Genomic DNA, 55,893 nt, shown 5'->3' with positions numbered 1-55,893 from the left:
GCTTTATAATGCCGTGCCATTCATAGGTCCTACAGGAATCCTAGGCGTTTACCGTAAAGTCCATCCAGCTAAATTTGCAGAAAAATGGGCTACACCGGGTAATTCATACCCAGTGATCCAAACTCCCTGGGGTTTAATCGGAATAGGCATATGTTACGATAACTATTGTTTTCCAGAAGTCCCTAGAGTCTACGCAACAAGAGGGGCCAGGATACATCTAAATATTACAGCGTTCCCACGATTTCCAGATGCAGATGATTATTTAGACTTTTATACCACAACTCTTGGAGCACGCTCCATCGAAAATAACATGTTTATTGCAAGCGCTAATATGGTCGGAAGACAAGGAGAATTCAGCTACTTTGGACATAGTATGATAATTGGACCAAAGCCTGGCAAAATGAGCTATCACATATACGCTGGACCGTTAGACGACAAAGAAGGAGTTGCCATCGCTACATTAGATCTGTCTTCATTAAAAAATCTATGCATGGGGGTTAGAACCATATTTGAGGATAGACGCCCTGAAACATACACCGAACTAACACAAAGATAGATTCACGAATTGACAATGGCATAATAAAAAGAATAATAAAAGAAGTTTTAGATTATTTTGGTAATGGCTTTTTCAACCATTTTGTATAGAAAGTTTCAATGTCTGGTTCGAATTCTTTAATTATAGGATATCCGGGAGGAACCGCATCCACATCCAATAATGTTCCGCAGCCAGGGCATATGAATTCTCGTATTTCGCACCAGTTAGGGTCAGGTATTAGTGGATCTGGATAGATCTCCTTGAACTTTTCAACCGAATTCCTGACGTGGATCAAAACTTTAAGTTTCCAGTTATCTCTGTAATCTCCAAGCTCATATCCACACAGGGCTTTTATTATCAGCTTTTCATCCTTGTTAACGATCATTAGATGTTCTGTTAACGGTAGTACTATAGGCTCCCGCCATCCAGTCTGTTCCTGTAGAACTTTGATATATTTTTCAAAGCGGTCGGCATCCTTAAATGAAGACATAATTCTTCTCAAATCTTCCCACGGAAGTTCTCGATTAACAAGTTTCTTTATCACTTCTTCAGGGTAAGAAACAGCCATTTTTTCACCTCCTACAGTTCAAAGTTCTCATTTAGATTCCAGAATCTGTAAAATTCTTCCTTAAACCTCTGTGAAATTCTCATACAATCTCTATAACACCTTAGAACGTGCTCTGGAATGTTTCTATCCAAAATTCTCTTGCGTTCCTGCTCTATGAAATCTTTCACTGGAATTGCTTTAGCTAGTCTTTCACTCTTGATAGCCTCACGTTTTTTCAACGTTGCTTCTATATCCACCGTCCATTTGTCTCCCTCCCGTTTAAGAACTACTCCATGGATTCTCTCGGCATATTCTGGGCTAACGAGACCCATTCCTATATCTCTTAGCACCAACTTAGGGTCTCTCTTTATTGGATCGCCGTAACCCGCACCGCCTTTATGCACTATTCCGAATATGTCGTAATGTTTCAAGCGTGGAGTTACATCATGAGTCTTGTAGAAATACACTTCATCAGCTTTTAGAATTCCTTTGTTGAGGGCGTCAAGAATTTCAAACACGTTCCTCGGCAGTGGAAGTCCCTTTTCGATTAGCTCCTTGACATTAGTATTCCTTAAGGCGTAGCCAAATGGTGTGGGTGGCGGGTAGCCACCGAACATTCCCTTGTCGAAAGGGAAAACACCTGGTGTCCATCCACACCTGAAAACTACCTGCATAAAGTCTGTCCATACAATGAAGCTGGAGTTTCGGGCTACGCCTCCCCGGAATCTACCCGGTGCGTAAACATCCTTCAGAAAGCTGCGGTAAAGGTATAGTTCGTTATATAGCTCTTCCCATCTTTCAGCATTTCCAGCGGTTGTGTCTGGCAGCCATAAACAGTGCCCTGCATCCAACCCGTCCTCAACAGCTCTTGCACCGCTTCCAGCGCCTGCATGCTCCATGTTATCCCCACCTGCCAACCCTCCTCTAACATCTAGCAATTGGATTGCGTGCATGTCATTAGCGTTCATTTGAAATATTTCTTCCAAAAAGCCCCTTGCAAAGAATCCTTGTGAAAGTAGTCGGACCCCAGACCCAAAAATTGTGCATAAAACGTTCCATACGTTAGATGTAGACACATGGGGATCCGTTGGGTTTAACGTTGAACCCGGCGGCGCTGAGAAGGAGACGCAAAGGTTGGTTCCCTCAGAAACTCTGAGATCGTAAGCTAATATTTGGGTTAAAGTAATCCATAAGCCACCTCTCAAAAGGGTTGGAGTTGCATGCAATGGGTGAGGGCCTTGGGGATTTGCGGCGTAAAAATCATAATCCAGCGTGCCATCTTCGTTGACTTTTATTTCATAGGCAAATTGTAGTAAGGTGTCTTGTTGGGCGAGGGGATGTAAACGTCTCAATCCCTCTATTTGGCCATAGTTTAGGGGTATAAAAGCTGCGGTCCTGTACTTTCCGGGTATCAAGGTTAGTTTCACTTTTTCTAGAAACGCCCTTCGCCCTTCTTCTATGAGTTCACGTACTGCTCTCATGTAATAGTCGATGCCAAATTCTTCGATTACTTTTTTAACACCCTCTCTGATCATGTAATTACCGGAAAGCCTTACTTTAGCATCCATTATGAAAATTTCTGGCATCCTCACGTTTACCTTCATTTTTTCGACATACTCTTTCTTGAGTTTGTCGTTCTCGCCGACAATATCACCCATTAGATGAACTCCCTCCAAGAAGCGCGTAGGAGATAGCGGACAGCCAGCTGGTTCATAAGCTCCTGCTTCAAGTTCGTGAATAACGCCCCCACACCATCCAATAAGCTGTCCATTGTAGAAGATTGGAGTGACTTGCAACACATCAACTGGATGTAGCCCCCCAACCCACCAATCATTAGCCTCAAAGTACCTTCCTTCAACTATACCTGGGTCACTTTCGTAGTCACGCTCTATCATCCACTTTATAAACCGTGAGAGAGTGTTAACATGAGCCATGATACCCGTTGAGAAGACTACACCGTCTCCTTCAGGAGTGAATATTGCAAAGACAAGTTCTCCCACTTCTTTTGTGCCCGGCGAAGAAGCAATGTATCTCACAGACTCTCGCGCCCCGACCACCAAGGACAGCAACCGCGAGGAAAAACGTTCCAGTTTAACTGGATCTTCTTTTCTAAGCGTTAGCTCCTTTATTCCGTAATAACATCCGGTCTCCTTGAAAAGTCTTACATTTTCTTCTAAAAGCTCTTTGAGAGTTTTCCCGCCATATCCTATTCCCATCATTTTTCACCTCCTAGAATAGTGAATAAACTCATATTCGTCAATGTAGATCCTTCTTTGTGGAGGTACAACAAGAGTTGTCATGGGATGTTCAATTATTGCAGGACCATACACTTTGTTGCCAGGTTGAAGTGGATCCATTTCCCAAACATCAAAGGTCACCCAGTTTTTCTCGTAGAAAACTTCACGTTGACCTTTGAATGCGCTCTCTGGAGGCTTTTCACCACTTAGTGGCTTCTTAATTATTTTCGGTTTGGGCATTCCGGTTACTAAAGCTAAGGTAGCCACTTCTTTTATGACAATTCCAGCTTCAGGGAATAAGGCTGCCTTTGGATATATAGATGTGTAGACGCTTTCAAAAGCCTTCATTAAGTCATCGAAATCTTCGGGTTTCAAAATTCTGCTTCTGGGTGAAAATACTTCATGATCCTCCAATTGTCCCGCAAACCTCATATAGGCAATCTGTTTGATGATTATTTGTTCCGTTGAAAATCCTTGGGAAGTTAGTATTTTCATTTGCCTGTTTTCGAGGTCTTCCCATGCGCTATTTAAATGCTCTCCAACCTTCATAATTGTTTCAGCATCTGGATTTGGGGGAATACTGATGTTCACGCTCTTATGCTCCCTAATCATATAGTCCACCGTAGAATTTCCAAAAGCTGAGAAACCGGCTGCAAACTTGAAGGTTATATAATCTTTGAAGGGTATTACGTCAAATCCCCACATGTGAAGAGGCCCGGCGCCACCATAGCATAGAAGTATATAGTCTAAGGGTGTGTAACCTCTCGCCATTAATGTGGCATTAAGCCAGTCACTCATTTTAGCATGCAATGATGCAATAGCTAGGTAGGCAGCATTGTAAACATCAAGACCTAAGGGTTGCGCAATCTTTTCTTCGATAGCTTTTAATGCCTTATCTCTATTCAATTTTACTTTACCTCCCAGGAAGTAGTTGGGGTTTAAATAGCCCAAAACCACGTTACAATCGCTTATTGTAACTTCATGATAATCCAAGCATATGCCTACACGGTAACCAGCGCTTTCAGGACCTAAAGTTATAAGTTTGGAAACTGGATCCACACGTACGACCATGCCCGCACCCGCGGCTATGGAGTCGGTACGCACCATTGGAAGACTAAGCATGTAACGGGCCACTTCTGGTTCTCTTTCTATGTGTATTATGCCATCTTTAATTATTCCAACGTCAAAGCTCGTTCCACCTAAATCAGTGGCTACAATGTTTTTTTCGCCGAGAATATCGCCAACGAACTTAGATCCCAGAACCCCGCCTATTGGTCCGCTTATGAGAGTTTCATATAGCCTAGGATATCTAATGTCAACTAAACCTCCATAGGAAAGGACCGTGTATAAGTTTCCTTTAAAACCCATCTCTCTGGCTTTGGTCTCAACTCTCAAAAGTTGATTAGCCGCTGGTTCAGCAGCAAAAGCTTGAATAACAGTACTGACAGTGCGCTCGGTCTCTTTACCTCTAGGAGAAACTTCTGAAGACAAAACAACATGAACATTTAACCCTCGTTCATTAATAACTTCCTTAGCTATTTCTCTTGTCTTAATCTCATGAACTGGATTCATTGTGGAGTTGAGATAACTCACCGCAATGGATTGGCAACCTTTATCCAAAAGCTCGTTAACCCCTCTTTTTACGTCTTCTTCATTCAGCGGTATAACTATGCGACCATTTGTATCTATACGTTCATTAACACCTTTTATTAGGTCCACTGGAACTAGAGGCCCTGGGAACACGTCTGGATAGATGTGGGTGACAGAATGAAGTTTGTCCACGTATGAGTACCCTAGCCATGAGTGCCCCCGCATGAAGTAGATGAGATGCTCAAATCCTCTTGTTGTCAATAAACCAGTTTTTAGGCCTCTGCGTGTTAACACAGCGTTAAGCAGCAAAGTTCCAGCGTATGCGCAGATCCTTAAGCGCGATAAATCTGGGGATTTGTCATTTAAAGCATCTTTTATACTTTCACCAAAACTGTATGATTCGTCCGCGTAGTTTGTCAACGCCTTTCCGAGTAAAAATGAGCCGTCCTCTCTCACCGCGATACAATCAGTCATTGTTCCCCCAGCATCAATAGAAATAATGATTACATCCCGTATTTTGTCAACCGAGACCATGCCTTCAACCTCGTAAATACAGAATATATTTAAGAAAAATATTTCCTTCAACTTTTAAGCTTTGCCTACACTTTCATTACAAATGATAATTTTGTCTAAACCTTTCTTGGGAAAACATCTAAAGTTCATTTTTAGTTATCTCACGTAATAAAATCTCCACAGTCCACCTTGCAGCCATCCCAACTACCACGGGACACCCCTTATCTGCATGTGCACCAGCATTTTCAAATTCATCCATCGTTATTATTATCTTATCTCCTTCCCGCTTAATCATTTGAAAAGTTCTTCCAAACATTTTTTTCTGCACGTCACAACACAGTATACTTCCATAGCTCTCAATAAATTTGTCATGCAGCTTTTTTACTAAGACCAAAGCACGTAAGCATTCATCGGGTTTTGCCTTAAGGTTCCTAAAGCCTTCCAGTCCCCTTCCAAGTATATAACCTATCGCCATAGCACCGCCCGAAAAACCCCCACAAGACCCGCTTCCAGTCAACCCGCCGCCTCCACCGAGTCCAGTGGTAGCTTTAAACGTTTTTTCGTCATAATCAACGTTTAAGGCGTCTAAAACAGCGGCAAAAGTACATTGAGCACAATTCTTGTTGAACTTCTCATATTTAAAGCCAAGTTCGTAAGCCTTGTTTAAAATTTTAAATTCTTCAGATTTGGCCATACAATTATTTTATGAACAAATAAAATTTAAGTTTTTACATACTTAAAAGTTAGAGGGATATCGGAACTAATTCATATGTTACATATCCTTCAGGATCCCTTTTTGTTGTAGTTAGACGTACTTGTGTCCCAGGCTTTAACTTCTTTGGATCATCCACGTTAACCCATGCTAGGACCTTTAGTCCATCTTTAAGTTGGGCTATGCCTACCACGTAATCTTTGTAATGGGCAAATGATGGAGGCTTGACAGTTATTATGGTATACGTTAAAAGTTCTCCTTCACAATTCACTTCAACCCAGCTTACATTGGAGTTTAGGCATGTAGGACAAACTGCACGTGGCGGAAAGAATTTTTTAGCACATTTGTTACATTGAGTTGCATAAACCTTGCCTTTTTTAAGTCCTTCAAAAAACTTTTGGATTTTTGCTATTCCTATTTGATATCTAAGCGGAAACACACGCAGACTTATGTATAGCGGCATTAAGGTTCTTTCATCTTCGACTATTGGTAAACCTTTCGTTTTTATATTCTCTTTAGCTTTTTCAAACAACTCGGACAATTTACCACCTTCCTCATCTACTTGGTTTTTCGAGTGAAAGCAACGTTACATACGCATAATGGCCAGCTCCCCCGATATTATGGGCTAGCGCCCTACCATTTCTGATAGTAACTTGTGCAGAGGGATTTGCATATTTACCATATTCTTGTCTAAGTTGTTTTGTTAACGTGTAAATCATTGAGCAACCAGTGGCGCCTATAGGATGACCTTTGGCCTTTAAACCTCCATCCATGTTAACTGGGATAATACCGCCATTATATGTCTGTTTTTCCCTCACGAGTTTTACACCCTCCCCTCTTTTGCAGAATCCCAAATCCTCGTAAGCCATGATTTCGGCTATCGTGAAACAATCATGCACATTCACAACGTCCAAGTGCTTGAAAGGCTTATCAGAATCTATGCCAGCCATTTTGTAAACTTGCTTTGCAGCTTCTACAGCACTGCCAAAACCACAGTAATCTGGTCGTGCGCTCAATGTACTTTCTCCCGTCGAAACGCCAATAGAGCTTATCCATATTGGAGTATCAGTCAGTTTCTTGGCGATGTCTTCACTTGCCAGCAACAATGCGCATGAACCGTCTGTTAATGGACAACAGTCAAAAAGTTTTAACGGCCAGGCAACATATCTTGACTGCATAACCATCTCAACCGTTATGGTTTTCCTAAACTGCGCCTTGGGATTCATTGCGCCATAGTAATGATTTTTTACTGCGACTTCAGCCAGGTCCTCTTCTTTCAAACCGTATTGTGACATGTAACGAGTTGCATGCAACGCATAGTACCCTGGAAAAGTTAATCCAAAGTTTTCAAATTCCCAAAGGAAGCTTCCTCCTCTACCCATTCGCTCTACTTGAAGTAAACTGGGCAGTTCATGCATCTTTTCAACTCCAAGAACTAGCACTAAATCTGCAAATCCGCTGGCAACAGCATTATATCCAACAAACGTTGCGGCACTTCCAGTAGCACACATAGCTTCAACCCGCATACTGCCTTTGGGGAGAATCCCGCAATAATCTGAGCAAATAAAAGCTGGAGAATCTTCGGCACTCCAAACACCAGCACACCCAAGTACTAAGAACTCTATATCCTTAGCCTCAATGTTAGCGTCTTCCATAGCCTCTTTCACAGCTTCGAAGGCTAATTCTTCAATTCTCACATCAAACCTGCTGCCAAACTGGCTATGGCCAACTCCTACCACGGCTACATTGCGCAACTTTAAATCCTCCGCTTTCAGATAAAACCAAGCTTTTCTGCTTCCTTAGTTAGCTGCTCTCTGAAATCTGGATGCGCTATTTTGATGAGTTCTTGGGCTCTTTCTTTAACGCTTTTGCCTTTTAGTTTGGCTGCACCGTATTCCGTGACCACATACATCGTGTTTGTCCTTTGCGTTGTCACCGCGCTTCCGAGTCTTAACATAGGAACTATTCTAGAGGCCAATTGATTAGTTTTTTTATCAAAATATGTTGATGGTAATGCAATAATTGAAATACTTGAAGGCCAGCCTATTGGTGGCATAGCTTTCGGAGAACGATAAGAGGGGGCATAAGTCCAAGCAGATTGCCCCCCAACCCCTGAAAACTCCATAGGCCCAATAGATTCAGCGTTGACTTGTCCTGTCAAATCAACTTCTAGAGCTGAATTTATGGAAACTACCTTATGATTTAGGGCTATTACCACTATGTCATTAACGAAGTCAGACGGATATCCAGCTACCATTGGATTATGATCTAACCAATCATACATTTTCCTACTTCCCAAGGCGAATGTATGTACAATCTTCCCAGGCAAGAAACTTTTCTTCCTACCAGTTATTATACCTGCTTCTGCGAGCCTGAATATACCTTCGCTTAACATTTCCGAGTGTACCCCTAAGTCTTTAGCACCCATTTCCTCCAGCATCCTACAGACCGCATCAGGAAGCCCCCCTATGCCAATTTGCAATGTCAGACCGTCAAGCGGTTTTGGCAAAATATTAAGAATATTTTCGGCTATCTTATTCTCTATATCTGATGGAGGCCGTATCGGTAATTCAAAAATTTTGTCCTCATGGTTTTCTATAATATAATCGACTTCAGAGACATGTATGCATTCATCGTAACCTCCTGGAACCCAAGGAAAGCTTTCATTCACCTCAACAATTTTTATCTTTGCCGACTCGAACATTGCCCTGCTGTAAGTAATGTCTGTGGAAAAGTTGAAGAAACCTCTCTTATCCATCGGTGTTACGGTTTTAATGGCTACATCAACCTTTAGATAGCCCTCTCTAAACAAATGCGGGTACTGTCCCAACTGTCCTGGCCAATAATAGACTTTTGGTCTTCCACGTAAAAATTCGCTTAAAAATCCTGTATATACTGAAAAGACCCTCCCCTCTTTGTCTTTTTCGAGACATTTTAGTGGTTTAAGCGGTATCTCAAGCCATAATTTAATATCCTCCAGCTCTGACAACCTTTCAGCTAAAGCTTTTTCGAAAAGCCATCCGATAGCAGAAAGGTTACCCATTCCTAGCCACATGCCGGGCGTTATTAGCTTTGCAACGTCTTCAGGTGATCTCAATTTTTTCTTGTACTCTTCTTTTGGATCCATCTTAAATCAACTCTTCTCATTTCATTTTATTTTTTAATATAACATCATAACACCATGATTATAAAATCTTATAACACTTTTAAAAATTGTGTATGAAACGAAGACTTGATTATGGCTAAGTTAACATCTCTGCTAAGTAACTCAAACGACTTAAGAAGCTAATAGCAAAAGCTATATACGAACATTAAATTAATAAGTTGAAATACAGAATGTTAGAACTTTTAGGAGGAAGACAAAATGAAAAGATTGGAGGGAATGGTTGTTGTTGTCACCGGAGGTGCCAGTGGTATTGGAAAGGCAACCGCTATTAGATGTGCCAGCGAAGGGGCAAAAGTAGCTGTTTGCGATGTGCAAGATGGACTTGGGGGAGAAGTTGTTAAAGACCTGCGCGGAAAAAATCTTGTAGCTAAATATTACCACATGGATGTTAGTAAAGAAAAGGACGTCAAAGAAGTCTTTAAGCGGATAGTATCGGATTTAGGTTTAATACAGGGTTTAGTTAATAACGCAGGAATCATTGACCCCGCAAATGACACGAGGTTAGTTCATGAAGGTAAGCCGGAAGTGTGGGAAAAAATTTTACGTGTGAATCTTATGGGTGTCCTTTTGTGCACTAAATATGCTCTGCCATACATGATTGAGTCCGGTAAAGGCTCAATTGTTAATCTATCGTCGGTTGCAGCGTGTGTAGCTCTCCCTGGTGTAGGATATACTGCCAGCAAAGGAGCCTTGCTTTCCGTTACGAGGTTATTTGCAGTGGATTACGCCAAGTACAACATAAGGGTAAACTCTATTTCTCCCGGCTTCGTTAATACACCACTCCTACAATCAATTTGGAAGGAAACTCCTGAGCATGCAGAAAAATTGCGACAATCAGTACCATTGAATAGGTTAGCTACGGCTGATGAAATAGCGTCGGTTATCGCGTTTTTATTGTCCGACGACGCTTCACACATAACTGGAATAAACATCGTTGTTGACGGGGGGTTCACGGCCCAGTAAAACTCAAATCGTTGAGAAATGTTGAAATTTTCTTTCTGTTTTTTATTGTATTTTTTAATATCTCTTACCTCAAAAAACGCAAGACTTAAATAAACAGAATTTGATACATCTCAGCTACCTTGAGGGAAAATATGAAAAATAAACAAAAATATAACATGTCTTACTTAGAGATGTTTGATAAACTTAACTTAGAGAGAAAGCCGGTTGGTGTAAAATTTTCGTATTTGAAGCCGGAAGGTTTCAAACAGCTAAGCAAAGAATTAAAACTCTGCGAGTGTCTAGGTGAAGCGCAAAAAACAGGTCAGCCGTTTTACATAGGGAAGGAAAATGAGGATTGCTATGGTAAAAAAGTTCTAGGAATGGAGAGTTTTCCACCCTTCGCTGAAAGCGGTCTAATAGGACCTGAATTAAAGATTTTTCAAGACCCGCGGGCTAATGCAAGACTTTATTTCTACGTTCCATTTTTAAAGCCTGGTACTGTTAATTACGTAGTATTTTCCCCAATTGATAAGTTAACATTTAACCCTGACCTATTGATGGTTACCGCTAACATTAGTCAAGCAGAATTAATCTTGAGAGCTATGAGCTACTCAACAGGGGAGCCGTGGGTTTCTAAACACTCGTTTGTTTTGGGATGTGCTTGGCTTTTTGCCTATCCATACATTAGCGGAAAAGTCAACTATATAGTAAGTGGAATGACTTTCGGTTCCAAGGTGTTGAAAGAACCTCCAGAAGGTTACATTATAATATCTATTCCCCACGATTGGATACCGGTTATCGCCAGAAACTTGCAGGAAATGACATGGTTCCTTCCATCATACGAAGGAAAGGAAACTCACTCAAAAATATTCGAAGAGATACTTAAGAAATTCGATCGAACTACTTAAGAAAAACATATGATTCACCAGCACTCAAAAACTCTTGACTTGAAACATTCATTGTTTTTTCTTTACTCACTATTGGTGTTTTATTTTAAGTTTTTCTGAAGATCAGGTGACGTAGGTCAAGGGCATTCTTCATAGACTGTTTTGTACGTAGTTAATTTCTTAACTAATCAAACGTAGTTTTTACAACGGATGGTTTAGCCCAACAATTCTGGTGTTACATGTTTCATTAAGATTATAGCAACGACCTTGACATTTTTAACTTACCCTAAAGACCAAGGTAATTAATTGTTTTTATACGGAAGGTTTATCAACGGATTCTGGCGAATTGGAAAAGAAATACGGTTGACTGTTTAATTTGGTTTAAGGCTGGTGAGTTTGCCGAGAAAGATCTTGGATAAGTTGGATAGGCTTTCCGCAAAAACGATAGCTAAATATGGAGTGTATTTAACGGCTGTTGTGTTGTTTTTTGCTTTGATTTTGGTTCCGCCTATTTTGGGCATAATAATTAAGTGGGGAGCTATGGAAGAAATTTTTGGCAATGCAGAACTTTTGGCTGGTGCGTTAAATGCCGTGAAGAATTCTTTTGTTGTAGCTGTGCTCGTATCGGCTTTAGATGTTGCTGCCGGAATCCCGATGGCTTGGCTTATAGCTCGCAGCAAATCTAAATGGATAAACGTTCTAGACACGCTTGCCGATGTTCCATTCATAGTACCGACTGCAGTGCTGGGCTATTCACTTCTTCTTTTTTGGCATAATCCTAAGATGGTCTCGGAGATCTTTTGGGGGCCGTTGATCTCACCGGGCGTTTTTCTTGTAGCTTTGCTTCATTTCACGTTCTCCTATCCAGTTGTTGTAAGAGTGATTGTGGGTGCACTGCTGGACTATAAGATTGAGTATGAGCAAGCCGCAAGAACATTAGGCGCACCACCACTCACAACGGCGAGAACCGTTACGCTTGGGATCATAAAGCCTTCACTAATTGCAGCCTTTATCCTAGCCTTTGCAAGGTCTATTTCCGAAACTGGAGCCACCATGATGGTTGCCGGAGCTTTTGAAAACGGTCCAATATTTATCCAAAAAACAAAGGACACTTATGTAGGAGCCACGGTGTTCGTAAGCCTAATCCTCATAGTTTTCTCATGTCTAATTTTTGCGGTGATACGTGTTCTTGGCGGTAGGTTAAAGTTGCCAATTAAAAGTGCTTGGCCAACTGTGGAAAGGAAGTTAAGCTATTCAACTGCAACCTTGACTAGAAACAGTATAACACTTTTTGTCTTTTTTGCGGTTGTTTTGGCTCCTTCACTTTTCGCGGCTCTTCCAGCTTTTGAAGCGCTTTCAACCAATATCTTTCATGAGGCTTTGTCCCGTGTTAATCCGTGGGACGATTATTGGCAAAGTCTCGTTTTGTCATATTCTCTTGGGGCAACCGTAACCGTTTTAAACGTTTTCATGGGTTTGCCCATGGCCATAATTGTGGCAAGGAAACGTCTTGGACGCTTTTCATCAGTCTTAAACGTTTTAGTTGACATTCCAATAATTGTCCCGTCTGTAGCGCTCGGCGTGTCTTTGCGGTTCTTTTGGAAGGAGACATTAGCGTTCATATCCGACGTCTGGCTTCTTGTTTTTGCACATCTAGCCATTACATATCCATACTTTATCAGATCTATGGCAGCAGCTATTGAAAGGATAAGCATGGAGCTGGAAGAGGCCTCAAGAACCTTGGGAGCTAAACCATTATGTGTCTTTAGGACAATAGTGTTCCCTTTAACTAAATATTCGATGTTTTCAGGCGCCATAATGGTTTTCACAAGAAGCGTAAGCGAAACAGGTGCCACTTTGGCGGTTACCGAGCTCAGGACAGCTCCGGTTATTTTGGTTGATTGGGTTAAGACATGGATGAAATCTGGCAGCTTTGTTAAATTTTTAGAAATTGGTTTAGGATGCGGTTTCTTAATATTAATCTCCTTCATAATCTTATTGGCATTAAGGCTTGTCGTAAGGGGTAAGGGAAGGTACTGAAATGCCAGATGTGCGCCTAGTAAATGTCACTAAAAGGTTCGGTAAAATAGTGGCGGTAGACAACGTCAGCCTCCACATTAAGGACCGAGAGTATTTCTCCATTTTGGGACCTAGCGGATGTGGAAAAACAACATTGCTCAGGCTTATCGCCGGCTTGATCGAGCCGGATGAGGGCGAAATATACATTGGTGATAGGCTTGTAAATAACGTTCCACCAGAAGACCGTGACATAGGCTTTGTTTTCCAAACGTTCGCATTGTTCCCTCATATGAATGCTTGGGAAAACGTTACCTATGGCCCACGGGTGAAAGGTTTTGACATGAAAAAGGCTGAGAGAATAGGCCATGAAGTCTTGGAGATGGTTAAGCTTCACGAGCGGTTAGATGCTTTCCCCCACGAGTTAAGCGGCGGCATGATGCAGAGAATAGCTGTTGCAAGAGCGCTGGCCGCCGGTGCAAAACTGCTGTTGTTAGACGAGCCTTTGGGACATTTGGACGCGAAGGTCAGAAACGAGCTTAGGTATGAAATTAGGCGTATGGCGAAAGACTTGGAGTTAACCGCTATACATGTAACCCATGACCAGTCAGAGGCTATGGCAATATCTGACAGAATAGCCATAATGAAGAAAGGAAAAGTCTTGCAGGTTGGCACGCCTCAAGAGCTTTACATGAACCCGAAAAGTATTTTCGTAGCCCATTTTATTGGAGGAGCAAACTTCCTTGAAGGCTTCATCGCAGAAGCCGCTGATAAAATGGCAACCATTGAACTTCGAGGTGGAGTGAAAGTTCAAGTGTTGAATAGGGGCTTGAATAAAGGTGAAAGGGTGGTTTTAGCTGTAAGGCCGGAAGTATTCATCCTTGAGAGACGCAGAAGCCGAAGTGTAAACTCCATTCTTGGGTTAGTTGAAAGGGTTGCTTTTGAAGGTACTAATGTTCGGTATGAAATTAGACTTGAAAATCAAGATTTGATTGTGGCTGTTATGCCTTCCCTTTCATGTGAATGGTTTAACGTTGGAGAGAAGGTTACTGTAAGTTTTCAGCCGGAAAACGTTCACGTATTTGCTTATCCAGAAATTGGATTACGGGAGGAGACAGCTGTTGAGTGATTTAGTAAAATGGTTTGAGAAAAGACGTGAAACAAAAGCCTTAGCAATAATCCAGCGACATTTAGCCCTGACCACAAGTATAGTTGAAGACCTAGATAAAGCTGTTGCAGCAGCTGTAAAAAAGGATGTAAAAGAAATGCGTGCATGCATCGAAAGAATAACAAGCAATGAAAGGGAAGCCGATGTCTTGAGAAGAAAAGTTATGGACGAAGTTTCGAAGGGTGAACTCCCACCTACAGCTAGAGAAGACATAATGCATTTAGTTAAAAGGGTGGACATGGTTGCGGACTGGAGCAGGGAATCCACGAGAGTTTTGAGCGTATTACCTATGGAAGATGTTCCCGAGTCCATCAAAGGAGAAATTATGGAGATGGCTAAAGGCGTGAAAGAATGTGCAATTTTATTACAGAAATGCGTAAATAAGATAATCACAAAGCCAGAAGAGGCGTTGCAAGCTGCAGACGCTGTGGAAAGGGGGGAGGAAAAGGTAGACGATTTGCATGAGAAAGCACGGATGCTTCTTGGAAAGGAAAACCTTTCAAAAGCTGGAGTAGCCGTTTTAATCGGGCAGCTCTTTGAAGCTTTGGAAATGATTGCCGATTCATGTGAAAATGCATGCGATCAAGTTCGAGTTATAGTGGTTAGAAAATAATGGAGGTGCCTATGAAATGGGTGATATCCGAATAGATATATCCGAATTAAAGGTTGAAGGCGATGAGTTAGTAAAAGAGCTAGCTGACTTCCTCAATGAAAGAACCGGCATCGAAACAGAGAAGACACCAAACGAAATAATCTTGAAAACTGGCGAGAAAGGCGTGTCAAAACAGTATTTGCGAGTGCTCTTGCGGAAATTCCTACATAAATCGGAGCTTAAAGACCATTTTAGAGTAATAAGCGGCAAAGAAAACAGCTTAATAATAAAGGGTAGAAGAACCTCTGAAATGAAAGAATAAGACGTTATTTCTCCTTTTTGTTGGTTTCATTTTTCTTTTTAGTTAAGTTTTCCTGCACCTTGAAAACGTAGTGTCTCGCTAAATAGACGTTCTTATAAGCGTCTGACAACTCTCCTTTTCCAATAGACTCTTCTGCCTCACTAATCAAACCTTTAACTTTTAGCATGACTTGATCCATTTGAATACTTTTAACCTCCGGGTTGGACTTAGCAATTGACACGTTATGTCCATTTCCAAGGGTTATAGAAAACAAAAACAATGCATATTCAAGTTCCGCGGCGACATGCCAAACACTGTTTGAAAAGGCGTTTTCATCTTTGTTTCTTAAGGATAGTATGGAATTGTCTAAGTAGCTTATCGCGGATTTCAAGGCCTTTGATATTTTGTCAATGGAGGACATCTTCCCCAGCCCGGTTTGTTGCACAGTTTTACAGCTCAACTTTTTATCTGTTTCGTCTAAAAGTTAGCTACAAGTCTCCCTTTGCAACGAAGATTATTCCCAGAAGCACTAAGGCTGTTCCCAAGACAAAGAGCGGTGCGGGCAATTCGCCGAATAATACCACGCCAAGGGCTGTGGCACCTATAGGTTCAAGCAAGGCCATAGTAGCTGTTTCAAAGGACTTCAAATTGGAAAGGGACGAAAAATACAGCGTATGTGCTACAGTGGTTGGAAGGATGCCTAAACCGAGCAGTGGAAGAATAACTCCGACCTCTGCCGGGAACATTAGTGTTTTACTTGCAACCGTCGAGCCTAATAGACCTACAACAATTGACGCAAATAAGTATATGGGAAGCATTATCGGCAATATCGCCTTCTGCTCTCTTATTTTTCTGCCATAGTTTAGATAGATGGCCTCCACAAAAGCAGCTAAAACAGCTTCTAAATCGCCTTTTGCAGTTGAAGAAAACCCAACTAAAGTCTCATCTAAGCTGGTGGCGTATTCAGCGTATGCAATAATGAATGCCCCAACAACAGATACAGCTATTCCAACGGCCACTAGACGGGAGGGCTTCAAGTTGAAAAGAAAAGACGAAATGAAAACTGAGAAAATTGGTGCCGTGTTAACAAGGACCGTGGCGTTAAGAATCGTTGTATGTTTAACGGCTGATATAAAGAAAATAAAGTGAAGCCCAAGCAAAAGCCCCAAGGCAAAAAATTCCTTTAAATTTTTCAGTCCGTAATCTTTTAAGCCGGAAAACTTCCTAGAAGATAGCAATATTGCCGCTAGAATGCAACAAGCGATCACCAAACGCCAGAAAGCTATGGAAAAAACGTCTAAATTTTGAAGAAATCGTATAAAAACCGCCGCTGTACCGAAGAGGGTACCTGCAACCACACCTTCTATTAGGGCTAGTTTTCGCGTCCGCGTTTTCAAAGACATAAATCCATTTTCTGCATTCGAATTGAAAAATTTTCCTTATCAACTCGCTCCATTCAATTCTTCGAAAAGTTCTTAAAACATTCATTCACAAGAAGAATGCAAGGTTACATGAAGGGATCTTGTTGAAAATTGTTAGGTACCGACACAGGAAGCATGAAGGCTACGGTGCTCTAATTGAAGAAAGCAAAGTGATATCTTTACGAGCTTGGCAAGATGTCTAAAAACGAGGGTGGCTACAACACTGGAGGAATTTATAATATCGGGCGACCTTGAAAAGGCGGAAAGAATAATTTTAGAGGCTTCACGAAACGTTGTCAATAAAGCCTCTTTACCAATAAATGAGGTGAAGCTTCTTGCGCCTATAACAAACCCGCCTAAAATCATCTGCCTTGGACTAAATTATAGGGACCATGCAGCTGAACAAAATGCAATGATACCGGATGAACCGATAATTTTTTAAACCCCCGCACCGCAATAGTGGGACCTAATGATGAGATTGTCAAACCAAAGTTTGTAAAACAGCTTGACTATGAAGCTGAATTAGCCTTAATAGTTGGGAAAAAGGCTAAAAATGTTTCCGTCTCGGAGGCTAAACACTACATTTTCGGGTACACAATTTTAAACGATGTTTCAGCATGAGACATCCAGTTTAAAGATAAACAGTGGACAAGGGGTAAAAGCTTCGACACACCTTTGCCCCGATAGGTCCATGCATCCTGACCCGAGAGCAGATGGGTGACCCCCTTAAACCTTTATATTCGCACATGGGTTAACAGTGAGTTACGGCAGAACTCTACAACCAAAAATATGGTTTTCAGTGTTTATGAAGTGCTTCACCATTTAAGTAAAGTGATGACCTTAGAGCCATGCGACATTATTGCGACAGGCACACCAGCGGGTGTTGGTTTTGCCATGAAGCCAGAACCCAAATTCTTGCATGCAAGCGACGTCGTAAAAATAGAAATTGAGAAGATAGGCATTTTAGAGAACATGGTTATTGAGGAATAATTCTAAAGGCTGTCTGCTACTTTTCTACAGAAACCGTGCTTTCGCCAGCTTCTTTTTCAACTCTTATAACATGTTCAGCTTTTTCCGCAAAGGCTTCACTGTGAGTTACAGCGATTATCTGCTCTATGGCTTTAAACCGCGATATAGCTTCAGCCAAGCGATCTATGGAACCATCTTCTCTTCCAAGACTTTCGGTCGGTTCATCAAGTAATAGTAGGCTTAATCCATGCCCGGTTTTGGACTGCATTATTAACTGCCCCAAGCCAAGGCGATATGCAAAAGCTATCAATGTGCGTTCTCCACCTGAAAGGTTTGAAACTTCCCTTTCGACGCCGCTTTCGCTTAACACATAAGGTGTGTAAGTTTCGTCGATCATAACGTTTATTGGGGAGCCTTCTCCACCAACTAGGCTGTCTAAAATTTGCTGGACAAGGTTTTTCAGTACTTTTACAAACTCGCTTCTGAGCTTTGGCTGAATACTTCTATAGGCATCGCGGATGCTGCCTATGACGCTGACAATTTTGTTCAAATTCTCTATTTTTTCCAGCTTTTTCTGAGCTTGATCAATTCGCTCTTTAATGTCGTCTAAGCGTTTCAACAAGTCGCTTTTACGGTTCTCCATCGTTTGCAGTTCAGACTTAAGCAAATAGTAGTTTTGGAAGACTTTGTCTCTATATTTTTTAGCGTTTTCAAGATCTGAAATGTCGAATCGAGTAATTTCAAAGCGGACTCTTTCAAGATGAGCTCGCAGTTCCATCTCCATTTTCTGTTTTTCTTCAAACTCTCTTGAAAGTTCAGTCAAAGCTTTTGATTCTTCATTTATGCGGTTTTTAAGCTCCTCGATTCTTGGCATTAAGCTCTGAAGATTCGTGATGGCTACGCTGGCTTTTTCCTTCAACTGTTGCAGTTCCATTATTTCCTTTTGAAGCTGGCTTATGGTCCTTTGTCTCTCACTGTTTTCTTGCTGGATTCTCTGGATTAGGCTGTTCTTATATTCGCTGGTTAAGGGCTGCAAGCATAATGGGCAGCGATTTTCGGTTGAAAGGGATGAAAGCCGCCTTTGGTCTGCCTGCATACTTCTAAGAGCGGCTTCCTGTTCGGCTTTTAGGTCAGCAATTTGACTGTCAAACGTTAGCAGATACTGCCTTAAGACCTCAAGGGGCTGATCTGCCGGCACTCCAACTTCTTTCAGTCTATCCCTTTGAGTTTGAATTTGAGTTTCCATGGAGTTAAGGCGTTGCTTCAGGTTTTCGATTATGGCTTTTTTGCCTTCAATTTTTTCGGCAGCCGCTGCCAAAGAATCTTCTAGGCTGGCTAGTTGAGCTTGAATTTGAGCTTCTTTTCGCTTATGTTCCTCTATGGACACTCTTAGCTCTTCAAGCCTTTTAAGCCTTAAATCAGCCTCTTCAAAGATTTTTCTGACTTCTTCAAGTCTTCTTGAAGCGCTTTGGATGTCAATTTCTAGACGTGTGAACTCTTCAGCTAGACGCGTGTACTCGGCGTTAAGCTTTTCTAAGCCAACAACATCGGGGTCTTTTTCGTAAACCTTCTTTTCCGCTTCGTATTCTTTTTGGTAAGCGGCGATGTTGCTCCAAGCTGTTTCGTAGTCTGAAAGCCCAAATAGTTCGTCTAGGCGTCTTTGGCGGTCTCTCGGCGGAGCGTCTATAAGCTCTTTTAAGTGTTCTTGTCTAACCCAGACTATTTCACGGAAAAGTTCCTTGTCAAGTCCGGTTATAGTTTTTAGTTGTTCTGCTACAGCGTCGCTTTTCACACTGGCTATAAGGGTTTCACCCTCAAAAAACTTCAATTCATCAAAGTCTTGGCTTATGCCTTTTCCACGCCTTTTCAGCCCACGTGTTAGAGTGTAGCTTTTGCCATTTTGGGTAAATTGAAGAATAACTTTACCGCTTTCAGCTCCGTCCCTCAGCAGATACTCGTAACTTCTTCCTAGAGGATCCCCGAAAAGGGCGAAGTCAATGGCGTAGAGAATGCTTGATTTTCCACGTCCTAAACCGCCCACGAGGCAGTTGAAGCCTCTTGCAAATGGCACCGTTGTCTTAACGTGGGAGCGTATGTTTTCCAGTTGAACAACTTCTATCTTCATTCTATAAGTTCCTCCAAAATCTGTCGAACACGCTCATCCTGTTTTTTCGTCAACGGCTCAATGAGATTAACGGCGGCGCGGGCTATTTTCTCCGCTTTTTCCGGTCCATAGCGCTCAGCGAAAACCTGCACGAAATATTCGAAACTCTTCGTTTTCAAGTCCTTAATCTCACTTTCGAATATGGAGCGAACGACGGTTTCTGGAACCTCACTTTCACGGAGCAAAACAACTGGGTGGACAAGCAACGCTTTTTCAGCTGCACTTCTAATCTGGGCAACGTCGACATCGGCACGGCTTGCTTCTGCTGGAAGAACACCCTTCAATACTGGAACAAGGATGGCACCATCTTGGTCAGCGCTTTTCACGAGTTGAACAGTAAGCTCGGTGATTTTCGAAGCTGTAAAACCAGTGAAATCTTGTTCTAAAACGATAAATTTGCGGGGAGACTCAAGCTTAATAAATTGTGGAGAAGCCTCGCCTTTCTCGTTTACTTCAACATAATAGAAGCCCTTTTCGTTTTTAGCCTCATCATAGTTTATGGTTTCTGTGCTGCCTGGATAAGCCAGCAGACCACTCTTAAACTTGCCTAGATAGGGCGCATGCACGTGTCCAGCGGCGTAATAGTTGAAACCGTCCGGTATGAGTTCCGGCGACGCTTCAGCCTCAATATAGGGTGGGCTAACCTCCGGAATCTCTAGAGCCATATGGAACACGAAAATGTTGAAAAGCGACTGGTCTGGCACCGGCTTGTTTTTCTCCATAAAAGCGGGAAGCATCTCTTCAGTTTTACGGCGAGTCCTAAAGTTCGGCACTCCATAAATGTAGCAGCATTCTGGCATCCGCCAACAAGCCCCTTCATGTCTTGGAAGAAAGTGGATCAAGCCAGCACTATCCAACGGGTTTAGAATCGTGCTTGTTACAATGTTTGGCGCTGAATCATGGGAACCATCCACCACCAACACTGGAATACCAGCATCCCGCAGCCTACTAAAGTTTTTAACAGCGCTTTCTAACGTGACATTAGAGGGCCGCGCGTTGTGGAAGAGATCTCCAGCAATAATCATGAACGTTGGCTTTAACTCCAACGTTTTGTCTACAAGTTCGCTGAAAACTTTGTCAAAGTCTTCTCTTCTAGCTTCTAGTCCATACTGGGAATAGCCTAAATGCAAGTCCGCAGAGTGGACAAAGCTGAAAGCCTTCAAATAGATTTCACCTCAACAGTCCTTAACTATAACCTACAATAGCTACAAACCCTATTAACGTTTAATCGACAATGAACAGAAACATATAATACAAAGTGACGGTTTCAAGCAACAGACAAGGCGTCCATAATGAACTGCCAGAAATGCGGCAAAGAAACGTTCCTACCCTTTAGATGTCCCTACTGTGGGGGATACTATTGTACAGAACACCGCTTGCCGGAAAACCACAACTGTCAAGGACTAGAGTTTGCCCGCTCACCATCAAGAAAAGAGACGCTAGTGCCAACGCTACCGCAAACCCCAACAATTCAAAGTTCATATGAATATACTGTAACGTACATCCCAGCTAAACAGAAAAGGAAGCTTTCCTTCAGCGGTAAAGAGACCACCCATCTCGTCGTTGCCGCACTGCTTGTTTTGGGCGTAGGATTATCCTTAGGTGTTTCGCCCCGAATCTATGCAGAACTCAAAAGCCCAGTTATGCTATTTTTTTTCGCATTAATCGTGGCTGCCTCGTTCCTAGCCCACGAGTTGGCCCACAAAATTGTCGCACAAAAAGAAGGGTTGTGGGCTGAGTTTAGGCTAATATTTATGGGTTTAATTTTAACAGTCATATCCATTATTTCTCCACTCTTCAAAATTATATCTCCTGGAGCAGTCGTCATTTTCGGGTTTGCGGACAGAAAAAGTGTTGGAAAAATATCTATAGCCGGGCCGTCCACCAATTTAGCATTGTCAGCCGGGCTTATTGCACTGTATTTTATACTTCAACATGGGATCTTAATGTATGCTGCTGCCTTTAACGCTTGGATAGCCCTCTTTAATTTAATTCCGTTTGGAGTTTTAGATGGTTACAAGATCTTCAGGTGGAACAAAAGCGTCTGGACGCTGTCGTTCATGTTAAGCTTAGCCCTAACAATAACAACTTTCCCACATTTGTAGAAGCCTACTAGACGAGCTCTATTGTGATGTGAACCTCTTCTGGAACACGAATTCGCATAATCCTTCTCATAGCGCGTTCTTCAGCATCAATATCTATTAAGCGCTTGTGAATGCGCAACTCCCATTTATCCCATGTGGATGTTCCCTCGCCGCACGGTGATTTTAAAACTGGAACTTTAAGCCTTTTGGTCGGAAGCGGAACAGGCCCAACCATTTTTACCCCTGTCTTTTCAGCTATACTTTTCAGTTCCTGACATACTTCTTCAAGTTTCTTATAGTCCGTACTCGTTAAGCGTATGCGCGCTTTTCTAACCATATCCTGTCATTCACGCCTCAGTTCCAAATATATTTCTCGGTGGGATACCTTTAGACACCAAAGCACAAATAAAAACTTATCGAAGATAACATCACATAAACATATACAATGCACTAAGGGTAGTAAATGGACAGCCGTCAACGGGATGAGCCATAATGTTAAAGGTTAAAGGAGTTCTAATAGATTTGGACGGAACAATCGTTGATTCAAGAGAAGCCTACACCGAAGCCCTAAAAATAGCATGCAAAACGCTGGGAATTAAAAACTTTAATCCAGTCATCGCGTTAGAAATTCCAAGAAGGCTTGAGCAAAATCAGCCCATAAAAGATTTGATATATGAAATCAACGTCGAAAAGTTTCTAGACACTTACTTGAAGACATATTATTCAATAACGGAATATAAAACAAAACTGTTGCCTAATGTTTCGAAAACACTTAAGGAACTTTCTAAAAGGACGAAGCTTGCGCTGCTTACAATGCGCCGCGTCCCAAAGGAAAACATATGGAAGGAACTGGAAAAATTTGGCATAGCCAAACACTTCCACTGCATAGTAACAGCTTTAGACACGCCTTTTCCAAAGCCTTCACCTAAGGCTATAGTGGCGTGCGCTGAAAAACTATGTGTCAAAATAGGTGAATGCGCCGTTGTAGGCGACTCGGTCAGCGATGTAAAAGCCGGGAAAAATGCTGGAGCCAAGACTGTGGCTGTTCTATCCGGAATATTTTCAAGAGAAGAGTTGGCGAGGGAAAATCCAGACTTAATTATTGCAGACTTGAATGAACTGCTGAGAGTTTTGGGCTAACTCAAAATATTACGAAACAGATAATATAGCTAGAAATTACTTAAGAATGTTATAGAAGTAATCATAAATAAAGCTTAATTAAAACTTTAGAGCAATAATATCTCGGAGAGGGCTTCGAAAAACAATGAATTTCATCGAAATACTGATAGCTGAAAAACTTAAAAACAAAAACCCAATGTTAGATGTTTATGGAGCTGACCGCAAAGTTCTCCAAATAGCCTGCCAAGACTTGACAAATTACCTAAAGGTACACTGGGACTTGATAGGCAAAGAAGCAAATGAATGCGAGTTAGCAGACAAACTGGAAGAATTTTACCAGAAGGAGCCGAGCCAGCTTGAAGAATTCATTAATCTGTGGATCGGCATATGGTTCAAGAAATGGAGCGAAAGAGTAAAACTACTCATAGGCAACGAAGACTCCAAAAAGTGGGATAAAATGACAAAGATCTTAAACAACGCAGAGCCCTTGTGGAGAAAAATACCAAACCGCAAAGAAATGCAGGAAATTGTAATTGCCACACTAATAAAGAACGGTGAAATCTGTGGCACCTCAATACTCTCTGAAAACATATTAAAAATGGAATTAGGTGAAAACAAGAAAAAATACACCACCGAAGAAGAGCGGACAATGAATATTCTAAACAACGCGCTGCGTAGGGCTAGAGAGTTAACTAGAAGCAAGGGACCGTTAATTTTCGTTAGAATCGATAAAGGATACTTTAACAACTTTTAAAAAAGGCAATATGATTTCTCAGCGGATTCTACCTCTGTTAAGGTTTTTAGTCTGCCAAGAATATCTCCTGATGGTTGTTGTTTCACCATAGCCGCATGCAGCACAACGCCTCTTTGATACGTTATAGGCTCTTCTTCCGCAGCGTCTGCAGCGTATATGTAGGGTTTTACCGGTTCGTTTTCCAAAGGAGGGTGTTCCCTTTCCCAAGAGGCTTTCACCTTGGAGGTGGAGAAATCAAAACAACGTTATCTCCGCGGACTATTATTAGACCAAGCTTTTTAACGTTTTCAGCGTCTGTTGTATCCTCTGTCTCTTCAAGGACGAGGTTTAAGTGTTGATCAAAACCTTTCAGTCTTCCTCTGAGGCTTTTTCCGCCCTTTAATTTTACAAGCACGATTTTTCCAAGATTCTGCTCAAGGATTTCGGTTGTCATCTCACTCATTTGAAAGGCCCCACGCCTAAACAGTTTACTCTTTTATACTTAAACTTATACCATTTAAATCTATCTAAGAAAGAAGCGAAAAACCATGTCTAAAGGATATAAAAGACATTTCTTGAAGGTAAAAGAAGTTAAGACTCTGCTGGAAGAGGCGTCAAAAAAGCTGAAAATAGAATTAGACAAGATTTTAAGTCCAGAAGCAAAGGTAGAATTGATTAAAACAAGTTTCGGCGAAACTTTCCTCATAAATGGTAAGCCATGTCTTTTCAAGCTTGGACAAAACCTATATCCTACTCTCCTTTTTGAGGAAGCCCTCGCTCTGATGCCAAAAGTCGTCGTGGACATGGGGGCAATCAGCCATATATGCAACGGTGCTGACGTTATGGCTCCTGGCATAATTAGCTTTGAAGGTGCCTTCAATAAAGGCGATTTAGTTGTGGTGGTTGATGAAAAGTACAGTAAGCCGCTTGTTATCGGAGAAATCCTCTACAAGGACGATGAAACTGTTAATATAAAGCGGGGTGTCGTTGTCAAAAACATACACTTTGTTGGCGACAAAATATGGAAAACTCTCAAAGAGATGAGCTGAATCTATCGCTAACTGCAAATTAATATTTCAGATTCATAAACTTCTTAATAGCCAATCCATATCCTAAATCAGAAAAGTAGCTAAGTGAAGAAACACTTAAACTATTGAAGGGTGTAAAAATAAACAGAGAGGAGAGAATTGCCAAGTTTAAGTGAACTGTTCCGCAGATATAAACGAGAAGAAAAAGAGGTGGAACGCAAAGCTGAGGAGATGAAAAGCGCGCTTGGCAAAACTTTTTTGAAGGCCATGCCTCTCCGCGACTTGTCCGACCTAGACACTGTTAAAAATGAAGTGCGCTCCGGAAACATTTTAATCCTTAGGATAACTCCCCTTGCAAACAAAAGCATTGAAGATGTTAAGCGAGCAGTTAATGAATTATGCGAATTTGTAGAATCACTGGGTGGAGATATTGCCCGTTTAGGCGAAGAACGGGTTGTTGTTTGTCCTCCAAATATTAAAATTTGGAGAGAAAAGCAGCAAGTGGCAAGTGAACCAATGCCTACAGCAGCCTAAAGGTTTCCATAACAGAAGGTGTAATGACAGGTATACTGCACTTTTTCTCAATGAAACTTGCTATGCTGGCTATTTTCGCTTTTTCTCCATGACACACAATAACCCTTTCAGGTCTGGGCTTCAGTTGAGTCACATAGTTTATTATTTGCCGTCTGTCTGAGTGCCCCGAAAAACCTTCAATGGATTCAACACGCATTTTCACCTTTACAACCGACATTTTGCCTTCGCTGTCCATCATGGTAACCTCGTTTATGCCCTTTTGGACCCTTCTTCCAAGCGTGCCTTCAATCTGGTAGCTTACAAAAATTATCACGTTTCTTTCATCTTCGGCTAATCCCTTAAAGTACTCTATTACAGGGCCTCCTTCAAGCATTCCTGAAGTGGCCATTATTATACATGGTTCACCGTCAATGATGTTTTGTCTTACGCTTGGATGTTCAACCACAGTGAAGTAGTCTGACTCGAAGGGGTTAACTTCATCGTGAAGTATGCTGTTACGCACTTCCCGCCCAAGATACTCGGGGTAGGCTGTGTGAATGGCTGTCGCCTCGGAAATCATGCCCTCAATAAATACTGGAGCCTCTTTCATAAGCCCACGTTTCATGTAACCGTCAAGAATCAACATTATTTCCTGCGCTCTGCCCACAGCTGGGACAGGAATTAAGACTTTACCCTTTTTTTCTAAGGTTTCATTTATAATTCTTGTGAGACGTTCCTCAGCTTCGGTTCTTGAGGGCATAACATCCTCTGTACCGCCGTAAGTGCTTTCGGTTATAAAGGTTTCAACCCTCGGGAACTCTGCTGTTGCTGGTTCCAAAAGCATGGTTCTTGCATATTTGTAGTCGCCTGTGTAAACTATGTTATGTAAGCCTTCACCAATGTGTAAGTGAATAATCGAAGAGCCTAAAATGTGTCCAGCGTTATGCAATGTTAGACGCACGTCTGGAGCTATGTCTGTTACAACGCCATATCTTAGTGGAACCGTGTGCAGCACGCATTCCCGTACGTCTTTCTGGTCGTAGGGCGGTATAATGCCTTGTTTGCTGGCAACGTCCAGATAATCAAGTTGAAGAAGCGTCATTAGGCTTGACGTTGGAGCAGAACAGTAAACTGGACCGTCATAACCGTATTTGAAAAGGAAAGGCACTAGACCGCAGTGGTCTAGGTGGGCGTGACTTATGACAACAGCATCCAGGGAGTCTATCTCGAAAGCAGGATGATCGAGTCTTGGAAAAGCCTCGAAGGGCTTTGACGAACCTGGGTTGATGCCGCAGTCTAAAAGTATGTTGCTTTCCCTCGTCTGCACTAAAAATGCGGATCTGCCGACTTCCTGCACTCCGCCCAAGGGTGTTATTCGGACATCGCCGACTTCGAAGGCTTTAGGTCTGAAAATTCTTTCGCCGAAAGTACGCAGAATTCTTTCCCGTTCTTTGCTTTCAGCGTGGAGGTAATGGCGCATGTTAGCTATAATCTTTGAACGAAGAGGTGGGCTTCTTAAAACGTGGGGGCGCCACTTCGTCTTCTTGATGATTTCCTGGAGAACCACGCCATTTTTGCCTATAACCATTCCAGGCTTTTTGGCTTCAATTATTATTTCTCCAAGGCTTGGGTCGAAATTTATGTCCGTAACTTCAGCCTCAGGCGGGATTATTTCGCGGGCTATTTTTTCCGCTTCTCTTTCAGGCAGCCTTACAGAGGGGTCGGAGCGAACAACAATCCGCTTTCTTATTACGCTTACTATGTCAGTGATTAGGCTGGTTTGTTCAACGAGAATTTCAGGTTTTTTGGCGTAGATAGCCAGCATTGGACCTTCATATTCCACTCTTGTAACTTCTGCTTCCTTTGGAACATGTTCGAGGATGTATTGGCTTATTTCGATTTTCTCTTTTTCAGAGCTGCGTGCCAATTTCTATTTCCCTACTTTGCAAGAAGCCCTTTTTTCTCCCCTTCTGTCAATTCTCTGAAACCTTTAGCGTCTATAACTGCCACGTTAAAGCTGTCTCCGCTAGCAGCGTCTCGTTTCATGGCGGAGTCAACGGCTTTCACAACTATCGGTAAAGCTTCTTCCACAGTCATTCCGTCTCTAAACTTGTCTTCCAAGACACCGTAGGCTATTGGTGAACCGGAGCCTGTAGCGACACATTTTTCTTCGGTTAGACTGCCGAAGGGGTCTAGTGAGAATACATGCGGGCCTGTGTCATCCACCCCTCCAACCAGGACTTGGGTGACTAGGGGTATGTATCTAGCTGAAAACAGAAGGTTTGCCACAAGTCTTGCGGCTGAGCTTACTGGAATCGGGCGTCCCATGTTAAGTTTGTAAAGCTGAGCGTTGGCGGTTAAAATATCCACTGTTCTCTGGGCATCAGCCACCGTCCCAGCTATTGTAATGGCTAGATGGTCGTCTATTTTGTAAATCTTTTTTCCATGTTTATGCGCCACGTAGAACCCCATGGTCACACGTGTGTCTGAAGCCAGAATCACACCGTCCCTGCAGACAACACCTACCGTTGTTGTGCCTTTCAATATTAATTTATCAACCATATTGTTGGCCATTGCCGTTTCTCCTAAAATTTAATACACCACCAAATTACTTCTCAAGGAAGTAGCATCTGTAATCATGCACGTGAGGCTTATTAACATTACGCTTCAAAAACAAGGATAGCTTAAATAGGACAGAGAGAATGCTCAAAAGAGTTTTAAGGATATAAGCTATTGAGGTTAATTAGAACATGCACAGCGTCCGTAGTGATTAGCTTGTCCTTAAAACACCATTGGATGCAGCTTCCAAGAGAGGTTATTGTTGGAGAAGGGGTAATAGAGTGGACGGCTGAAATCTTTCAAAGACTTGGATTTACAGAGTCCGCCTTGATAATCACTGGTTTAAAAACCGGGGAGCTTGCCGGCGAAACCGTCAAAGCAATATTAGAAGGTGAAGGCTTAAAGGTTGAAACATTAAAAGTTGAGACTGCAACCATCTGGAGTGTTAAGGCTGTTGAAGAGAAAATCAAAGCATTAAAACCTCAGGTGGTTTTGGGGGTTGGCGGAGGAACAAAAATCGATATAGCAAAACTGAGTTCTGCGCGTCAAGGAATACCCTTCATAAGCGTCCCAACAACAGTATCCCACGATGGTATTGCAAGCCCCCTATCCTCCATCAAAGGGCTAGATAAACCATATTCAGTTATGGCCCAGGCACCCACAGCCATCATAGCAGACACAAACATTATTATGCAGGCGCCACACCGGCTTGTTGCAAGCGGTTGTGGAGACGTTATTGCTAAATTCACAGCCGTCAGGGACTGGAAATTGGCACGAGAAGAGGTCGGCGAATATTATGGGGAGTATGCTGCAAGCCTCGCCTTGATGAGCGCAGAACTTGTGATGCAAAACGCAAAATTGATTAAACCTAAAAACGGAGAGGGGTTACGTGTGCTTTTGGAAGCCTTAATAAGCTGCGGTGTTGCCATGAGCATTGCTGGCAGCAGTCGCCCATGCAGCGGCTCAGAACATCTGTTTAGCCACGCCCTTGACATGATCAAGCCTAACAGTTCTATGCATGGAGAACGCTGCGGTGTCGGCACAATAATGATGGCGTACCTACATGGAGCAGATTGGAAGCAGATCAAAAGAACACTTCAAACAGTAGGTGCGCCTACAAATGCTAAGGAATTAGGCTTAACCGAAAATGAGGTTGTGAAAGCCTTGTTTATGGCCCCTTCGGTAAGGCCGGAACGCTACACGATCTTAAGCAAGCTGAAACTAAGCTTGGAAGAATGTAGAAAGATAGCTGAGCAAACGGAAGTCATTTAAGTTTAATTCTCTTCTTCCGTTTTGGCTTCTGCCGCTGCTGTTTTGAAAGTTTCTGTGAATTTAACAGCTGCAATTTCTGGGAAAAATCTTTGGATGTCCAAGGCTATGCCTCTTTTCGCCAATTGTATTCCTTCAATGTAGAAAGCTTCTTCAGGCATTTCTATAATAACAGTTTTGGCTTTCACTGCGAATTTGAATTTTTCCACCTCTACAGACGGTATTCTACGGTGTATAAGCGCAGCAATCTTCTCTTCTTGGGTTTCAAGCTTTTTCTTAACCGTAACTTCATAGACAAGGGTTTTTCCAGCTAACGGTGGGTTAAAATCCAGTAAAACTCTTCCAGCACCTATAGCCCTCACAGTTGCCATTTTTCCATCATATTCAAGACGCATGCCAAGGGCGGGCGTTATTCCTTTCGCAGTTAACTGTCTCAACGGAACCCGTTTAACCTTATCCGGGTCTCTGGGACCGAAGGCCTTTTCCGGAGGTATTTCGATAGTGGCTGATTTTTCAATTTCCATGGACGGGAGACTTTCATCTAAAGCTTTTAGAACCCAGCCTTCACCCACAACCACCAATCTTGGCTCGTATATTTCACCCTCTTTGTAGAGGTGTTCCTTTTTGGCTACCTCTTCTATTGTGGTGTCGAAGACTTCGCCTGTCTCCTTAACTTTTGCAATATAATCTATCAGTATGAAGTCTCCTTTTTGTAAGGCCATGTTTACACCATCTTCATGGATATTTGCCAAACTTAGCCTAAAGCCTCAATAAAAGCTTTATCTCGCTAAATCACACTGAACAGCCATATTAAAAGGCTCAAGTTTACCAGCGATGGTGAAAAGCGGTGTCAGACAACAAGCAATTTACTGAGGACGTTAGTCCTAAGGGAATTTATGTGGCTATTTTCCTCCTTGGAATGGTTAGCCTTTTAGGAGACGTTGTTTATGAGGGTTCACGGGGACTTGTGCCGGACTATCTAGCTTTTCTTGGCGCTTCAGCTTTCATCATAGTTTTCATTGGTCGTTTCGGAGAGTTCTTAGGCTATGCTTTGAGACTTGTAAGCGGTGTGCTTGCCGACATCTCCAAGACCTACTGGGCTTTCATATTTTTGGGCTATGGACTTATAGTGGCGATTCCGCTTTTGGGATTTACAAACATATGGTGGATAGCCATAATTCTTGTTTTACTTGAACGTGTCGGAAAGGCGGTTAGGGCTCCTGCCAGAGACGCAGTATTATCCGTTGTCAGCAGAGGCGTTGGAGCTGGAAAAGCCTTCGGGATTCATGAACTTCTCGATCAAGTAGGAGCTGTTTTAGGCCCTTTAATTGTTGCGGCTTTAATGTTTTACAGTGGAAACAATTACAGTCAAACATTTGGTTTTCTGCTCGCTCCATTCATCATGCTTATAGCTTTTCTAACATTCACCTATCGGAAAATAGGTTTGATTCAACCGGCTGTCATTGGGGAAGCGAAAGGAAAAGGTAAACTTGGAAAAGCCTTCTACATTTACACTTCAGCTGTCGTTTTAAACACTGTTGGCCTTATTCCATATGAGCTTATACTCCTTAAGGCTTCGGGAATCCTTCAACCAGTGAACATGCAGTGGGTGATCCCTCTACTGTACATGTTAATACAAGGAATAGATGCGCCTGCAGCTTTTTTGGCTGGGTATTCCTATGACAAGTACAAAATCAAAGTTTTAGTTTTGCCTTTTATCCTTTCAGTGCTCCCCACATTGTTCGCGCTGGCGAACGCTGAACTAGCCTTCTTAGTTGCTGCTGCAGCGTTTTTCGGTTTAGTTTTGGGCATGCAAGAGTCCATTTACCGCGCTGCCGTCTCAGAATTTGCTCCTATCAGCATTCGGGGTACAGCTTATGGCATTTTCAACACGGCCTACGGGGTTGGCATGCTGGCAAGCGGAGTCATTTATGGTCTATTGGCCGCCTTAACCCCGCCTTATACAGTTGTGGTTCTTTATGTTTTGGCTACACAGGCCGCCGCAGTATTTCTTCTTCTTAAAGCCCATTCGCTGGCGACCTCTGAATTAGAAAGGGTTAAAAACTAAATGGACACCAATTTTCTTTAGGCGAAAAGTTTGGATTTAAACAATGAATCTAAAGTTTTAGATATTCTTGAAAAAGTTAGTAAAAGTGTTGTGAACATTAGCACTGTAAGGCTTGTACAAGACATGTTTTATCAGGTTTTCCCAATCAAGGGCATGGGTTCAGGCACAATAATCGATGGGGAAGGCCATATAATAACCAACAACCATGTGGTTCAAGGCGCGGAGCGTATCGCCGTAACCCTCTGGAACGGCGAGGTATTGAACGGTAAGCTTCTGGGCACGTGTGCAATCCATGATGTAGCAGTCGTTAAAGTTGACAAAAAGGGGCTTGTTTACGCGGAGCTTGGAGACTCTGACAAGCTTAGGATAGGCCAACGCGTATACGCTATAGGTAATCCGTTCGGCTTGGCCGGCGGCCCCACGGTGACTTCAGGCGTTATAAGCGCGTTAAACCGTACGATAGAGTCAAAGAATGAGCTTTTAGAGAACCTTGTTCAAACGGATGCCGCCATAAATCCCGGAAACAGCGGTGGTCCGCTGGTGGACATTGAGGGCAAGGTGGTTGCCATAAACACGGCAATCATTCCATTCGCCCACGGAATAGGGTTCGCCATTCCAATAAACTCAGCGAAAAAGTGCGCCTACGACATAATCGCGAAGGGAACCCACGTTAGACCATGGCTTGGAATAATAGGCTTAAGCCTCTCAAGGGAGATCTCCAGCTACTATGGGATACCGTTGGCAGAAGGCGTGCTCGTAACAAGAGTTGTGGAGGGAAGCCCAGCTTATGAAGCTGGAATAGAGGAGGGCGACATCATATTAGCAATGAACGATGTGCCCATCACACGGATTGAAAAGCTGCTAAGCGAAATTCACAAGCGGGAAGCGGGAGAAAAAGTTAATTTAGTGATCTATCGCAATGGGTTAAAGTACTCTGTCGAAGTGATTTTGGCTAAGGCACCGTAACCCTTGCTCAGAAATTATGTGAAACGTTGTGAGCCTTTGAGCGGAAATTATAAATTTAGAGTTTAATAACTAAGTGTAGGCGTCTCAGATTTAACTAATCCTTGTATATTTAAGGGGGAGATTGATGAGTACACATGCAGAAGAGTTGAAACTGCGTTTAATGACTATTGAGCTCCTTCGAACAGCCAAATATAAAAGGAACATTACATACCGCGAGTTGTCCGCCAAAACAGGCTTACCTGTAACAGTTCTAAGCAGATATGCAAAAGGTCACGTTTTGCCGAACACCGCTCGTGCTAAACAGCTCTGGAAGGTTTTGTCAAAGTTTGTTGGTTTAGAGAACGAGATTAGAAGTCGCATAAAGTTTGACGATGATGGTTATTTTGATAATACCGAGATCATCGGAGATTTTAACATTCTCCAGCAGGCAGCTAACCATGCGCTTGCAAATTTTGCTGGAAAACGCGTGACTAAGGTGTTTACAGCAGCTGTAGACGGCATTCCGCTGGCAACCATGGTGGCAAACGCTTTAAGCGTAAACCTCGTCATAGCCAAGAGAAGCAAAGAAGTAGGTGTGAAAGAGTTTCTTGAGGAAACCTTTGCGCTTAAGGATTCAGGTGTTACAATCACACTTTATGTTCCAAAGGACGCCATCAAAAAACGGGACAGCGTCCTAATAGTCGACGACATGATCAAGACTGGTGAAACCCAAGCAGCCCTTGTAAACCTTGTGCGCAAAGCCAAAGCTGAAGTTTCAGGGGTTTTCTCTCTTATAGCGGTTGGAGACGAATGGAGAAAAAAACTGAAACTGCCAGAGGACTGTCCGGTGGAGGTTGTAACTTACATTAAGCAACTTTAGGGTTTAAACATTCCACTTTGACTGGACAAGCGCTGCATTTTGCCCTTTTACAATAGTTTTTTCCCAAACGCAGAAGAGCTGTTTCAAAATTCACAAAAGAATTGTCTGGAGCAGCATTTTCACTCCAAAACTCTTCAAGCTGTTGCAAAACGCTTTTAGACGATTTTTCATCTACAACGCCAAGGTTTTTAGCTGCCAAAACAACTGGGCTTGTAGGGTCCGGTTTAGCTTTACTCCAAACGTTACGAAGCTCTCTTAGGAAAATGCTTACGGTAACGTCTCCAATGCCTTTGCCTAAACTTTTCAGCGCCATTTCTAGCTCTTTTGGATTGCCTGCTTTCTCGTGGAGGACTGTCAATTTACCACCATATCTTTCAATAAGGTTGCGCATAACTTCAAGAAGTTTGTCGGCGGTTTTAAAGTCATAGCGTGTATAACCTCCCTCATCTAAAATCTTAACAAGCCCATTCCAGTTGGTTGCAAGAATCCTTTCCGGAGTTAAAACGTTGTACTTTTCAAAACGCTTGAAAGTCTTTATGACAGATTTTTCGGTTATAGGTGCACCAAAAAGAATTGAAGCCAAAAACCATTTAAAAATTTCCTCCTCTCTGCCACTTTCAAGGTTTATGCCCAAAATTTTAGAGTAACGTTCGCCAAGTTTTTCAACCAGCGTTTGAACAGATTCTTTCTTCAAAGTAAACACTTCCCTAATAAGATTCTATTTAATTGACAAAATTTATACCTAAACGGTCTTAAACGGTTAATGGAGGCTTGAAGGAATCAATGCGAACAATAGAATGGCATGAAAACGGGACAGTGGTAACCATAGATCAGTTGAAGCTTCCTTGTGAAACAGAGTTTCTGACTTTTCAAACGTGCGACGATGTAGTGGAAGCCATAAAAACCATGAAAATTAGGGGTGCGCCACTGATCGGGGTGGCTGCCGCCTATGCTTTGGCGTTAACAGCTTACCATTCAAAAGCTGATGATAAAGCGGTTTTGATCCGCGAGTTGGAGGTAGCGGCTGAAAAACTGCGGAGGACTAGGCCTACTGGGGTTAATCTTTTTTGGGCTGTTGATCGGATACTTAGCAAAGCTTACGCATTTAATGGAGGGGCCAGCGGATTAGCTGCAATGGTTGTTGAAGAAGCGAAAAGGATGGCCGACGAGGATGTCAAGGCAAACCGAGCGATGGGCAAACATGGAGCCAAACTTTTAGAGAATGGAGATGTTGTTTTAACCCACTGTAATGCTGGAGCCTTAGCCACAGTTGATTATGGAACAGCCCTTGGTGTTGTCAGGGCTGCTGTGGAGCAGGGCAAAAAGATAAGCGTTATAGCCACCGAGACCAGACCGAAACTTCAAGGCGCCCGCCTAACAGCCTACGAGCTTAAACGGGACGGTATACCCGTTACGTTGATAAGTGACACCATGGTCGGCTACGTGATGTATAAGCGTATGGTAAACAAGGTCATCGTGGGCGCCGACAGGATAGTGCGGGACGCCGTAGTGAACAAGATAGGAACATATCAAATAGCGGTCCTAGCGAAAGAACATGGCATACCATTTTACGTGGCAGCTCCAAAATCCACATTTGACCTAACACGAACCTCAGCGGAAGTAGCCATAGAGGAGAGGAGCCCAGAAGAAGTCTTATACATCGGCAAAAAGAGAATAGCGCCTGAAGGGGTAGCTGTTTTTAATCCGGCTTTTGACATAACGCCTTTAAAATATGTTACGGCAGTGATCTGTGAAGATGGCATTTTATATAAGGAGGACCTTTCAAGTTTAAGCAGAACGGCGGAAAGAAGATGAGCAAAGAAAAAGAAGGGCAACCCCGTCCGGAAGCCAAAATAGAGGGTGTTTTAACGGAAAAAGGCGTTAAAGTGACGGCTAAAGGCAGAATTGAGGAGCTAAAGACAAAGGGTTACGGAATAGACGAGGATAATGGGCTGATACTCAATTTTTGCGAAGTCCTACACCTCATGGACAGGGGATTGCTGGAAGTAAAAAACGACAAGGGTGAGATTGTTGGTTTCCAAGAGTTTCTCCGGTTTTCGGAGAAAATCGACCAAAATGTTTGGGCTAAGTACATGGTTTACCGAGACTTGCGAACCCGCGGCTACGTGGTTCGCGAAGGCTTCGGCATGAGTGTTGACTTCAGAGTCTACGACAGAGGCGATTATGGAAAGGACACGGCAAAATATTTGGTTTTAACCATCCAGGAAGGCAAACCTATAACCCTAGGGGAGCTAACTCAAATAGTGAGACGGTGTCAAAGCTTAAAGAAAGAGCTTATAGTGGCAGTCATGAGCCGTCGGGGAGAAATAGTTTACTATTCCGTTTCACAATTAACCCTACCACAATAGAAGTTAAGGATGCGCGTAGGGCCATGAACATCTTCAAAACGGTTCGCGGAATGAGAGACTTTCTCCCAGAGGAAGCAAAAGTAATGAGGTACATCGAGAGTCAAGCTCGAAAAACAGCTGAGCTTTATGGATATAGGGAAATAATAACTCCTGTTATAGAGTCATATGAGCTTGTAGCCGCGAAAGCCGGTGAAGAAGTCCGTTTAAGAATGTATGCCTTCGAAGATTTAGGCGGACGCAAAGTCGCCTTACGCCCGGAGTTCACGGCTTCTGTAGCGCGGCTTGTGGCGACCACACTGCGAAACGAACCTAAACCCTTAAGGCTTTTCTGCGTTGGAAGCCTCTACCGTTACGATGAGCCGCAAAAGGGGCGTTTCCGAGAGTTTTGGCAGTCAAACTTCGAGTTAATGGGCTCCGACAAGCCAGAAGCTGACGCAGAAATATTGCTGTTAACCAACCGCTTTCTGAAAAGCGTCGGACTGAAAAATTTTGTGTTCAAGATTGGACATGTTGGCGTTTTAAGAAATATACTAAGCCAAGAGGGAATAAATGAGGAAGCCCAAAACCAAGCCATGCAACGCATGGACAAAAAACTGTATGAAGAAGCCTTAAAGATTATCAGTGAAGCAGGAGCATCAAAGAAAGGAGTTCAAACGCTTCAAAAATTGATGAACTTGAAGGGGGAGGATGCAGCCAAAGTTTTAGAGAACATGGCGAAAGTCGTGAAAGATTATGTCACGGCGGTTAACGCTATCGAAAACCTCAATGAAATAGTCAACCTTAGCAAAAGGTCCGGCGAAAAATTGAATATTATAATTGAAGCAGGTTTTGCAAGGGGCTTAGAATATTACACAGGAATGATTTTCGAGGTCTATGTCCCAGAACTTGATATCGCACTGGCAGGCGGTGGGAGATATAACAAGCTTGTAGAATTATTTGGTGGAGAGTCAACACCAGCTGTCGGAGTTGCTCATGGAATTGATAGAATAATGCTTGCCCTTCAAGAACAAAAGGTAGAAATTAACATGAAAGAGACAAAACCGGTCTTGATAATACCGGTAAATGAAAACCTAAACGTCGAAGCCCTGAGAATAGCTGAAATGTTAAGGACGGAAAACATATCAGTAGAGCTTGAGATTATGGGGCGGAAAGTTTCAAAGGCTTTGGAAGACGCTAACAAAAGAGGCGTTAGTCACGTCATAATAGTTGGAGAAAAAGAGTTAAAAGAAGATGCTGTGGTCTTAAGGAATATGCAGAAAAAGGAGCAAGTTATTGTTAAAATCAGCGAACTTGCCACGGCACTTAAACTTCAAGCTTTTTGAAACGCAAGGCGTTCCCTTCTTAAAAAGTCTCCAATATCCAGAAGATTTTTAACCGCTAAACCGCTCTTCAACTCGTCTAGATCTTTCGCTATTTTGCCATATCCCATGCACTCGCCATGCTTGTTAAAAACCAGAGTGTAGTCACCCCTTTTCCGAGAACCCTCTATTTTTAAGATTCCTTCTTTGAATATGTCTCTACCGCAAACGAAAAGCCAAGCTGACTTGTCGTCAACGATTATGCGGTTCTTGGCTTTCTCCGCAATCATTAAAAGGAATGGAATACTAGGATGGAGACTTCCGTCAACAATTTTCCCTAAACATGTTCCAGCATATTGCCAGCCTCTTTGTTTTTCGGTTAAATCCTTCAATTTCTGGCTCAGCAGAAAGATGCGGGAGTCATTCCTAACCACAAGCCTATTGTCGAAAGACAGCTCTGCACCAAAAAGCCTTGCAAAATTCTCAACAACCTCGATTTCAGCCATGCAGTTACCTCCGCTTTTTAAGTTTGCAGACAAAGAATCCTTGGGTCTTTTCCGGCCAAATCCGTCTACATCGCCTAACGGAGCTATCTAATTTCTTGCCAAAGACTTCTACGGGAGCTTCCTCACCATAACAGTTTATTTCCACAGTTTCTAGCCCAAGTTTTCTTATAGCCCAGTCAATGTTTAACTCGTTCTCCTCCGGCTCAAGAGAGCATGTGGCATAAACCATTTCTCCATCATCTTTGAGAACTTTGGCGGCTTCAGCTAGAATCTGCCTTTGCAGCCTCGCATTTCTTTTAATGTCCTGCGGTGTACGCCGTCTAAACCATTCTTTGTCCGCGGCGAAATTGCCGGAACAGGGTACATCAAGCAGTATTCTATCAAACTTCAACCCAAGTTTCGAAACACGTCTTGCATCTAACTGGTAAACAACAGTGTTTTTTACACGGCAGCGTTCCAGCTGGTTCATAAGAGCCGCCAACCGCCTTTTGTCAACGTCTAAAGCCACAATAACCCCAGTGTTTTCCATTAAATCTGCCATTTGAACGGTTTTCCCACCTGGAGCAGCGCAAGCATCCAAAACAAACTTACCCTTCAAATCTGTAAAAAGTGTCGCAGGAATTTGGGCGGCTGCCTCTTGGATAGAATAATAGCCCAAAAGATATTCGACTGTAGCTCCAACTGAAAAGTCTGAGCGGACAATCCAGTAACTGTTCTGAAGGAATGGAATTTTTTCAAGCTCGACGCCTAAACTCTTAAGTCGCCTAACAACATCAACGCTCTTAGCATTTAGAAGGTTGAGTCTAACGGCTTGCCTAGGGGTAACATCTCTAAATTCCCAACCCAACCTTCGATAACGGTTAACAAAAAATTCTTTGCCAAACATCAAAAACAAAAACAGACAAGAACAATAAAAGCTTGACGAAAACAACACCATCTCCAACAACCACACCAAAACAGAAAACCACTTAGAAAAAATTAGGTCTGTTAATCCAAACCAATAACAAAATTTACATATCTACAATGACAAAAGGAACATAACACTTTTTAGGAAAATACCGATAAAAGGATACCAGAATCTATAAAAGCGCGGCCGTAGTCTAGCCTGGACTAGGACATCAGCCTGCCACGCTGACGACCCGGGTTCAAATCCCGGCGGCCGCACTACGGAATTATTTTTGGGAAGTCGGTAGGGCTTGTTGGATATTTTTGAGGTGAAATAGTGTGTTGTTGGTATGTCGTGGATTTTAATAATAAGTCATAAATCGTAATATAGGTTAAATCTTTTAAGCATGTGCGTGTAATACAGAAAAGTAAAATGTGGTGAAGGCTGGTTTGTATGGTTGGGAGTGGAGAAGAGGAGAAGATTCGGCGTATATTGACTGATCCTCGGCTTTCGGCGATTAAGGCTATGCTTGAGAAGGACCACGCTATTGACTGTCTTTTCCTGCTTTATTTAGGGCGGGGGAAGTGGAAGGAAGCCAAAGAGTTTATGCGGGAGAACGGCTTAACGTTGAGTGATGGCACTTTTAGGGCGAGGATGATTGAGATTGAGGAGCTTGGCTTGGCAAAAAGTGAGCGCTTGGATCCCTTGAAGAGGAAGTATGAGAAGACTGAGCTTGGCGAGAAAGTGGCAAAACTTCTGCTGGAGTTCTTTGACAAGTTGGAGAAATAGCTGGCAGCGTAATATCCTATTGAATCTTCAGCTGGCAAGTTTCGATTTGTAAAGCTGAATGTCAATTTTGTTGCTGGCGACTGGTTGCAAAATTGAATATCCCCTCTAGAAATTTTGGCGGCTATGTCACATCATATTTGTTCTTGGAAGAACTGTTAACAAAAACACTGCCCCGCTATAGTTTTCGGTGATTGTGGAGGAAAGTGGCGTCCAATTTTAGCCTATTTTCTCTAGCCTATTCCTCTTTGGGTTTCTGTGGCTGATTTTAGTGTTGGTTTTGTTGGTGTTTTAGCCAATGGTGGTTTAGACTCTCCGGTTTTGTGGTTTGGTGGTGTTGTTTTGTTTTACAAATAGTTAATATGGTGTATTAAGTCGTAAGATTTAAATCCTCAGTTTCCACTAACATACACGACAACAAACAAGGAGGGATAAGAAACAAAATGAAACTATCCAAGAGTAGGAAAGCCCTAAGCCCCGTAGTCGCATCAATCATACTCATCGCCGTAACAGTCGCCGTCAGCATCGCCGTAGCCGCATGGATGGGAGCCCTAACATTCACATTCATGAAAACGGAACCCTATAACATAGTCTCGGTAAGCTTCAACGGTGTAACTGGCAGCTCAACAAACAATGTTACACTCAGAATTCAAAACACTGGAACTGCGTCATTCACAATTGATGTAACAGCAAAAGTTAACGGTGTTCAGAAGACCGTTTATGGTAATGTGACAGCCCGAACAATTCCAGCTGGTGAATACAGAGACATTACTATCCAGAACGTGGGTTGGCAAAACGGTAGAACATATAATATCGAGTTGGTCACTACTCAGGGAACGAAAATAACATGGGTTGGCAATGCTCCACAGACTTAGCCTTTCTTTGCAACAGTGTTGAGATTGGGGGTAGGGTGTGGGTTTCGCTTAGTTTCCCTCTCTATTGTTTCGTTGATGTTGGAGGTGTAAATTGGTATGGTGGTTGAGTTGAAGGAGTATGCTTCGGCGCAGGATATAGCCGAAACTCTGGAGAAACAGATTGCCGAGACAAAAAGCACTTTAGGCGAGTATTTGCGCCGCCTAGATGAGATTAGGGCTTTAGCCGAGAAATCCAAGAAAATCCGTGAAGTGGTCATGAAGTTGGCTGGCAAGAAGACGGCTGCCGAAAGCCTAGGCGAAATCACTGTTGGCAGCCTAAGCATTGTGTTGGATGCTAATCCATTCCACGAGTTGACCGCCATAGAGCAGGTGGTGCGCAGCTACCAGGAAAGGCTGTTGGTTCTGCAGAAGGCACGCGAAGCCCTAAAATGGCTGGATCAGCTAGGCGACACTGAAGGCCTAAAATATATTGTTGTGGAGAACGACGGCGTGCCGGAGCGCATCCTCTTCAAAATAACATAGCTTCTTTTGCTTTTGCCAATGTATGGAAGGTGTATTTATGGAAGATAACGAGATCTACTCGATAGCCTTAAAGAACGCCCTAGATGAAATGCGAAACGTTTGCCCAGATATTCAACACGCCTTCATTTACAACGAGAACGGCGAAATAATCGCGGGAGACGCAAGCATTCCGCAGAAAACTATGGTTCGAGTAGTGGACGCTTTTGATGATATTCTTGAAAGAGCCGAAGCCATAGGCGGCATTGAAGCCATAACCCTAAACGGAAGCATGGGCACAGTTAAACTTTACCACTTTAACGGACACCACTTGGTTATGGTTTACTCTGCAAAGGCAGACGTAGGCTATGTGGAGACAGTTGCCCGCGTCCTAATTCCAACAGTCTTGAAAGTGTTGGAAAAAATCAGCCCTACCCCCCTCAAAAACACAGTTCATCCCCCTTCGCCTGCGCCTCAACCAGAACCCGAAACTGAAACCCTAAAACCAGAAAAACCAAACGAAGAATTCGCCGAAAAACAGGTTGAAGAGCTTACGCCAGAACCTGAGAAAACCGGCGAAAAAGAGGGGAAGTTTGAGCCAGAAGCCAAACCAGTACTTGCCCCTGAAACCTCCGAAGGGCCCTTATCTTTTGATCCTCCCGCAGTTCAGCTAATAGTGGAAAACATTGGCGGACTACTTGTGCCATCTGACACTGTGCGAATCGACAGCGAAACCATCTCCAGCTGGGAAAACACATTCGAAGGCAAAAGGATAGAATACGTTGAGATCGAAACCTTCGACGGAAAAACAGCCCGCTACAAGGTTAAACCCATAAAAGACTCCAAATACTCAGGCAAGGGTGTGGTCCAAATTCCAGAAAAGGCGCAGCTAACCCTTGAAATAAAAAGGGGAGAACTGGTGAGAGTTAAACCTGTGATCGAATAACGGAGGCGAAAAAATGACCAAGAAAAAGAAAACTCTGGAGGAAGAGCCAACCCTCACAGAACCAATAGCCATAGAAGCATCATCCCCCCATGAACTTAGGGCAAACCTTGAAGAAATAAAGAACCACGAGGGCGTTATTGGCTACATTCTCCGAAACTCAACGTCAGCAACCATAGACCTCAAAGACCCATCCAAACTCATTGAATACGCCCTCCTATCAGCTTCAGCCATTGATGCAGAAGAAGAACTCTCAGAAGCCTTCAACCTCGGCGATGCCAAAAACATTATCGTAGAAGGAAAAGAAGTCAAAATTCTATCCTTCACCATCGGCGAAAATAAAGTGAGCATCTTCACAGAGAAGAACGCCGACCTCAAAAAGATCCAAGAAGAACTCAGCCAAATTTAGGGGTTGAGAAATAGGGCTTTCCGTCCAACCCTCATTTTTGTGCATACATCCACCTACATATTAATTCTATTAATTCTATTTTTATCAGAAAGCCTGTTAAAACTCATTGACTAATCTCTTGAAGTAGAAGTCTCCTAAAATTTTCGTCGAGCCTAACCTTGCCACCAGCCGCATCCACCGTTATGAACCCGTAAGCCGCTAAAAACCCTAAAATCGTATCGAGATGCCCATGCCCAAGTCCTGTTTCCTCCAGAAGCTCCCTTTTCGCATGCCATTTTCCATCAGCCAGCGCCTCTAAAATTTTTGTCACCCTCGTATCCGTTGACGCCCACTCCGAGGACATATCTGTTTCTTTTTCTCTTCTGTTTAAAAATTTTCTGAAGAAATCCTTTAGAAGCTTCCTCTAGAACGCTTTTTAAGACTTTATAACCAAAACCATCAACCTTATTATTGGAATATCCAAAAATACAACAGAGTGAAATTAAAGTGGATTGGCTTCAAATCCTAGAAGAATGCAAAAACAACGTAAAAAAACAAATTGCCCCATTACTAAAAACATCCTTAAACCAGCTCCAGCCAAACTTGGGCATAGGCGCGGGCGGGGATCCCATAAAACAGATAGATTTGGCGGCTGAAAAAGCCATAGTTGAAACGCTTCTCGGAAACGGCTTATCTTTTACGCTCATAAGCGAAGAGTCCGGAATAAAAGTGTACGGTGCAAACCCGGAACAAGCCTACATTACAGCTGACCCCATAGACGGAACAACCAACCTTACAAGAGGTATACCATTTTATGCAACATCCATAGCTGTCTCCACCAAACCGGAACTTCGAACAGTGCATGCCGCATTAGTGGCAGACATTTTCCACAACGTCACATACGCCGCCGCAAAAGGCAAAGGCGCAAAACGCAATAACCAAGAGATAAAGCCCTCAAAACATGCGGACTTGTCAGACGCGGTTGTAGGCATAGACCTAAACACGTACAAGGTTCGGGAAATAGCTCCACGCATAACCCGTCTAATAGAGCAGACTAAGCACATCCGTCACTTGGGCGCTAATGCCCTTGAAATGTGTTATGTAGCAGACGGCACTATAGACGCCTTCATAGACATTCGGGGAAAACTCAGAACCACCGACACAGCCGCCGCATGGCTAATAATACAAGAGGCTGGGGCAAGAGTAACAACGCCGGATGGCAAACCATTAAACGCCAAACTAGATCCAGCTGAAAAACTGACTTTTGTGGCCTCAGCCAACCAGAAAATCCATAAAACAATCCTAAGTCTCCTAAAACCCTAAAAAGGAGCAGGCAATGATAACGCCTTTAACGCCTCACCCGGCGGCTCTCGTGAAAACAAGGGAAACCAAAACCCTCGTCGTGGCAGACCTACACATAGGATGGGAAATAGCCCTATCTGAAAAAGGCATCCACGTGCCAGCCCAAGCCTCAAAGCTTCTGGAAAAACTGAAAATTCTCATAAAAGCCCACAAGCCTGACAGACTGCTGATTTTAGGAGACGTAAAACACACGGTGGCCACAGCTGAACTTGGCGAGTGGCAAGATGTCCCCGAATTCTTCAACGAACTTAAAAAGCACATAGGTGAAATCCAGATAATTCACGGAAACCATGATGGAAACCTTGAACCACTACTTCCTGAAGGCATAAGAATATTGCCATCATCCGGCACGGTGATAGGCGATGCAGGCTTTTTTCACGGGCACCGCTGGCCGTCACCTGTCCTTCTTAAATGCAAAACCTTCGTTATGGGACATGTCCATCCAGTCATTGTCCTCCGCGACCCCGCTGGATTCCGAATAACACGGCAAGTTTGGGTTAAAGCCAAATGTAACCCAAACAGGCTGGCGGAAATCCTGCTTCAAAAGCATGGAATAAAAATTGAGAAAACCCTTCATAAAACATTGCTGAAACATTATAAGGTGAAGCCCAAAACCAGCCAGCTTTTCATAATGCCATCCTTCAATGAGTTTTTAGGCGGAAAACCCTTAAATGAGAAGGACGCTGCAGAAAGCGAGAAAATTGTCGGGCCGATCCTTCGCACGGAAGCTGTTGACTTAGAAAACGCTGAAGTTTATCTTTTAGATGGAACTTTCCTAGGCTATTTAAGCCAGCTTGAATTTTTCGGAAAGCCATAAACCTTTAATAGAAAGGATTACCTACACCAGTTAGAGGTGTAGAAATGCCTGAAGATGAAGATTTTCCAGAATGGTTCAGGCGTAGGCGGTTCCCATTCTTCGGAAGCTGGTTCTTCGAGGACATTGACCGCATGTTCCGCGAAATGGAGAGAATGATGGAGGAGGAATTTAAAGCCTTCACCTCCCGCGTTCCAAAGGATTATGTCAGGGAACGCAAGCTTCCAGATGGTTCGACCATACGCGAGCTGGGACCCTTCGTTTACGGTTACAGCATAAAGATAGGGCCAGACGGTAAACCTGAAATCCGCGAGTTTGGCAACGTCAAACCAAGCCGCTATGGACCAACCGTTAAAGAGGAACGCGAACCACTGGTGGACATCGTTGAAACAAACAACGAAATCCATGTGGTGGCTGAGCTGCCAGGCGTAGAAAAGGAGGATATTAAGCTTCACGGCACCGAGGACACTTTAACCATAAGCGTTGAAACACCCCAAAGGAAATACTATAAGGAAATAACGCTTCCAGCCAAGGTTAACGTGAAAGAAGCAAAAACCCAGTATAAGAACGGTGTCTTGGAGGTTAAGCTTCCGAAAATAAAGGAAGAGAAAAAACCCAAAGGCGAACCAATAAAAATAGAGTAGCCATCCTCCTTCCTTTAGCGGTCTAAGTATGTATCCTCCATGAACGCCGAATCAGAGACTGACATATTAAGTCTCGTATGCAAGGAAGCTAAAGCCGAAGGCAAACTGACAGGCAAAAGTTTAACAAGGCTATACGAGGTTTTTGGACAACGCTTCGCAAGAGCCTTCGAAGCCCTAAAAGAAAACCGCGTCAAAAAATACCTATTCAAACCAAGCGGCAGAGTAGTTTGGGTTGTAGTTGGCAAGGAACGCGACTACCTAATAATGCCCGAAGCCGAATTCTGCACATGCGACGACTTCTACTTCCGCGTCCTAGACCGAAAAGTGCACCTATGCTACCATCTAATTGCCCAGAAAATCGCCAACAGCCTAGGATGGTATGAACAAATAGACAGCGATGACGAGCTTTACGAGACATTAATGCAGGAATGGCGGAAACCAACTCCTTAAATACTTAAACATCTCTAAATGAAAAAGTGGCAGGAGAACAAAATGAACATTGCAGAATACTTTGAAACCATTAAATACGTCTTAATGACCCTAACTTTTGTCGCCTTAGTCCTAATATTCCTATACATAATCTATGGCGGAGAAGAAAAGAAAACTAGTTGAAAACGCTTTTTTCAGCCACTTTCTGCATCACAACAAGCATTATTATACCCAAAACTGCCAAAACTATTGCAAACAAGATGAGCCAATGGGCTTCTGGGCCAGCACCGAAAACTATTGGAAAGAACCATATGAAAATGACGCCGCCAACACTTGTTGTTCCGGTTTCGGACAGCAACGCTGACACCATCAATAAAACCATGCCCAACAGTATTATAAGGAAACCCGTAAAAAACAGCATTAAGAAACGTTTAACCCATTTTGTTTCAGTCTGCTCTTTTCCTTCCATACTTTTTCACCTCAGCAAATACAGAACTGTGAAAAGAATGAACAGGAGTATTGTAAGGGTTATCGAAAGCCATAGAATCGCCTTTACAGATTCTTTGTCAGTGCCAAAAATTATTGGGAAAGGCCCTATTATAACTGCCCCACCGCCTCTCACTTTTCCATTTTTTAAGCTTGAGGCGAAAAGCAAAACAAACGCTACAATGATCACTATTATGCCAGCTAAAATCATGATTACGCCGGTGCTGTAAAAGTTGCCTGCCTCGAGAGCTAGATCTGCCAAAGTCATCTTCAAGCCCATTTTACGTCTGAGCAAACGCATGCTTTTAAGCGTTTTTAAAAGGAGAAAGGTAGAAAATAGATTACTAGAGCCGTCGCAAACGTTAAGGCAAATGACGGAATCACATATTTGTAAATCTTTCCAATGGAGCATTTGAAGTATTGAAGGGTGAAGGTGAAGCATAAGTGGGTGGGCGCGATAAGATAACCAAGGTATGCACTAATATACATGAGTGCTGCGATTCTTGGCGAAAAAGCTAGGATGCCAGTTAGAATTGAGACGCTTATGGCTACTCCCCCAGCTGGAGAACCGGTAAGAAAGCCTAGCGCTACTGGAACAACTGTCAATAGTACTATTATATCGATGCCTCCATTTGAAACTAGTGGTTGAAAAATCTGCGATATGCCTGCTGCCCCCATGACATTTCGCAACAGAAAAGCGCTGTAAGCGGCGAGAGTCACATCGTAAATTCCCAGACTTTGTAGTGGTCTCATCAATGTTTTAAGGTTTAACCGAGAAGTTATAATCAGAAACGCTAAACCGGCAAAAGTCGCCAATAAGACGTCCAAGCCAAGTCGGGAAAATTCAGGAATTATGAGGTCTATGAAGACGGCTATAACTATTGTCGCCAAAATGGGCGAGAAAGAAGTGATGAAAGTTTTTATTTCTGAGGTCCCGTTGATCTTCACGGTTTCCTTTTTCTCCTTCGGGGTTGCTATTTTCCAGAAGCCGATAATGAAACCAGCAACTTCCATGACTATGACCGTTGGAATTTGAAGTAGAATTATAGAGAAAACGGTTGTTCCGGTTAGGGCGGCAGTTATTATAAGTGTTTGGCCCAGCGGATAAACAGGATAAATCGTATGCCTAAACCAGATGTTTATGTAGGATTTCCTTTCTGATGTTAGCTTCAGTTTTTCCGCCTCAGCGTCCACGATCGGTGCCGACATGAGCGCACCGCCTGCAACGGGCAGAAACCCAATTATTGCTGGAAGAGTGCTCAAAACAATTTTTGGGTTTTTGACAAGCTTGCTTAGGCTCTCGCTTAATCTGGTTATTTCGCCAGTCTCCTTGTAAAGCTGGCTTAACCACATTATTCCAAAGGTTGCCAGGACAACGGACAATGTGAGCAAGCCATCTTTAGTTGAAGGGTCTACAGTTTCATACGCGATGCTTGGGATATTTTGCCAATTGAGAGCAAGCAAAGCCAGCACCAAGGCTGTGGCTGTCAACGTTACTCCCAAATGCACCCGCTTATAAAGTAACACGCCCAAAAGGCAGAAGGACACCACGATAGCACTCACTGGATCTAGCAGTCCCAAACTTAAACGCCCTTTCACATATTTGAAAAACCAAAATATGCTACCCTACTCTTAATTCTTTCCATAGAAAAATTTCGAGAGGGAGCTTGAGAGTCATGAAAGGTAAAGCCTTCATTTCAGGTCCAATTCAAGGAATGGAAAAACGTCAAGGCTATAGAGAAAAGATTAGGCGAATTTGCATACGCTGCGAATATGAACCTATTGACCCATGGCAACGTGAAAAAGTCTTGTATAGAGGCAAGGAACCAAACTGGTGGTTGAAAGTTCCACCATTGGATTTTATAAAGCGGGATTTGGAAGACATCGTGAAATGTGATGTTTTAATTGCCTACATGCCTAAACTTTCAGCTGGAACATGCATGGAACTCTTCTATGCAAAAATGAAGGGCAAAAAGACCATATGTGTGTGCAAACTTAAAAACCCAAGCCCATGGATAATAGCTCACTCAGATGTAATCGTAAAAGAAATTGCAGAGCTTAGAGAAGCTTTGAACAAGATAAAATGAGAGGAGAAAGTAGTTTAGCTTTTCAGGAGGCTAAATTGTTTCTTGAAAGCCGCGGCAACGACTGAAATGAGCATTAAATCGCTGCCAACGTCGGGGTTGTAAATTCTGTAATTATATCCCTCTAAACTGAAGCCACAATTCAGTGGAAGGGATGATTTCATTTCCGAAACCAAATATGGCCGCCAATAAACCGCTGACGGAAGGCATGATCCACCATCCTCTCCGCCCTTCTTTGTACACTCGATCAGGCTTGCAGTCCACGAAATTGGCATTTCCATAAATAAGCATCGTGCCACTGGTTGAGGATAAATCCGAGCAGGACGAAGGTTTAAGCGATTCTACATGAATAAGATCAACAGTGAGGATGATGCAACGTTAACGCTTGTCACGTTCCCCCCATACGCTGACACTCATGTCTATCTCCGAAGGGAAATGTATGCGACTAGAGACGTTCGACGATATAGCACCTGGTGGCACTCACGTTAGCCGTTAAACATGAGACTATAACAGAAACATTCTCGTAGACTACGAGTTGAATAGGTGGCCGAATAGGTGGCGCCGCTGAATTAACTTTGCCAGCGATGGTCACCAAAAACCGAAATCGTTAGAAGGAAAACCATTTTTCTATTCAAAATTAGAAATATGGCTTACGTTTAACTAAAAATTAGCCCAAACCTCAACGGCGACTCTAAGCTTCGTAGACAACTCTAGAGTGCTCTTTGAACTTGAGGCAAGTATCTCCAAATTTTCCAGTTCGCTGAAAAAGCAGGTGAGAAAAAGTGGGGCTATTTACGTTTAGACAATTTCTTGATGGACCAAGTGAGAATTGCGGTCGATGCCAAAACTGTAATAAGCGCTGGCACAGTAAACTCTGGAATCACTACACCGCTAAAAGTGAATGAAAGCGCTGTGACAGACGAGGGATCTCCTCCAAAGCTAAAGTACGCCATTAAAATTGTTGGGTTTATTTGTGTCTGGATGTACCAGCCTCTAAGCTGAGTGGGCGGATTCGCTGTCCCGGGTTGGCATGAGCTATAGGAAATTGTACTGTTTGAAACTATGGACAACTGCACAATGGACGTGTACACATAGGATGGATACAAGGATGCCACCGCGTAGGATGAAGGCGCAAGTGAATTTACATTGAGCAAGTCTAGAATGTCTATTGTATGCATTCCCACACCAATCGGAATATTAGTGAAATATGACACTCCCATGGAGTATGTCCAGTTAAACCCTCCGCTTTCCTTAAGGCCTACAATACCAGTGTGGGCGTTTGTCTCTCTCGTTATAGGAATAAACGTTGATGAAAAACCACCCAAATCGGAGGCTAAACAGTCTTGCATTAGCGATGCTGTAAATTGCGTTAAGTTTCCGACACCGCTTCCAGTATATGTTACATTGACATAGCCGTTAGTCAAGCCTGTAGAGTTATAATTGAAATCTGTGCCAAAAACCGTGTTGAGTTGAGTTGTTAAAGTGTTGGCAATGCTTTCGGCGTTGTCTTCGCTTGTATTATTGAATACGTAAAACAGAAATGAATCTGACGTTGAAAACACAGCCATAACAGCAGTTACATTTTCCCACTCGTCGGCAGTCATATTTATTTCGGTTGGAAAGTGTACAAGCGTCTCGTTAGCAGACAATACTAAGCTATCAACCATTACGTGAGCCCTCGTGCAATTAACAGATATTTGAACAATTTCCGTAACCTCAGATGGAAGTTCGCTGGGCAATTGACCATCAACAGCAAAACAAGCCTTGCCGCTAGCAGCAACTATCAAAAAGACAATCATCAGGATAATCGCCATTTTTATTTTCATTTTTAACCACCAAAAACCTATTCATGGCCAAACATCTGATATATAATTTACGTTTGACTTATTATTTTGTTAAACTTTCATAGCAACTCTAAGCCTCGCCGATCTGGCTCTAGGGTTTTCTTTAACCTCTTTCTCAGATGGTCTGATGGGTTTTTTCGTCAAAATTTTCACAGCGCCTTCCTTGGCTTTTGTTCGCATAAAGTTTTTTACTATTCGGTCTTCCAGCGAGTGAAAGGCGATCACTGCAAGTTTTCCGCCGACGCCCAGCACGTTTATGGCTTGTGGCAGGGCTTTCTCCAAATTTTCCAGCTCATTGTTGACGGCTATCCGTAGCGCTTGGAAAGTTTTTGTGGCGAAATGGATTCGCCTACGATGGTACCATCGTGGTGTCGCACCCTCCACAGCTATAACCAAATCAATGGTGGATCGCAGAGGTCTGGATTCAACGATTTTTTTAGCTATGCGCCTTGCAAATCGTTCCTGGCCATAAACCCTCAAGATTCGCTCAATGTCGGTTAGGTTCCAAGTGTTTAGGATGGTTTCAGCCGTCAAAGTGTTTACTTTCGGATTATACCTCATGTCGAGAGGCTCATTCCTCCAGAGGGAAAAGCCCCGCCTGCTTGTCTCTAAATGCCAGCTTGACAACCCCAAATCAAAAAGTACACCGGAAACACTCGCAAAACCATGTTTTTTGGCTATTTCCTCCAGATTAGCAAAATTATCACAAACGAGAATAAAGCGTTTCTCAAATTCTTTTCCGCGTACACGAAGTTTAAGGTCTTCCAGAATTTGCGGATCAAAATCGATGCCTAAAACTCTTCCATCCGGCTTATTCCGCTCCAAAATCGCCAAGGCATGGCCGCCCAAACCCACAGTGCAATCCACAAAATCCTCGCCGGGCTTCGGGTCGAGGAAACGAATAACTTCATCCTTCATAACGGGCAAATGCAAGTTAAACACTCTGCGCCTAATGTATGATCATAATTCTGGGCTTTTAAATCATTAAACTTTGTTTATTAGGCTTTGAGTTTTAGGTAAAACATATGAAAGGAAAAAGCCGACAAGCGTCAAAACAATAATAAACATAGTCAGAATCGCCAGTAAAAGGCTTCCAGTTAAGAAGTATCCATAGAAAATTGCTCCAAAAACTCCAAACGTCAACACAACCTCTAAAATCTTTTTTGCCGTGTGATCACTTCTAACAAGGCAGGTAAAAGCGCCGGAAACTCCTGCAAACGTTAAGGCTACACCTAAAAATACAATGTCCATGGTGTTTGAAGTCAATCCCCTTGCGAATAGCAGTAGACCCACAACTGTAATAGCGATCCATCTCGGCAAGTTTGGCAGACGCAAACAAACCACCATTAAAGTGGAGTTTTCCTCTAAACGACAAAAAGTTTTCGTTTGTAGAACATGAAAGAGAAAGATTATTTATCGCCGTTTCCAGTAAACTGAAGGCTGCAGTGGTAGCCTTGAAAGAAAGCTGGCGTGTTGTTTATATTTCCATAATCGTTTTGGTGATTGCCCTACTTTGGGCTCTAACAATCCAGGGACTGCTGCCCGAAGAGCTTCGCCAAACCTACATGGTTTACTTCAACATTGTCCGAGCTATAACCGCCATAATGCTTGGCATCCTAGTCATAGAACTTGTTGCTTCGCTTATCACTGTTAGGCTTAAACATTTGGGCAGAGGCGTCTACCTCGTTAGAAACGTTGTTGTTGTAATGGGCTATATAGCTGTAGGCATCATAGTGCTAGCTATCTTTGAGGTTACAGGCGTAAGTGCCGTAGCCGGTGCCACGGTTTCAGGTCTTGTGATCGGTTTAGGTTTGCAGCCAGTTTTGGCTAATCTCTTCGCTGGCCTAATCATTCTTGGAACAGGCTTCCTTAAGCCCGGAGCCAACGTAAAGATTTCCGGCGGCTTGCCTATTTCACCTTTAGCTTTCCCATCCTATAAAATGTTTAGCAGAGACGAGTTTATACCAACCCTGCGGGGCATAGTGGTGGAAGTTGGTTTGATGCATACAAAAATATTATCTGACAGTGGCGAACTTGTAAAAATTCCCAATAATGTCGCCTTCTCTAGTAGTATTGTCATGGAAGAGAAGGAAGAACCAAAAACGGTGCGCGTCCGCTACGAGTTTCCAGTTCAACTGGACCCTGATGTGGTGTTAGCAAATATTCGTGAAGAGCTTGATAAAAGCAACATAAGCGATTACAAGGTTTACCTCGAAGAGCAAAGCGACAAAAACTACTACATAGTTCTCGTGGTGGCGACCGCGCCGCCCAACACAAAAGTTAGAGAATTCCGTTCAGAACTACTAAAACACATAATAAAGGTACATAGAATGCTTATAGATCCTTAACCAAAGCAAAACCCAAATTTAAAAAGGCTTTTTACGGCCTCCCTGCCTTAATCATGAAAGCTGCTAGAAAGTATGTTAGACAACAGATAATCAGCCAAACCCACAGGTCTTCCCAACCAACTAGAGATACGAAGTAGGTTGTCGTTGGCCCTGAAGCTAGAGACCCTATGTTGAAGACTGCGGAGCAGAAACTCGTGGCAAGCGGTATCAAAGGTGCCTCAACTAAGTCTTGAAAGAAGGAGACAACGAGAGGATAGCCCCCAGAGTTTACTGCACCATAGATTATGCAGAGCAACGAGACAATGTGAGGGATCCCAAATTCCGGACGAAACATAAAGTAAACCACAGGAGCCAACATGAGACTTGAACTACACAGGAAAAGTTTTCTACCGTATTTATCGCTTAAGAAGAGGATCAATGGGCTCATTATCATCATTGAACACATTTGCGTCGACGTCAAAGTACTTGAGAAGACCGGGTCATAATTTAAGACCGTTCTAAGATATGTGGGATAAAAAACAGTAATCGAGTAAAAGGTAATCGCTGCGAAAAAGCTGATTATTAAACCCAAAATAATGTTCCGATCCTTCAACATCACTGGCAATCTTTCTTTCTGTTTTACTGTGTTTTCCCGTTCTTCCAAATGCCTAAACTCTGCGAACTTGGCGGCCAGCATAATCAAAACCAATAAAAAGAGGCCGGATAAGCCAAACACGTGGAAAGGTGCCCTCCAACTGTTCATCCATGAAAATATTATAGACGCCACCGGATAAGACCAGAAGATTCCAACAATATACATGTTTCCAGCTATGCCGCTTGCCAACCCTCTTCTTTTCGGGTAAAGGGATCCGAAAACTGAATAGTAGGAGACATTCCATAAGCCTTCGCCTATTCCCACAAAAATCCTGTAAATCGATATATCTATGGGTGAAAAGGAAAACCCAGTCAGAACCGTGAACAAGGAGAACGTAAATAGGCCGGTCAACAACGCGTAAAACAAGCCTATCTTCTCAATTATTCTTCCCGCTAGTAGCGAGCTAAATACCATTCCTAAACCGAAAAGTGTCGCGATTACACCGCTCCAGAAGATTGAAAGAGAAAGATCTGTCATAATGTTAACAAGAACGGTGCCGATGATAAATTGGTCCGCAGCGTAGAGATTATGGCTGAACATAATCAACAGCAGTATGCCGATACTCTCCGGCGCTGTTTGTCTCAAACGTTAATCCTCAACAATTGCAATATTACCCTTTGCATATTTTATTTTACCTAAAAAACAAAGTTATTAAAATTCAGTCCACTCCATCAGAGGACCCGCAGCAACATTCTAAACTTGAAAAATTTTAAGTGGATGGCAAATTTTTACTAGTCAAAGGCGCAATAGTAATTGCATCTAGAATGTAAGGGATTTAAATGGATGTATTTAACGCTATAAGAACTAGGCGAAGCATTAGAGCATACAAGCCAGACCCTGTGTCGGATGAAGATATTGCAAAGATCCTTGATGCTGCTCACTGGGCACCTTCAGCTGCTAACCTTCAACCTTGGGAGTTTATTGTTGTGAAGAATCCCTCAACTAGAAAGGAAATACAAGCACTTGTGGAAGAAAACAGAAATGCAACAATAAAAGCTCGGAGTGAACCGTGGAGGTCTGGATTTAGCAAATATAGCACTGAATGGATTTCAAAAGCTCCTGTTCACATAGTTGTGTGTGCCAACCCCGCTAAAACAGCCCCTCACGTTTTCGGTGAGGAAACATATAAGTATGCGACCGGAGCCGCCATACAAAATCTTATGCTCGCCGCGCATGCCTTAGGACTTGGGTCATGTTGGCTTTCAATGTTCGACAAGGACCGCTTAAAAAAATTACTTAACATACCAAAAGAAATCGATGTGATAGGTGTGGTCACGATCGGCTATCCTATTGAAGTGCCTGAAGTTCCTGAAACCCTAAAAAGGTACGGAGGAGCCCCGAGGAAAAATCTGGAAGAAATAGTGTACTGTGAGACATATGGCAAACGCGGAAATAAGTTGTGAGATTTATATGCAGCAAGGACTTATATTCGCACACAGGTGTCAGTTTTCATAATCAAGAAAACTGAAACCTTAAAACTTCATGAAGTAAAAGCGTTAGAGTCTAGTGCGGCCGCCGGGATTTGAACCTCTAGTTCTGGTGCCCTTCTTTTCATTTTTAGTTTTGTTTTTCATTAGGGCACCAAGCATATTTTGGGTTGTGTAGAAGTTAAAGTTTTCTTGGGTTTCTGTGTTTTCCATTGCTGTGTTTTCAATGTTTTTGTGAGGAGAGCTATTGGTGTAGTGTTTGGCTTTTTCAAGTGATGCAGATTTGGCTGGTTTCCTTTCTGTTTTCAAGTCTAGCGCTCGTAAAGTTTATAGTTGAGGGTTAAGGCTTTTCCAACAGTTTTACGTTAGTCAGGGATCTTTTAGGGATTTTCTGGATCGAGTGGAGCGGGATAGGCTTTTGCCTAGGCGTGAAAGGAGGCGCATAGCCGCTCAAGTTTTGAATGATTTTGTAGTTTGGCTTAGTGGTCGAGGCTATGCGCAAAAAACCATTAGGGTTTATGTTGGGGCTGTCCAAAGCCTAGCCAAATATTATGATGTGCCCATAAGTCTGCGTTGTGTGCGTCTTCGTCAGCCCAGCCCATCCATAGGAAGCATCCTTGGACTTTAGCGGAGATATAAGCGAGTTTATAGCCGCCATGGACAGCCTTTCGCACGTTCCTAAGCGACCACAAAGTGGATCCGCTATACATAGAATAAGCCCTTATAGGTATTCGGAACGGGCTTCACCTTCCGGAGTCGGGACAACAAGCCCGTGTTTCAAGCCCTTATAGGTATTCTCGGAACCCTATAACGAGAACCCACCTCAACCAGCCACGTAAAGTTTCAAGCCCTTATAGGTATTCTCGGAACGGGGCTGCTGTTGATGCGTGAGGTTGTTTTTGACTATGTTTCAAGCCCTTATAGGTATTCTCGGAACCCTGAACAGACTCACCCATGAAAATCACGTTTCTACCGTTTCAAGCCCTTATAGGTATTCTCGGAACGGAAAAATTTTAGACGCCTTTCTAGTGGACAGAACCTGTTTCAAGCCCTTATAGGTATTCTCGGAACTAGGAAGCTGCCAGTCAAGCAATAGTAGCACTTCCTGTTTCAAGCCCTTATAGGTATTCTCGGAACCAGCCTTCGACGGCTGCAGATGCGCCATACGTTGAGTGTTTCAAGCCCTTATAGGTATTCTCGGAACCATGTCTGCAACTATCTCTGAAGGATGGAAACTGTCGTTTCAAGCCCTTATAGGTATTCTCGGAACACAATGGATAAACGAAATAAATTTTAGCAAGAAGCAAATGTTTCAAGCCCTTATAGGTATTCTCGGAACGAGCATTACATTGTTCATCTACGCAAACGAAAACCAGTTTCAAGCCCTTATAGGTATTCTCGGAACAGTATGTGGGACTGGGACTGGCATATTTCGCCTACATAGTTTCAAGCCCTTATAGGTATTCTCGGAACGCAGCTTGAAGGTTTCCGTCTGCCATGTGAATCCGCGTTTCAAGCCCTTATAGGTATTCTCGGAACTGTTGTCGTAATGGATAAGCCATTTTTTACCATTTGGGTTTCAAGCCCTTATAGGTATTCTCGGAACACTCAGACTTTGCGACATCTTCTTCCATCTTCCTCAGTTTCAAGCCCTTATAGGTATTCTCGGAACCCGCAAAAGTCGCATTTGACACGCCGATCCTCTAATAGTTTCAAGCCCTTATAGGTATTCTCGGAACCAAGATGGTTTCGCCCCAGGAAATATACAAAACTTAGGTTTCAAGCCCTTATAGGTATTCTCGGAACAGTGTCCACAGTTTGGACAGCAAAACGCCACACTATCGTTTCAAGCCCTTATAGGTATTCTCGGAACCCTTGGTAAAATTGGTTATTTTTCTGTTTTATAGCTTTCTTCGGCTTTTATAGGGGGATATTTTCGTCGATGTGTAATGAAGAATTGGTAATGTCAGATCGACGGTTGGTTTCATATGATCGTTGCACTTTCTCCCTTAACTATTCCGAGGGTTTCTTTTCTGAGGTATGCCGTTGTCCGAAGTATGTAAAACGTTATCGCATCATGTTCTTTATCTATTGCTTTTGAAAGCTCATCTTTTAGTCTTACAAAGTTAGCATCGCTTATTTCTCCCTCAAAAACTGAATTTTGAATCCATGTTAGGTATCTCCTTCCTGTGTTTAAAATTTTGGGCAACCTTTCCTCGCCGACATCATACACCATTATCACAAACATGTTTGCTCACCATCGTGCAACAAATGGCTCATATTCCTTCTCTCCAATAAGATGCTTTTCAAGTTT

66 protein-coding genes, 1 tRNA gene and 1 CRISPR repeat array (1 of these 68 only partly in view) are annotated in these 55,893 nt (G+C 42.9%); of the genes, 36 read left to right on the top strand and 31 right to left on the bottom strand.

Features of this window, described 5'->3' with window-relative positions; all coding sequences use genetic code 11:
* Positions 1-556 carry the 3' portion of a carbon-nitrogen hydrolase family protein gene (locus KEJ24_08405; GenBank protein MBS7647840.1) on the top strand. It extends 308 nt beyond the left edge of the window, so 556 of the gene's 864 nt are visible here — the last part of the coding sequence; its start codon lies off the left edge, out of view; the stop codon is at positions 554-556.
* Positions 557-608: 52 nt separating this feature from the next.
* Here the strand turns inward: KEJ24_08405 and KEJ24_08400 are convergent, their stop codons facing one another.
* The 7 genes from KEJ24_08400 to KEJ24_08370 all read right to left on the bottom strand — a co-directional run bounded on the left by KEJ24_08400 (position 609) and on the right by KEJ24_08370 (position 9,261).
* Entirely contained in the window at positions 609-1,103 is a 495-nt protein-coding gene (locus KEJ24_08400) for an acetone carboxylase subunit gamma (protein ID MBS7647839.1), read from the bottom strand.
* Between the two features lie 11 nt (positions 1,104-1,114).
* Positions 1,115-3,301, bottom strand: a complete 2,187-nt coding sequence (locus KEJ24_08395; GenBank protein ID MBS7647838.1) for a hydantoinase B/oxoprolinase family protein — start codon at positions 3,299-3,301, stop codon at positions 1,115-1,117.
* Between the two features lie 3 nt (positions 3,302-3,304).
* Positions 3,305-5,494, bottom strand: coding sequence for a hydantoinase/oxoprolinase family protein (locus KEJ24_08390; GenBank protein MBS7647837.1), 2,190 nt, complete (start codon positions 5,492-5,494; stop codon positions 3,305-3,307).
* Between the two features lie 67 nt (positions 5,495-5,561).
* Positions 5,562-6,116 (bottom strand): C_GCAxxG_C_C family protein, encoded by a 555-nt coding sequence (locus KEJ24_08385; protein MBS7647836.1) that lies wholly within the window; start codon positions 6,114-6,116, stop codon positions 5,562-5,564.
* A gap of 49 nt (positions 6,117-6,165) precedes the next feature.
* Positions 6,166-6,597: a Zn-ribbon domain-containing OB-fold protein gene (locus tag KEJ24_08380; GenBank protein MBS7647835.1), complete on the bottom strand. Its 432-nt coding sequence runs from the start codon at positions 6,595-6,597 to the stop codon at positions 6,166-6,168.
* Positions 6,598-6,688: 91 nt separating this feature from the next.
* Positions 6,689-7,888, bottom strand: a complete 1,200-nt coding sequence (locus KEJ24_08375; GenBank protein MBS7647834.1) for a thiolase domain-containing protein — start codon at positions 7,886-7,888, stop codon at positions 6,689-6,691.
* Between the two features lie 17 nt (positions 7,889-7,905).
* Positions 7,906-9,261, bottom strand: coding sequence for a hypothetical protein (locus KEJ24_08370; GenBank protein MBS7647833.1), 1,356 nt, complete (start codon positions 9,259-9,261; stop codon positions 7,906-7,908).
* Between the two features lie 237 nt (positions 9,262-9,498).
* On the opposite strand from KEJ24_08370, the gene KEJ24_08365 reads away from it, so the two are divergent.
* The 6 genes from KEJ24_08365 (at position 9,499) to KEJ24_08340 (ending at position 15,227) form a co-directional block, all read left to right on the top strand.
* Complete coding sequence (locus tag KEJ24_08365) at positions 9,499-10,263, top strand: glucose 1-dehydrogenase (protein MBS7647832.1); 765 nt, start codon at positions 9,499-9,501, stop codon at positions 10,261-10,263.
* A 119-nt stretch (positions 10,264-10,382) separates the two neighbouring features.
* Positions 10,383-11,150: a DUF169 domain-containing protein gene (locus KEJ24_08360; protein ID MBS7647831.1), complete on the top strand. Its 768-nt coding sequence runs from the start codon at positions 10,383-10,385 to the stop codon at positions 11,148-11,150.
* 375 nt (positions 11,151-11,525) lie between these two features.
* The gene (locus tag KEJ24_08355) at positions 11,526-13,169 is read left to right on the top strand and encodes an iron ABC transporter permease (GenBank protein ID MBS7647830.1); all 1,644 of its coding nucleotides are present in this window, start codon (positions 11,526-11,528) and stop codon (positions 13,167-13,169) included.
* A 1-nt stretch (position 13,170) separates the two neighbouring features.
* Entirely contained in the window at positions 13,171-14,274 is a 1,104-nt protein-coding gene (locus KEJ24_08350) for an ABC transporter ATP-binding protein (protein ID MBS7647829.1), read from the top strand.
* On the top strand, positions 14,267-14,926 hold the full coding sequence (locus KEJ24_08345; protein MBS7647828.1) for a DUF47 family protein: 660 nt from the start codon (positions 14,267-14,269) through the stop codon (positions 14,924-14,926). The genes KEJ24_08350 and KEJ24_08345 overlap by 8 nt, the downstream gene beginning before the upstream one ends.
* Positions 14,927-14,942: 16 nt before the next feature.
* Positions 14,943-15,227: a 60S ribosomal protein L22 gene (locus KEJ24_08340; protein ID MBS7647827.1), complete on the top strand. Its 285-nt coding sequence runs from the start codon at positions 14,943-14,945 to the stop codon at positions 15,225-15,227.
* Between the two features lie 4 nt (positions 15,228-15,231).
* Here KEJ24_08340 and KEJ24_08335 read toward each other — a convergent pair whose 3' ends face one another.
* Both KEJ24_08335 and KEJ24_08330 read right to left on the bottom strand, forming a co-directional pair.
* Positions 15,232-15,627: a hypothetical protein gene (locus tag KEJ24_08335; protein ID MBS7647826.1), complete on the bottom strand. Its 396-nt coding sequence runs from the start codon at positions 15,625-15,627 to the stop codon at positions 15,232-15,234.
* A 67-nt stretch (positions 15,628-15,694) separates the two neighbouring features.
* Positions 15,695-16,603, bottom strand: coding sequence for a DMT family transporter (locus KEJ24_08330; protein MBS7647825.1), 909 nt, complete (start codon positions 16,601-16,603; stop codon positions 15,695-15,697).
* 211 nt (positions 16,604-16,814) lie between these two features.
* Here KEJ24_08330 and KEJ24_08325 point away from each other — a divergent pair, with 211 nt between their 5' ends.
* The 3 genes from KEJ24_08325 to KEJ24_08315 all read left to right on the top strand — a co-directional run bounded on the left by KEJ24_08325 (position 16,815) and on the right by KEJ24_08315 (position 17,617).
* Positions 16,815-17,069 carry a hypothetical protein gene (locus KEJ24_08325; protein ID MBS7647824.1) on the top strand — a complete coding sequence of 85 codons (255 nt, stop codon included), beginning with the start codon at positions 16,815-16,817 and terminating at the stop codon, positions 17,067-17,069.
* Between the two features lie 17 nt (positions 17,070-17,086).
* A complete protein-coding gene (locus KEJ24_08320) occupies positions 17,087-17,248 on the top strand; it encodes a fumarylacetoacetate hydrolase family protein (protein MBS7647823.1) in 162 nt (53 codons plus the stop codon).
* Between the two features lie 96 nt (positions 17,249-17,344).
* The gene (locus tag KEJ24_08315) at positions 17,345-17,617 is read left to right on the top strand and encodes a fumarylacetoacetate hydrolase family protein (GenBank protein ID MBS7647822.1); all 273 of its coding nucleotides are present in this window, start codon (positions 17,345-17,347) and stop codon (positions 17,615-17,617) included.
* 16 nt (positions 17,618-17,633) lie between these two features.
* Here KEJ24_08315 and KEJ24_08310 read toward each other — a convergent pair whose 3' ends face one another.
* Positions 17,634-19,721 carry an SMC family ATPase gene (locus tag KEJ24_08310; protein ID MBS7647821.1) on the bottom strand — a complete coding sequence of 696 codons (2,088 nt, stop codon included), beginning with the start codon at positions 19,719-19,721 and terminating at the stop codon, positions 17,634-17,636.
* Positions 19,718-20,923 carry a DNA repair exonuclease gene (locus KEJ24_08305; GenBank protein ID MBS7647820.1) on the bottom strand — a complete coding sequence of 402 codons (1,206 nt, stop codon included), beginning with the start codon at positions 20,921-20,923 and terminating at the stop codon, positions 19,718-19,720. The genes KEJ24_08310 and KEJ24_08305 overlap by 4 nt, the downstream gene beginning before the upstream one ends.
* A 129-nt stretch (positions 20,924-21,052) precedes the next feature.
* Here KEJ24_08305 and KEJ24_08300 point away from each other — a divergent pair, with 129 nt between their 5' ends.
* Positions 21,053-21,865 (top strand): hypothetical protein, encoded by an 813-nt coding sequence (locus tag KEJ24_08300; GenBank protein MBS7647819.1) that lies wholly within the window; start codon positions 21,053-21,055, stop codon positions 21,863-21,865.
* 7 nt (positions 21,866-21,872) lie between these two features.
* On the opposite strand, the gene rpsJ is transcribed toward KEJ24_08300, so the two are convergent.
* Entirely contained in the window at positions 21,873-22,181 is a 309-nt protein-coding gene (gene rpsJ, locus KEJ24_08295; protein ID MBS7647818.1) for a 30S ribosomal protein S10, read from the bottom strand.
* A 155-nt stretch (positions 22,182-22,336) separates the two neighbouring features.
* On the opposite strand from rpsJ, the gene KEJ24_08290 reads away from it, so the two are divergent.
* Entirely contained in the window at positions 22,337-22,984 is a 648-nt protein-coding gene (locus KEJ24_08290) for an HAD family hydrolase (protein MBS7647817.1), read from the top strand.
* A gap of 124 nt (positions 22,985-23,108) precedes the next feature.
* On the top strand, positions 23,109-23,717 hold the full coding sequence (locus KEJ24_08285) for a hypothetical protein (protein MBS7647816.1): 609 nt from the start codon (positions 23,109-23,111) through the stop codon (positions 23,715-23,717).
* Between the two features lie 18 nt (positions 23,718-23,735).
* Here the strand turns inward: KEJ24_08285 and KEJ24_08280 are convergent, their stop codons facing one another.
* Complete coding sequence (locus tag KEJ24_08280) at positions 23,736-23,924, bottom strand: 50S ribosomal protein L37e (GenBank protein MBS7647815.1); 189 nt, start codon at positions 23,922-23,924, stop codon at positions 23,736-23,738.
* Positions 23,925-23,931: 7 nt separating this feature from the next.
* Positions 23,932-24,159 carry an RNA-binding protein gene (locus tag KEJ24_08275; protein MBS7647814.1) on the bottom strand — a complete coding sequence of 76 codons (228 nt, stop codon included), beginning with the start codon at positions 24,157-24,159 and terminating at the stop codon, positions 23,932-23,934.
* Positions 24,160-24,244: 85 nt separating this feature from the next.
* Between KEJ24_08275 and KEJ24_08270 the strand changes: the two genes are divergently transcribed.
* On the top strand, positions 24,245-24,745 hold the full coding sequence (locus KEJ24_08270) for a DUF1947 domain-containing protein (protein MBS7647813.1): 501 nt from the start codon (positions 24,245-24,247) through the stop codon (positions 24,743-24,745).
* A gap of 237 nt (positions 24,746-24,982) precedes the next feature.
* Positions 24,983-25,258 (top strand): cell division protein SepF, encoded by a 276-nt coding sequence (gene sepF, locus KEJ24_08265; GenBank protein MBS7647812.1) that lies wholly within the window; start codon positions 24,983-24,985, stop codon positions 25,256-25,258.
* On the opposite strand, the gene KEJ24_08260 is transcribed toward sepF, so the two are convergent.
* Both KEJ24_08260 and psmB read right to left on the bottom strand, forming a co-directional pair.
* On the bottom strand, positions 25,245-27,164 hold the full coding sequence (locus KEJ24_08260; protein MBS7647811.1) for a beta-CASP ribonuclease aCPSF1: 1,920 nt from the start codon (positions 27,162-27,164) through the stop codon (positions 25,245-25,247). The genes sepF and KEJ24_08260 overlap by 14 nt on opposite strands.
* A gap of 11 nt (positions 27,165-27,175) precedes the next feature.
* Entirely contained in the window at positions 27,176-27,799 is a 624-nt protein-coding gene (gene psmB, locus KEJ24_08255; protein MBS7647810.1) for an archaeal proteasome endopeptidase complex subunit beta, read from the bottom strand.
* Positions 27,800-28,033: 234 nt separating this feature from the next.
* On the opposite strand from psmB, the gene KEJ24_08250 reads away from it, so the two are divergent.
* Positions 28,034-29,068: an NAD(P)-dependent glycerol-1-phosphate dehydrogenase gene (locus tag KEJ24_08250; GenBank protein ID MBS7647809.1), complete on the top strand. Its 1,035-nt coding sequence runs from the start codon at positions 28,034-28,036 to the stop codon at positions 29,066-29,068.
* 2 nt (positions 29,069-29,070) lie between these two features.
* Here the strand turns inward: KEJ24_08250 and KEJ24_08245 are convergent, their stop codons facing one another.
* Positions 29,071-29,787 carry a peptidylprolyl isomerase gene (locus KEJ24_08245; GenBank protein ID MBS7647808.1) on the bottom strand — a complete coding sequence of 239 codons (717 nt, stop codon included), beginning with the start codon at positions 29,785-29,787 and terminating at the stop codon, positions 29,071-29,073.
* Between the two features lie 125 nt (positions 29,788-29,912).
* Between KEJ24_08245 and KEJ24_08240 the strand changes: the two genes are divergently transcribed.
* The 3 genes from KEJ24_08240 (at position 29,913) to KEJ24_08230 (ending at position 32,958) form a co-directional block, all read left to right on the top strand.
* Entirely contained in the window at positions 29,913-31,133 is a 1,221-nt protein-coding gene (locus KEJ24_08240) for an MFS transporter (GenBank protein ID MBS7647807.1), read from the top strand.
* 123 nt (positions 31,134-31,256) lie between these two features.
* A complete protein-coding gene (locus KEJ24_08235; protein ID MBS7647806.1) occupies positions 31,257-32,099 on the top strand; it encodes a trypsin-like peptidase domain-containing protein in 843 nt (280 codons plus the stop codon).
* A gap of 124 nt (positions 32,100-32,223) precedes the next feature.
* Positions 32,224-32,958 (top strand): helix-turn-helix domain-containing protein, encoded by a 735-nt coding sequence (locus KEJ24_08230; GenBank protein MBS7647805.1) that lies wholly within the window; start codon positions 32,224-32,226, stop codon positions 32,956-32,958.
* Here the strand turns inward: KEJ24_08230 and KEJ24_08225 are convergent.
* Positions 32,945-33,652 (bottom strand): hypothetical protein, encoded by a 708-nt coding sequence (locus KEJ24_08225; GenBank protein MBS7647804.1) that lies wholly within the window; start codon positions 33,650-33,652, stop codon positions 32,945-32,947. The genes KEJ24_08230 and KEJ24_08225 overlap by 14 nt on opposite strands.
* An 89-nt stretch (positions 33,653-33,741) precedes the next feature.
* On the opposite strand from KEJ24_08225, the gene mtnA reads away from it, so the two are divergent.
* Genes mtnA through KEJ24_08210 form a run of 3 tightly spaced genes read left to right on the top strand, consistent with a single transcriptional unit; the run spans position 33,742 to position 36,649 of the window.
* Positions 33,742-34,773, top strand: a complete 1,032-nt coding sequence (gene mtnA / locus KEJ24_08220) for an S-methyl-5-thioribose-1-phosphate isomerase (protein MBS7647803.1) — start codon at positions 33,742-33,744, stop codon at positions 34,771-34,773.
* The gene (gene endA / locus KEJ24_08215) at positions 34,770-35,327 is read left to right on the top strand and encodes a tRNA-intron lyase (GenBank protein ID MBS7647802.1); all 558 of its coding nucleotides are present in this window, start codon (positions 34,770-34,772) and stop codon (positions 35,325-35,327) included. Before mtnA ends, endA begins: the two co-directional genes overlap by 4 nt.
* 23 nt (positions 35,328-35,350) lie before the next feature.
* Complete coding sequence (locus tag KEJ24_08210) at positions 35,351-36,649, top strand: histidine--tRNA ligase (protein MBS7647801.1); 1,299 nt, start codon at positions 35,351-35,353, stop codon at positions 36,647-36,649.
* Here the strand turns inward: KEJ24_08210 and KEJ24_08205 are convergent.
* Both KEJ24_08205 and KEJ24_08200 read right to left on the bottom strand, forming a co-directional pair.
* Positions 36,637-37,131 (bottom strand): hypothetical protein, encoded by a 495-nt coding sequence (locus KEJ24_08205; protein ID MBS7647800.1) that lies wholly within the window; start codon positions 37,129-37,131, stop codon positions 36,637-36,639. The two genes, KEJ24_08210 and KEJ24_08205, sit on opposite strands and share 13 nt — an antisense overlap.
* Before the next feature lie 4 nt (positions 37,132-37,135).
* Positions 37,136-38,074, bottom strand: a complete 939-nt coding sequence (locus tag KEJ24_08200; protein ID MBS7647799.1) for an RsmB/NOP family class I SAM-dependent RNA methyltransferase — start codon at positions 38,072-38,074, stop codon at positions 37,136-37,138.
* 146 nt (positions 38,075-38,220) lie between these two features.
* Here KEJ24_08200 and KEJ24_08195 point away from each other — a divergent pair.
* The 6 genes from KEJ24_08195 (at position 38,221) to KEJ24_08170 (ending at position 41,528) form a co-directional block, all read left to right on the top strand.
* A tRNA-Gly gene (locus KEJ24_08195) sits at positions 38,221-38,295 on the top strand.
* Between the two features lie 175 nt (positions 38,296-38,470).
* Positions 38,471-38,806 carry a hypothetical protein gene (locus KEJ24_08190; GenBank protein MBS7647798.1) on the top strand — a complete coding sequence of 112 codons (336 nt, stop codon included), beginning with the start codon at positions 38,471-38,473 and terminating at the stop codon, positions 38,804-38,806.
* Positions 38,807-39,246: 440 nt separating this feature from the next.
* Positions 39,247-39,678: a hypothetical protein gene (locus tag KEJ24_08185; protein ID MBS7647797.1), complete on the top strand. Its 432-nt coding sequence runs from the start codon at positions 39,247-39,249 to the stop codon at positions 39,676-39,678.
* Positions 39,679-39,774: 96 nt separating this feature from the next.
* On the top strand, positions 39,775-40,200 hold the full coding sequence (locus KEJ24_08180; GenBank protein MBS7647796.1) for a hypothetical protein: 426 nt from the start codon (positions 39,775-39,777) through the stop codon (positions 40,198-40,200).
* Positions 40,201-40,237: 37 nt separating this feature from the next.
* The gene (locus KEJ24_08175; protein ID MBS7647795.1) at positions 40,238-41,122 is read left to right on the top strand and encodes a hypothetical protein; all 885 of its coding nucleotides are present in this window, start codon (positions 40,238-40,240) and stop codon (positions 41,120-41,122) included.
* A gap of 13 nt (positions 41,123-41,135) precedes the next feature.
* Positions 41,136-41,528 carry a hypothetical protein gene (locus KEJ24_08170; GenBank protein MBS7647794.1) on the top strand — a complete coding sequence of 131 codons (393 nt, stop codon included), beginning with the start codon at positions 41,136-41,138 and terminating at the stop codon, positions 41,526-41,528.
* A gap of 103 nt (positions 41,529-41,631) precedes the next feature.
* Here KEJ24_08170 and KEJ24_08165 read toward each other — a convergent pair whose 3' ends face one another.
* Positions 41,632-41,871 (bottom strand): hypothetical protein, encoded by a 240-nt coding sequence (locus KEJ24_08165; GenBank protein ID MBS7647793.1) that lies wholly within the window; start codon positions 41,869-41,871, stop codon positions 41,632-41,634.
* Between the two features lie 143 nt (positions 41,872-42,014).
* Between KEJ24_08165 and KEJ24_08160 the strand changes: the two genes are divergently transcribed.
* The 4 genes from KEJ24_08160 to KEJ24_08145 are packed head-to-tail and all read left to right on the top strand — an operon-like array spanning position 42,015 to position 44,777.
* Complete coding sequence (locus KEJ24_08160) at positions 42,015-42,830, top strand: fructose 1,6-bisphosphatase (GenBank protein MBS7647792.1); 816 nt, start codon at positions 42,015-42,017, stop codon at positions 42,828-42,830.
* A gap of 13 nt (positions 42,831-42,843) precedes the next feature.
* Positions 42,844-43,686 (top strand): metallophosphoesterase, encoded by an 843-nt coding sequence (locus tag KEJ24_08155; GenBank protein ID MBS7647791.1) that lies wholly within the window; start codon positions 42,844-42,846, stop codon positions 43,684-43,686.
* 44 nt (positions 43,687-43,730) lie between these two features.
* Entirely contained in the window at positions 43,731-44,327 is a 597-nt protein-coding gene (locus KEJ24_08150) for an Hsp20/alpha crystallin family protein (GenBank protein MBS7647790.1), read from the top strand.
* A 39-nt stretch (positions 44,328-44,366) separates the two neighbouring features.
* Complete coding sequence (locus tag KEJ24_08145) at positions 44,367-44,777, top strand: hypothetical protein (GenBank protein ID MBS7647789.1); 411 nt, start codon at positions 44,367-44,369, stop codon at positions 44,775-44,777.
* Between the two features lie 154 nt (positions 44,778-44,931).
* Here KEJ24_08145 and KEJ24_08140 read toward each other — a convergent pair whose 3' ends face one another.
* From KEJ24_08140 to KEJ24_08130, 3 genes are read right to left on the bottom strand one after another with little or no spacing between them, the layout of a single operon-like run.
* Complete coding sequence (locus tag KEJ24_08140; GenBank protein MBS7647788.1) at positions 44,932-45,225, bottom strand: hypothetical protein; 294 nt, start codon at positions 45,223-45,225, stop codon at positions 44,932-44,934.
* A 6-nt stretch (positions 45,226-45,231) separates the two neighbouring features.
* Positions 45,232-45,537: a DUF131 domain-containing protein gene (locus KEJ24_08135; GenBank protein MBS7647787.1), complete on the bottom strand. Its 306-nt coding sequence runs from the start codon at positions 45,535-45,537 to the stop codon at positions 45,232-45,234.
* A 20-nt stretch (positions 45,538-45,557) separates the two neighbouring features.
* Entirely contained in the window at positions 45,558-46,823 is a 1,266-nt protein-coding gene (locus tag KEJ24_08130; GenBank protein ID MBS7647786.1) for a DUF401 family protein, read from the bottom strand.
* 95 nt (positions 46,824-46,918) lie between these two features.
* Between KEJ24_08130 and KEJ24_08125 the strand changes: the two genes are divergently transcribed.
* Entirely contained in the window at positions 46,919-47,329 is a 411-nt protein-coding gene (locus tag KEJ24_08125; protein MBS7647785.1) for a nucleoside 2-deoxyribosyltransferase, read from the top strand.
* Positions 47,330-47,343: 14 nt separating this feature from the next.
* Here the strand turns inward: KEJ24_08125 and KEJ24_08120 are convergent, their stop codons facing one another.
* From KEJ24_08120 to KEJ24_08105, 4 genes are all read right to left on the bottom strand, one after another.
* Complete coding sequence (locus tag KEJ24_08120; GenBank protein ID MBS7647784.1) at positions 47,344-47,607, bottom strand: hypothetical protein; 264 nt, start codon at positions 47,605-47,607, stop codon at positions 47,344-47,346.
* Between the two features lie 507 nt (positions 47,608-48,114).
* Complete coding sequence (locus KEJ24_08115; protein ID MBS7647783.1) at positions 48,115-49,152, bottom strand: hypothetical protein; 1,038 nt, start codon at positions 49,150-49,152, stop codon at positions 48,115-48,117.
* A gap of 69 nt (positions 49,153-49,221) precedes the next feature.
* Positions 49,222-50,088, bottom strand: a complete 867-nt coding sequence (gene rsmH, locus KEJ24_08110; protein ID MBS7647782.1) for a 16S rRNA (cytosine(1402)-N(4))-methyltransferase RsmH — start codon at positions 50,086-50,088, stop codon at positions 49,222-49,224.
* Between the two features lie 66 nt (positions 50,089-50,154).
* Positions 50,155-50,505, bottom strand: a complete 351-nt coding sequence (locus tag KEJ24_08105; GenBank protein ID MBS7647781.1) for a hypothetical protein — start codon at positions 50,503-50,505, stop codon at positions 50,155-50,157.
* Here KEJ24_08105 and KEJ24_08100 point away from each other — a divergent pair.
* A complete protein-coding gene (locus KEJ24_08100) occupies positions 50,493-51,518 on the top strand; it encodes a mechanosensitive ion channel family protein (protein MBS7647780.1) in 1,026 nt (341 codons plus the stop codon). The genes KEJ24_08105 and KEJ24_08100 overlap by 13 nt on opposite strands.
* A 31-nt stretch (positions 51,519-51,549) precedes the next feature.
* On the opposite strand, the gene KEJ24_08095 is transcribed toward KEJ24_08100, so the two are convergent.
* Positions 51,550-52,737, bottom strand: a complete 1,188-nt coding sequence (locus KEJ24_08095) for an MFS transporter (protein MBS7647779.1) — start codon at positions 52,735-52,737, stop codon at positions 51,550-51,552.
* A gap of 194 nt (positions 52,738-52,931) precedes the next feature.
* Here KEJ24_08095 and bluB point away from each other — a divergent pair, with 194 nt between their 5' ends.
* A complete protein-coding gene (gene bluB, locus KEJ24_08090; protein MBS7647778.1) occupies positions 52,932-53,555 on the top strand; it encodes a 5,6-dimethylbenzimidazole synthase in 624 nt (207 codons plus the stop codon).
* 93 nt (positions 53,556-53,648) lie between these two features.
* On the opposite strand, the gene KEJ24_08085 is transcribed toward bluB, so the two are convergent.
* Positions 53,649-53,888: a hypothetical protein gene (locus tag KEJ24_08085; protein ID MBS7647777.1), complete on the bottom strand. Its 240-nt coding sequence runs from the start codon at positions 53,886-53,888 to the stop codon at positions 53,649-53,651.
* A 109-nt stretch (positions 53,889-53,997) separates the two neighbouring features.
* Here KEJ24_08085 and KEJ24_08080 point away from each other — a divergent pair, with 109 nt between their 5' ends.
* On the top strand, positions 53,998-54,207 hold the full coding sequence (locus KEJ24_08080) for a hypothetical protein (protein MBS7647776.1): 210 nt from the start codon (positions 53,998-54,000) through the stop codon (positions 54,205-54,207).
* 82 nt (positions 54,208-54,289) lie between these two features.
* Positions 54,290-55,452: direct repeats of the CRISPR family, unit length 30 nt; unit sequence GTTTCAAGCCCTTATAGGTATTCTCGGAAC.
* Between the two features lie 111 nt (positions 55,453-55,563).
* Here the strand turns inward: KEJ24_08080 and cas2 are convergent.
* Complete coding sequence (gene cas2 / locus KEJ24_08075; protein ID MBS7647775.1) at positions 55,564-55,827, bottom strand: CRISPR-associated endonuclease Cas2; 264 nt, start codon at positions 55,825-55,827, stop codon at positions 55,564-55,566.
* Positions 55,828-55,893: the final 66 nt, after the last annotated feature.

It is taken from the genome of Candidatus Bathyarchaeota archaeon (assembly GCA_018396705.1).
Classification (GTDB): domain Archaea; phylum Thermoproteota; class Bathyarchaeia; order Bathyarchaeales; family Bathycorpusculaceae; genus DRVP01.
This window is presented reverse-complemented; position numbering and strand designations above follow the sequence as displayed.

Excerpts from the sequence above, each read along its gene's own strand:
- KEJ24_08180 (MBS7647796.1), top strand. The coding sequence starts at position 39,775 with ATGGTGGTTGAGTTGAAGGAGTATGCTTCGGCGCAGGATATAGCCGAA.
- KEJ24_08350 (MBS7647829.1), top strand. The coding sequence starts at position 13,171 with ATGCCAGATGTGCGCCTAGTAAATGTCACTAAAAGGTTCGGTAAAATA.
- KEJ24_08270 (MBS7647813.1), top strand. The coding sequence starts at position 24,245 with ATGTCTAAAGGATATAAAAGACATTTCTTGAAGGTAAAAGAAGTTAAG.
- KEJ24_08395 (MBS7647838.1), bottom strand. The coding sequence starts at position 3,301 with ATGATGGGAATAGGATATGGCGGGAAAACTCTCAAAGAGCTTTTAGAA.
- KEJ24_08205 (MBS7647800.1), bottom strand. The coding sequence starts at position 37,131 with ATGGCTGAAATCGAGGTTGTTGAGAATTTTGCAAGGCTTTTTGGTGCA.
- KEJ24_08290 (MBS7647817.1), top strand. The coding sequence starts at position 22,337 with ATGTTAAAGGTTAAAGGAGTTCTAATAGATTTGGACGGAACAATCGTT.
- rsmH (MBS7647782.1), bottom strand. The coding sequence starts at position 50,088 with ATGAAGGATGAAGTTATTCGTTTCCTCGACCCGAAGCCCGGCGAGGAT.
- KEJ24_08250 (MBS7647809.1), top strand. The coding sequence starts at position 28,034 with ATGCAGCTTCCAAGAGAGGTTATTGTTGGAGAAGGGGTAATAGAGTGG.
- mtnA (MBS7647803.1), top strand. The coding sequence starts at position 33,742 with ATGCGAACAATAGAATGGCATGAAAACGGGACAGTGGTAACCATAGAT.
- KEJ24_08310 (MBS7647821.1), bottom strand. The coding sequence starts at position 19,721 with ATGAAGATAGAAGTTGTTCAACTGGAAAACATACGCTCCCACGTTAAG.
- psmB (MBS7647810.1), bottom strand. The coding sequence starts at position 27,799 with ATGGTTGATAAATTAATATTGAAAGGCACAACAACGGTAGGTGTTGTC.
- KEJ24_08235 (MBS7647806.1), top strand. The coding sequence starts at position 31,257 with ATGTTTTATCAGGTTTTCCCAATCAAGGGCATGGGTTCAGGCACAATA.
- KEJ24_08245 (MBS7647808.1), bottom strand. The coding sequence starts at position 29,787 with ATGGCCTTACAAAAAGGAGACTTCATACTGATAGATTATATTGCAAAA.
- endA (MBS7647802.1), top strand. The coding sequence starts at position 34,770 with ATGAGCAAAGAAAAAGAAGGGCAACCCCGTCCGGAAGCCAAAATAGAG.
- KEJ24_08230 (MBS7647805.1), top strand. The coding sequence starts at position 32,224 with ATGAGTACACATGCAGAAGAGTTGAAACTGCGTTTAATGACTATTGAG.
- KEJ24_08190 (MBS7647798.1), top strand. The coding sequence starts at position 38,471 with ATGGTTGGGAGTGGAGAAGAGGAGAAGATTCGGCGTATATTGACTGAT.
- bluB (MBS7647778.1), top strand. The coding sequence starts at position 52,932 with ATGGATGTATTTAACGCTATAAGAACTAGGCGAAGCATTAGAGCATAC.
- KEJ24_08175 (MBS7647795.1), top strand. The coding sequence starts at position 40,238 with ATGGAAGATAACGAGATCTACTCGATAGCCTTAAAGAACGCCCTAGAT.
- KEJ24_08145 (MBS7647789.1), top strand. The coding sequence starts at position 44,367 with ATGAACGCCGAATCAGAGACTGACATATTAAGTCTCGTATGCAAGGAA.
- KEJ24_08365 (MBS7647832.1), top strand. The coding sequence starts at position 9,499 with ATGAAAAGATTGGAGGGAATGGTTGTTGTTGTCACCGGAGGTGCCAGT.
- cas2 (MBS7647775.1), bottom strand. The coding sequence starts at position 55,827 with ATGTTTGTGATAATGGTGTATGATGTCGGCGAGGAAAGGTTGCCCAAA.
- KEJ24_08400 (MBS7647839.1), bottom strand. The coding sequence starts at position 1,103 with ATGGCTGTTTCTTACCCTGAAGAAGTGATAAAGAAACTTGTTAATCGA.
- KEJ24_08115 (MBS7647783.1), bottom strand. The coding sequence starts at position 49,152 with ATGAAAATAAAAATGGCGATTATCCTGATGATTGTCTTTTTGATAGTT.
- KEJ24_08125 (MBS7647785.1), top strand. The coding sequence starts at position 46,919 with ATGAAAGGTAAAGCCTTCATTTCAGGTCCAATTCAAGGAATGGAAAAA.
- KEJ24_08300 (MBS7647819.1), top strand. The coding sequence starts at position 21,053 with ATGAACTGCCAGAAATGCGGCAAAGAAACGTTCCTACCCTTTAGATGT.
- KEJ24_08155 (MBS7647791.1), top strand. The coding sequence starts at position 42,844 with ATGATAACGCCTTTAACGCCTCACCCGGCGGCTCTCGTGAAAACAAGG.
- KEJ24_08340 (MBS7647827.1), top strand. The coding sequence starts at position 14,943 with ATGGGTGATATCCGAATAGATATATCCGAATTAAAGGTTGAAGGCGAT.
- KEJ24_08185 (MBS7647797.1), top strand. The coding sequence starts at position 39,247 with ATGAAACTATCCAAGAGTAGGAAAGCCCTAAGCCCCGTAGTCGCATCA.
- KEJ24_08120 (MBS7647784.1), bottom strand. The coding sequence starts at position 47,607 with ATGGAAATGCCAATTTCGTGGACTGCAAGCCTGATCGAGTGTACAAAG.
- KEJ24_08165 (MBS7647793.1), bottom strand. The coding sequence starts at position 41,871 with ATGTCCTCGGAGTGGGCGTCAACGGATACGAGGGTGACAAAAATTTTA.
- KEJ24_08170 (MBS7647794.1), top strand. The coding sequence starts at position 41,136 with ATGACCAAGAAAAAGAAAACTCTGGAGGAAGAGCCAACCCTCACAGAA.
- KEJ24_08370 (MBS7647833.1), bottom strand. The coding sequence starts at position 9,261 with ATGGATCCAAAAGAAGAGTACAAGAAAAAATTGAGATCACCTGAAGAC.
- KEJ24_08385 (MBS7647836.1), bottom strand. The coding sequence starts at position 6,116 with ATGGCCAAATCTGAAGAATTTAAAATTTTAAACAAGGCTTACGAACTT.
- KEJ24_08150 (MBS7647790.1), top strand. The coding sequence starts at position 43,731 with ATGCCTGAAGATGAAGATTTTCCAGAATGGTTCAGGCGTAGGCGGTTC.
- KEJ24_08275 (MBS7647814.1), bottom strand. The coding sequence starts at position 24,159 with ATGAGTGAGATGACAACCGAAATCCTTGAGCAGAATCTTGGAAAAATC.
- KEJ24_08210 (MBS7647801.1), top strand. The coding sequence starts at position 35,351 with ATGAACATCTTCAAAACGGTTCGCGGAATGAGAGACTTTCTCCCAGAG.
- KEJ24_08140 (MBS7647788.1), bottom strand. The coding sequence starts at position 45,225 with ATGGAAGGAAAAGAGCAGACTGAAACAAAATGGGTTAAACGTTTCTTA.
- KEJ24_08380 (MBS7647835.1), bottom strand. The coding sequence starts at position 6,597 with ATGCCGCTATACATAAGTCTGCGTGTGTTTCCGCTTAGATATCAAATA.
- KEJ24_08335 (MBS7647826.1), bottom strand. The coding sequence starts at position 15,627 with ATGTCCTCCATTGACAAAATATCAAAGGCCTTGAAATCCGCGATAAGC.
- rpsJ (MBS7647818.1), bottom strand. The coding sequence starts at position 22,181 with ATGGTTAGAAAAGCGCGCATACGCTTAACGAGTACGGACTATAAGAAA.
- KEJ24_08285 (MBS7647816.1), top strand. The coding sequence starts at position 23,109 with ATGAATTTCATCGAAATACTGATAGCTGAAAAACTTAAAAACAAAAAC.